This is a genomic window from Aquabacterium sp., assembly GCF_050725395.1.
GTDB lineage: Bacteria > Pseudomonadota > Gammaproteobacteria > Burkholderiales > Burkholderiaceae_C > Aquabacterium.
Map to the genome: position 1 here is coordinate 1 of NZ_JBOHHL010000025.1, position 55,584 is coordinate 55,584.

Here is a 55,584-nt window from a genome sequence, read left to right on the forward strand (position 1 = left end):
TTCCACTTCAAGCAGAAGCAGAAGCTCAACGAAGCGGCCTTGAAGTCGCAGTTGACGCTGGCCGGCTACACGCATGTCAGCCAGGTGGTCTCGCCCGGCGAATACGCCGTGCGCGGCGGTCTGATCGATCTGTACCCCATGGGCTCGCACGTGCCCTACCGGGTCGATCTGTTCGGCGACGAGATCGATTCCATCCGCACCTTCGACCCGGACACCCAACGCAGCCTCTTCCCCGTGCCCGAGGTGCGCCTGCTGCCCGGCCGCGAGTTCCCGATGGACGAGGACGCGCGCTCGGATTTCCGCAAGCGCTGGCGCGAGAAGATCGAAGGCGACCCGACCAAGGCTCGCCTGTACAAAGACATCGGCAATGGCGTGGCCACGGGCGGCATCGAGTACTACCTGCCCCTGTTCTTCGACCAGACCGCCAGCATCTTCGAGCACCTGGGCGAGAAGGCCGTGCTGGTGCTCCATGGCGATCTGGACGAGACGCTGCGCAAGTTCTGGACGGAGACCCGCGAGCGCCACCGCTTCCTGCAGCACGATCCGGAGCGCCCCATCCTGCCGCCCGAGGACCTTTACCTCAAGGTGGAAGACTTCTTCGCCTTGAGCAACGCGCACGCGCAACTCTCGATCCGCGGCAACGAACCCGTCGATTGGGCCCGTCCGCTGCCGGACCTGTCGACCGAGCGCAACGCGCAAGAGCCATTGCGCAGGCTGCAAGCCCACCTGAAAAACGCCACCCAACGTGTGCTCGTGATCGCCGAAAGCAATGGCCGCCGCGAGAGCCTGCTGGAGTTGCTGCGCGACCACCAGATCGACCTGCCCAGCGTGGATTCGCTGGCGGCGTTCGCCAACAGCGATCACCGCATGGCCATGGCCGTGGCGCCCTTCGCGGGCGGTTTCATCTGGCAGGACGTGAGCGGTGAAGGTTCACAGAAAAGCGCCGGCTTGCAGTTCATCACCGAGACCGAGCTCTTCGACGCCGCGCCCACCACGCGCCGCCGCCGCAAGCAGGAGCAGACCACCGACGTCGACTCGCTGATCAAGGACCTGTCCGAGCTGAACGTGGGCGATCCGGTGGTGCACGCCAACCACGGCATCGGCCGCTACCAAGGCTTGATCAACCTGGACCTGGGCACCGGTCCGTCCGAGTTCCTGCACCTGACCTATGCCGATGCCGCCACGCTGTACGTGCCGGTGTCGCAACTGCAGCTGATCAGCCGCTACACCGGCGTGAGCGCCGACGAAGCGCCGCTGCACCGCCTGGGCTCCGGCCAGTGGGAAAAGGCCAAACGCAAGGCCGCCGAGCAGGTGCGCGACACCGCCGCCGAACTGCTGAACCTGTATGCCCGACGCGCCGCCCGAGAAGGCTTCGCCTTCCGCTTCAGCGCGCAAGACTACGAGGCCTTCGCCGCCAGCTTCGGTTTCGAAGAGACCGCCGACCAGCGCGCCGCCATCCACGCCGTCATCCAGGACATGATCAGTCCCCGCCCCATGGACCGCCTGGTCTGTGGCGACGTGGGCTTCGGCAAGACCGAAGTCGCCCTGCGCGCGGCTTTCGTGGCCGTGACGGGCGGCAAGCAGGTGGCGATCCTCGCGCCCACCACGCTGCTGGCCGAACAGCACTACCAGAACATCGCCGACCGTTTTTCGCAATGGCCGGTGCGCGTGGCCGAGATGTCGCGCTTCCGCTCCCCCAAGGAGATCAAGGCCGCGATGCAGGGCCTGGAAGACGGCACCATCGACATCGTCATCGGCACGCACAAGCTGCTGAGCGAATCGGTGAAGTTCAAGCGCCTGGGCCTGCTGGTGATCGACGAGGAACACCGTTTCGGCGTGCGCCACAAAGAGGCCATCAAGGCGATGCGTGCCGACATCGACGTGCTCACCCTCACCGCCACGCCCATCCCGCGCACCTTGGGCATGGCCATGGAAGGCCTGCGCGACCTGAGCGTGATCGCCACCGCGCCGCAACGCCGCCTGGCCATCAAGACCTTCGTGCGCAGCGAATCAAGCGGCGTGATCCGCGAGGCCGTGCTGCGTGAATTGAAGCGCGGCGGCCAGGTCTACTTCCTGCACAACGAGGTCGACACCATCGAGAACCGGCGCGACAAGCTGACCGAGTTGATTCCCGAAGCCCGCATCGCCATCGCCCACGGCCAGATGCCCGAGCGGGAGCTGGAACACGTGATGCGCGACTTCGTGGCCCAGCGCCACAACGTGCTGCTGTGCTCGACCATCATCGAGACCGGCATCGACGTGCCCACGGCCAACACCATCATCATGGCGCGCGCCGACAAGTTCGGCCTGGCGCAGTTGCACCAGTTGCGCGGCCGCGTGGGGCGCTCGCACCACCAGGCCTACGCCTACCTGCTGGTGCCCGATGTGGAAGGCTTGACCAAGCAGGCCCAGCAGCGCCTGGACGCCATCCAGAGCATGGAAGAACTGGGCAGTGGCTTTTACCTGGCGATGCACGACCTGGAGATCCGCGGCGCTGGCGAGGTGCTGGGGGACAACCAGAGCGGCAACATGATGGAAGTGGGCTTCCAGCTCTACAACGAGATGCTGGGCGAGGCGGTGCGTTCATTGAAGGCCGGCAAGGAGCCCGACCTGTTGTCACCGCTGGGCCTCTTCGGTGGCGGCACCGACATCAACCTGCACGCCCCCGCCCTGCTGCCCGACAGCTACTGCGGTGATGTGCACGTGCGCCTGAGCCTGTACAAGCGCGTGGCCACGGCCGATTCCATCGACAAGATCGAGGCCATGATGGAAGAAATCATCGACCGCTTCGGCAAGTTGCCACCCCAGGCGCAAACCCTGTTCGACACGCACCGCCTGCGCGTGCAGGCCAAGCCCTATGGCGTGCAGAAGGTCGACGCCACCCCCGGCCTGATCAACATCACCTTCCGGGCCAACGCCCCCGTGGAGCCGATGCGCATCATTGAACTGGTGCAAAAGAACAAGCAGATCAAGCTGGCGGGCAACGACAAATTACGCGTCGAAAAGTCACTGTCCGACCCCAAGGACCGGGCGCAATACGTGCGCGATTTGTTGAAATCACTGGGGCAGCCGATCAAGCAGTGAGCAACCCACGCCAATGGCCTCACGGATAATCCGACAGCCACGCCCCGCCAGCCCCAAACGCCAAAGACCTTCATGAGCAGCCCCACCGAACACGCCCCCGGCCTCGTCATCCAGCGCTTCACGCCACCTTTGAAGTTCAGCCACTTCAAGGTCATCGCTTTCGACATGGACTCGACGCTCATCAACATCGAGTGCATCGACGAGATCGCCGATGCCGTGGGCAAGAAAGCCGAAGTGGCGGCCATCACCGAAGCCGCCATGCGCGGCGAGATCACCGATTTCAAGGACAGCCTGACCCGCCGCGTGGCCTTGCTCAAGGGCGTTCCGGCCGAAGCCTTGCAAGCCGTCTACGACCAGCGCCTGAAGGTCAACCCCGGCGCGCCCGAACTGATCAACGCCGCCAAGGCCGCCGGCTTGCAAACACTGCTGGTGTCGGGTGGCTTCACCTTCTTCGCCGACCGCGTCAAGGCGCGGCTGGGCATGCACGAAGCCCATTCCAACCTGCTGGAGATCGAAGGCGGCCTCCTGACCGGCCGCGTGCTGGGCGACATCGTCGACGGTGAAGCCAAGAAGCAGCACCTGCTGGCCTTGTGCACCCGCCTGCAATGCGACCCCTCGCTGGCGATTGCCGTGGGCGATGGTGCCAACGACCTGCCCATGATGGGCGCCTCGGGCTTGAGCGTGGCCTACCATGCCAAGCCCAAGGTGCGCGAGCAGGCCATGGTCGCCATCAACACCGGCGGCCTGGACCGCGTGCTGGAAGTGCTGCGCTAAAACCGCAGCCCCGTCAGCCTTCGCTCGACGCCAACGGCAAGGCCGCTGGGGACGGCACCGCCGGCAGGCCGCCATCGTTTTCCGAATGCAGTTTGACCAGCGTGGCATCGGCATCCCGGATGGCCAGCGTCAACACCGTCACGAAAGTGTCGATGTCCTTCTGGCTGTGGTCGGCCATGACCTGCAGCCGTAAACGCGCGGCGTCACGCGGCACGGCGGGGTACTCCACGGCATTGGCGATGGCACCACCCGCCAGCAAAAACCTGGACACCATGCGGCACTGCGATGTGCCGCCCATCAGCACGGGCACCACGGCGCTGGGCACCCCCATCACCGTGCACCCCAAGGCGCTCAGCTTGGCCCGCAAGTCCACGGTGTTGGCATGCAAGCGACGCCGGCGCTGGGCACCTTCTTCTGAACGGATGATCTCCAGCGCCTTCAGCACCACCTGCGCCTGCACGGGCGACAAGGCATTCGAGAACGTGTGCGGCCCGCAGCCAAAACGGATGGCCAGCTTCAGGCCCGGCTCGTTGCTGGCCACGAAGCCGCCATTCGAAGCGAAGGTCTTGGAGAAGGTCCCCATCACGACGTCGATCTTGCCGAGCATGCCTTGCGCTTGGATGGCGCCCAGCCCCTCGGGACCCATGCTGCCCAGATCGTGCGCCACGTCCACCAGCAAGGTGGCCTGGTACCGGTGCGCCAGTTCCTGGTGCGCCTTCAGGTCGGGGATGTCGGAATCCATGGAGAACAGGGACTCGGTGACCACGAGGATGCCGGCCGATGGTTGATTCTCGCGAATGGCCACCAATTGCCGCTCCAGCGAGGCCACCGAGAGGTGGTCGAAGGTGTGCACATGGCGGGTGGCTGCCCGGGCGCCATCCTGCAAACAGGCATGGGCCAGGCGATCGATCACCACGTGGTCACGGTCGCGCACCAGGGCCCTGATCGCGCCATAGCCTGCCGCCCATCCGGTGGGGAACAGTGAGCAATCTTTCAGGTGCAGCCAATCGGCCAGTTCGCATTCCAGCTGCACCGAGGACTCGCTGTTGCCCATCAAGGCCGCGCTGCCGCCCACGTGCACGCCCAACTGCTCGATGGCCTGCACGGCGGCTTGCCGGATCAAGGGATGGCTGGACAGCGAGAGGTAATCCTGGCTGCCAAAGTTGACGCCCTCGGCCAAAGGCCGGCCGCGACGGTCCTTGGCCTGCGCCCAAGGCAAGACCGCACCCACGATCTGTTTGGAATAAGTGTCCAGGCCATACTCATCGAGGATGTCCCAGCCCATGGGCAGGATGCTCAGCCGCCCCAACAGGGACTCGGCCATGGTGGTGCTCGGACGGCTTGCCACCGTCTTGTCCATGAAGCTGACGTAGTCGGCCAGTGTTCCCTGCAATGCCAGATTTAGTTTGTCCATCCCCCGAATCTATTAGCATTCGCGGAAATTTTCCGTAATGCGGCATACCCCATATAAGGGGTATCACATCCGGATAACGAGTCTCGTTAAGCCTTGGCGGCAGGCATCACCACGATGCCATCTTCGTCGGCATAGACCCAATCCCCAGGGCGCACCCAGACTCCTTGGATCTGCACGGGCACATCGGTCTGCCCTTCCTTGCGCTTTTCGGTGGGCCAGGGCATCAATGCCAGGGCGCGGATGCCGACATCGCACTCCGCCAACTCGGCCGAATCGCGCACGCAGCCATCGACGATCACACCAGCCCAGCCATTCTTGGCCGCGGCCTTGCCCAGGTTGCCCCCCACCAGTGCTCGGCGCAGCGAGGCACCGCCATCCACCACCAGCACGCGGCCGTGGCCGGGTGAATCGACCGCCGCTTTGACCAGGGTGTTGTCCTCAAAGCATTTCACCGTGCTGACCGGGCCACTGAACTTCAGGCGCTTGCCGTAGTCCTTGAACACGGGTGGCAAAACGCGGAAGGCGCCATCGGTGTCGTTCTTATGGTCGTCGCAAAGGTCGCAGGTCGCAAAGTCAGTGGTCATGGCTTCTCCTTGTCAAAAAACAAACGTTCAGGTCGATCAAACCCGATTGTCTGCGCAAGAAGACGCGCCTCGGCCCTCAATGGCCAAACAAGCCCTTGATCACGCTGCCCACACCCTCGACCATCCCACCCAAAGTGACCCCCAGCGACTCGGCCAAGCCCGCCGCCGCCCGCACGGCCAGTTGTTCATTGAGCGAGAAGTGCGGATCGTCCAGGCGGCCATCGAGCGAAAACTTCAGCTCGATGCGGCCCTTTTCGGACATGGATGCGATGACCGCTCGGCGCGGCACGCCCGCGAAGGTGCCGAGCAAACCGCCGCCATCGTTCAACTCCAGCCCTGTCAAGGTGATGACGCCCGGCGCGCGCAGGTGGTTCTTCACCACCGAGGCATCGAAAACGAGGTCGAGCGTACCGGCACGGACGCCGCCTTCGTTCAGCTTCACCAGGTAGGGCTGCAATGAAATCAGGTCAACCCCCGCCAGTTGCCCCTTGAGCTGGGCATCGTGCGTGGCTGGCGTGAATTCGCCAGCCACCTTGATCCGCCCGTCGCGGTGCGGACCCTTGACCATGCCTTGCAGATCGATGTGCATGGGCCGGTCCAAGGCGGGAATGGCGACGTCCTCCAACTCGATGGCCAGCTCATCGATGCGAACGAGGTGCGCGGGCTTGCGCACGCTGGCGTCGTAGAAGGCCAGTTGCGAGCCCGTCATCGACACATGACCGATCTGGATGTGGGGGGCAGACTTGTCGGACGTCGGCGATTCCCGACTGGCGGGTGATCCGGGCTCAGCGGTGTGCTCGAACAAGGCCGGCAGCACGCGCAACTTGCCATCCGACGAGCGCAGCACCGACAAGTAGGCGCCCTCGACGTTCACGCTGCGCACTCGCCAAGCGTTGCCGAAGAGACTCGCCATTTCGGGCACCACGGTGACGCGCCTGGCCCGCAGTTCGTCTGGTGCGGGCCACCCCGAACGGCTGGCCCTGACCTGAAGATCGCGCAACTCCACGCTGGCCCAGCCGACGTTCAAGGCCCCCACCGAAGCACCGGGCCCCAGCGCCTTCTCGATGTTGGCATGCAAGCGCCGAACCGTCACCTGGAACGCCAGGGCCCCCAAGATCGCCACCGCTGTCAGCGCCGCGCCGGCCCGCCACCAGAATCGATGCTTCATGCGGTCAGGCGGCACTCACTTGCAGCACGATCTTGCCGATGTGATCGCTGCCCTCCATCAGGCGATGGGCATCGGCCACCTTGGCCAGAGGAAAGACCGCGTGGATCACCGGCGCGCAGCGACCAGCGTCCAGCACAGGCCAGACCTTGGCCCGCAGTTCGGCAGCGATGGCGGCTTTTTCTTCGGTGCTTCGCGGCCTCATGGCCGAACCCGTGACCAGCAAACGCTTGGCCATGATCTGCGCCAGGTTCACATCCTTGACCACCGTGCCGCCCATGAAGGCCAGCAACAGCAAGCGGCCATCCGTGGCGAGCGAGGCCAGGTTGCGGGCGAAATACGCGGCGCCCATGATGTCGAGGATCACATCCACCCCACACCCTTGGGTGTGTTCGGCGATCGCCTGCTGAAAATCCTGCTCACGGTGGTTGATGACCAGTTCCGCGCCCAGTTGCTGGCAGGCCTCGCGTTTGGCCTCGCTGCCAACGGTCACGAAGGGATGCGCACCAAACTCGCGGGCCAGTTGGGTCGCGGTGGTGCCGATGCCGCTGCCACCGCCGTGAAGCAGCACGGACTCGCCCGCCTTCAGGCGCCCCATCTGGAACAGGTTGGCCCAGACCGTGAAGAAGGTTTCAGGCAGGGCCGCGGCGCGGATCGCGTCATAGCCCTTGGGCCACGGCAAGGCCTGCGTGGCAGGCACCACGGCGTGCGTGGCGTAACCACCACCATTGACCAGGGCGCAGACCTTGTCGCCCACCTTGAAGCCGGTGCCCTCGCTGCCAACGGCCAACACCTCACCCGCCACCTCCAGGCCGAGGAAGGAACTGGCTCCCGGCGGCACAGGGTAGTGGCCATTGCGTTGCAGGATGTCGGGCCGGTTGACGCCTGCGGCTTCCACATGGATCAGCAATTCACCCGCAGCAGGCTCGGGCACGAGGGCGGTGGCCAAATGCAGCACCTCCGGCCCACCGGGGGCGGAAAAGGCAATGTGGTTCATCTGGCTGGGCAATGGCATGTTAGGTCACCAACGAAGGTCTGGATTTTTTTTCAGTAAAAATTGCGCGGTCAGCACCAGCCAACCCAGCGAACGTTTGAGGAGCATGACAGGAAGCGTCGGCTTGGCAAAGCGGGTCTCGATCGTATCCATGGCACCACCTTTCAGGCAAACTGGGCTGAGTTGTCCTGCAAGGCAATGCACGTGCCAGCCTTGCCCTCTTAAGACCTTGGCATTCACTCACGGTCGCCGTTGGCCAAGCAGTCTTCAAGGCGGCCCCCAGCGCGAGGTTCGTGGTTTGCCACTCCAGGCTCATCACCACCGCGAGAAAGCCAGGAGCGCGACATGAAGCTTCACAAAATGGGCAACAAGGCAGCCAATGCCCCCACGGGGATGCTGTCCTACCTGGCCCACATCGGCCGGACCATGTTCCACCACCAGGACGACGATGCCGCCCAGCAAGCCGCACGCTACTGGGCAGTCATGTACGTCGATGCCGATGGCGTCCTGCAGAACACCACCGTCAGCGTGGTGGCGGCGCACCCCGGCTTGCGCAGCGTCACCGTGCGCCGTGAAGCCGACGACCAAGAGATCATCTTGCGGATCAGCAAGATCGTCGAAGCCATCGACATCCGCACGGGGCGCCGCATCGATGTGGGCCACTGGCTGGCCCACGTGCCGCGCTGAATGTCCGATGTCCATGGTGTCAGTTCTTTCCGACACTTGAATTGACGGCGCTCCGACAACGCGCGACAAAGCTGGGGTCTACATTGAAATCGTGTTGGACCCATCTTTGACAGCGCCGGACGCCAGTCCCCTCACGCTGTGGAAAGGAAGCCATGAAAGTACCGTGTTCCCCTTCGGCCGCGCCCCTCGCGCATTTGACGGCTGTGCATCTCCTGGGCCGAATCCTGGAGCGCCTCGACCACCACGGTGGAACCGCAGGCCGCACCCGCTACCAGTTGGCCATGCAGCACCTCACCCAGGCCATGGACCGGGTCGAGCAAACCTTCGTGGTGCGCCAGGTGCTCGAAGCCAACCCCGCGCCTGTCAGCCGTGCATTGATGCCGGAATAGAAATACATCTCAAATTTCTGCATTGACAGAAATAATAGAAGCATTCCACAATGCTTCCATGAACCTGTCACCCACCCTCTCACGGTTTGTATTGCACTGGGGCGAAATGGGCACCCGCTGGGGCGTGAACCGCACCGTCTCGCAAATCCACGCCCTGCTCTACATCCACGGTCGGCCCATGCACGCCGAAGAGATCGTCGACACCCTGGGCGTGGCCCGCTCGAATGTCAGCAACAGCCTGCGCGAACTGCAAAGCTGGAAGCTCGCCCGTCTGGTCCACCTGCCCGGTGACCGGCGCGACCACTTTGAAACCTCGACCGACATCTGGGAAATGTTCCGCACCATCGTGCGAGAACGCGAACAGCGGGAACTGGCCCCCACCATGACCGTGCTGCGCGAACTGCTGGCCGACCCAGCCTTGAGCAAGGAGCCCGCTGAGGTGCGCTTGCGCCTCAAGGCCACCCTCGAATTCCTCGAAATCCTCACAGCCTGGAGCGACGAGATGCTGCGCCTGGACGTGGCCACCCTGACCAAAGTCCTCAAACTGGGGGCCCGCATCAAGAAATTGCTGGGCCGCGAAGCCGACCCCAAAACTTGACCATTTTTTTGATCGCAAATTTCTCTCATAACAGAAATTAGAGAATTTTTCAGAAGGAAAATCATGACCACCGCGCACCCCACCTACCCGCTCACCCTGCTTTACGACGCCTCCTGCCCCGTGTGCCGGCTTGAAATGGACGAACTTCGCCACCGCAACGCCCAAGGTCGACTGCTCTTTGTGAACATCAGCGCGCCTGACTTCGACCTGGCGCAGCATTGGCCCCCGGCAGCCCACGGCAACGTCAGCGGCCTCCCCACCTTGCAGGACATGAACGCCGCACTCCACGGCATCGGCCCCGACGGGCAGGTTTACACCGGGGTCGAGACCATTCGGCTGGCCTACGCCGCCGTGGGGCTGGGCTGGTTGTGGGCCCCCACCCGCTGGTCCCTGCTGCGCCCACTGGCCGACGCGGCCTACCGTTGGTTCGCCAGCCACCGTTACGAAATCTCGGCCCACCTGTTACCGCTGGTCGGCCGGATCGAGCAAAAGCGCGCACAAGCCCGCATGGCGCGCATGCAACGGTGCCACGAAGGGCATTGCGAGATGTAGTCGGTCCATTTGAACGTTGGAAGGGAGAACACCATCATGAGAAGAAGAAACATCCTGATCCTCGGCGCTTCCGGCTGCATCGGCAGCGCCATCGCCTCGACCTTGCGGGCCCGTGGCCACCTGGTCACCGAGGGCCGCAGAACCACCGTCTCCGGCACGACGCCACAGCTGCACCTTGACTTCGCCGACGACGTGGCGCCCCAAGACTGGGCGCATCGGCTGAACGCCGCTGGTGGCTTCGATGTGGTGATCAACGCGGTCGGCATCCTGATGCCAGATGAGCACAACCGCTTTGAACGCATCCACGCCCAGGGGCCTGCCGCGCTGTTCCAAGGCGCGGCCTTGGCCGGCGTGCAGCGCGTGATTCAAATTTCGGCCCTGGGCGTGGGGCCGGAAGCCCATCACCTGCAAACACCTTATGCGCTGACCAAGCTGCAGGCCGACGAGGCCTTGCTTGATCTGGCGCACCAGGGTCTGTTGGATGGCATCGTGGTGCGCCCCTCGCTGGTGTATGGCCCCGGCAGCCAAAGCGCTGCCCTGTTCCAACAGCTGGCCCGATTGCCCGTGGTTGGATTGCCGGGCCTGGGCCGCCAACGCGTACAGCCCATCCATGTGCTGGAGCTGGCCGAGGCCGTGGCCCGCATGGCCGAACACCATTCACCCATCGGGTCTTCACGCGGCTCGGTGCAGGAACTGGCCGGCCCCGCGGTTTTGAGCTACCGCGAAATGTTGCAGCAGTACCGGCGCGCGCAAGGGCTGGGTGAGCCGGTGTGGCTGCCCGTGCCCATGCCCTTCATGCGTTTGGGCGCGCAGCTGGCTCGGCACCTCGACCAGCAGGCCTTCAGCCCCGACACCCTGACCATGCTGGAGCATGGCAACACCAGTGCGGACAACGCCGCGCCTTTCTGGCTGGGCCGTGACCCCACCAGCATGGCGCAGGCGTTGGTCTTGCCGCCATGGGTGGCGCTGCCCGGCTGGATGCGCCTGGGTCTGCAGGCCACTTTGGCCTTCATGTGGGTCTACACCGCCATGATCACCGCGCTCTGGCCTCGTGAATCCCACGTGCTCGACCTGCTCGCGCGTTGCGGTTTCAGCGGCGAATGGGGATGGCGCATGATGGTGCTGTCCTGCACGCTGAACACCGCCATGGGCCTGGCCCTGCTGCGCCGCCATCCCGGTGCCTGGACTTACGCTTTGCAAGCCGCGGCCATCGTGGGCTACACCGCCACTGCCGCGTGGAACATGCCGGAGTTGACCATCGACCATTGCGGTCCCCTGGTCAAGAACGTGCCCGTGCTGGCCACGGTCATGCTGCTGTGGCTCAGCGTGCCGCGGTCAGACCGTGCCGTCCAGGATCAGACGGATCACGCCCTGCGGATCGACCCACATGGGCACATGGCCCCACTTGGCCGGCTGAACCCATCTCGCGCCTGATGGCAGTTGATCGCGGCGCCGGGCACTGGGGGTCAGCAACCAGTCCCGCGTGCCGAAAGCCACCGTCAGTGGGCAGGCAATGGACTGGCCGCCTGTGAAAGCCCCCGCGTTGGCCAGCGTGTCATCAAAGCCGGGCGCCAAGGCAAAATCGATCGCCGAGCGCAACGCATCGCTGGGCGGCATGCGCCGACTGCCGAACGAGAGCGGTATCGACAGCAGCAACTCCCGCAGCACGCCCGACTTCATCGCCAGCTTCACACCACCCGGCGACAGCCTGGTGGCCACGCGCATGACACCAAAGAAGTGCTTGACCCAGGACGCCGGATGGTCCTTCCACAGTCCCGCCGGAGAAATGGCGACCACCGAGCGGGCCCGGCCCTGGCGGGCCACTTCCAAGGCCATCCAGCCGCCCAGCGAGTTGCCGACCACATCGACCGGTTCATGAAGGCCCATGGCATCGAAGGTGCTCAGCAAGGCCCGCACCAGGTTCGGCACGGTGGGTGGCACGCCCTCTGGCAACACGGGCGTCTTGCCAAAACCGGCTGTGTCGAAGGCCAAGACCCGGCGGTGCTTCGCCAATTCGTCGAGCACTGGCGACCAGGCAAAGCTGGACATGCCGATGCCATGCAGCAGGACCAATGGCCGTCCTTGCCCTTTTTCTTCACAGTGCCACATGGGGCGTCCTTCAAGTCACTCGGGAAAAACTCAGTTCGACGCGAAATAGTTCTTGATCATAACAATCAACCAGGTGGTGACCCACCACGCGTCCATCGTTCAACCCTCGGCTTCTCAGGGGCTGGCGAGCTTGTCGAGCAAGGTCAGCAACTGCTGGCGCTCTGCCATCGTCAGGCGGTGGGCGGCGTGCTGGTCTTGCTTGAGCACCGCCTGCTCGATCTGACGCAGGTCTTTCTTGCCCAGCGACGTCAGGGCCAGGCCGTAGGCACGCCGGTCACCAGGCACGTCCAGGCGGTCCACATAGCCCATCTGGGACAAGGTGTCGATCAGCGCCACCACGCCGGAACGCGCGATGCCCAGCACCTCGGCCAACTCCGTCAGCTTCAAGCCCTTGTTGCGGCTGATGATCACCAGGGCCGAGAAGCGTGGCGGGGTGATGTTCCAAGCTTCGAGCGCGGGCAGGAAGCCGTTGTAGACCGCGATCTGCGCGCGGCGCACGCCATAGCCCACCAATGAATCGAGCACGCCGTAGTCGATGCCCGGCACATGCGGATTGAAGCCGCTTTCGGGCGATGCGGGAGCCGGAAGTGTCATGGGGCCTTCCGAGTTTGAGGTCTGGTCAGTAGCGACCGCCGCCATAGCCACCCGTGCCATAGCCGATGTCCGAACGTTTGGCGGAGCTGTAACCCACCGCGCTGTAGCCGCCCGAGCCGCTGGCAGCTTCACGAGGACGGGCCAGGGTGACGACAATCGCGCGTCCATCAACGGACATGCCGTGCAGAGCGGTGATGGCGGCCTGGGCCACTTCAGCAGAAGCCATTTCCACAAACCCGAAGCCCTTGGAGTTGCCGGTTTCCCGGTCCATCATGACCTTGGCAGAGGAAACGCTTCCAAACTCGGAAAAGTTGTCTTTCAGGCTGGAATCGGTCACGGAGTAGGGCAAGTTGCCCACGTAAATTTTGCTGCTCATGGAAGAGCCTTTCTGAATCATGGTGCATCGTCAGGATGCGGGGTGTGCGAATCGAGGTAGCTGATCGTCAGCCTGCGGGAGAATGGGGCATGCACGTCTCCAGCCAGCCCTGGGTGACTGCAAAGAGCCGGGCAGCTTCGCGCGAGGCAAAGGTTTTGTCAAAACGGAACACACGGGAGTAGCTACCGTTGCCCTGAGAGCGATGGACCGAGAAGGAGGCGCGGAAGCGGCCGCAGTCGGTCTGGTGTGTCGAGGGCGAAACGACGTACTTGCCCATGGAAATGGCGATGTTTGAAATCTTGTTCAATCAGGAGGCGCAGGCTTGAATGAAGCTGCGTGAGCATCGAGTGGCTCGGTTGGCTGCAGCTCGGCAGACCAAAAGGGCGACAAAGGTCGCAAAACGCGGTCAGCATGGCGGGCGACTCGTCCAAAAAGGCAAGGCACCGCAACTGCGCGAAGGCGATTTATATCACCAAAATAATACAAAGGTCAATCAGTTCATGGCTGACCAGGCCGATCTGTTCTCTGTCGACAGACCCGTGGCAACCTGACTTCAAAGCAGGTGGCCGATGCATCAGAGGTCACCGCCACACTGCCGCCGTGGGCGGTCGCGATTTGTTTTACGACGTACAAGCCAAGCCCTAGGTTGGCCCCGGCCGGATGCGGAGGCCCGCTGCCATCATCGACATCGGCGCGCACAAGTGGCTCAAAAATATTGGCGATTAAATCGCGAGAAATGGGCCTGCCTTCGTTGCTCACTTTGAGCACCAGCTGGTCAGGGCTTGAGCCGTCCAGGGAGACGAGGACAGGTCTTCCGGGCAAGCCATATTTCAGCGCATTGAAAACAAGGTTGGACAAGGCCTGGTGCAAGCGCCGCGAGTCCCATTCGCCGTGCATCTCGCCGTCCACCTGCAGTTCAAGCACGGCAGCATTGCCCAGTGAAGTGATTTCGTCCAAGGTGTCCCGAACAAACTTATCCAGATGGAGCGGGGCGGGGTCAATGATGAGTTCTGCACCCAGGCGATGCCTGGTGTACTCCACCAGATCATCCAACAGGGCTTTCATCTGAGCGACGCTGCGCACAATCATCGCCACGGGCCGCTCACCGCTTGGCTGTGTGCGCAATAACGTCGCCGCACAATTGCCAATGGTGCTGAGTGGCCCACGCAGATCGTGCCCCAGGATGCCGAGAAAGAGATCCCGCGTTTTAGTCACTTCGGACACAAATGCCGTCAAGGACTCAGACACGGCCTGATCGACTGCCTCGTTGAACCGAATCATGTCTTCCAAGTCTTGTCCTTGTCCGCGGTTGGACGATGCATTCCACAATCGAAGGACCGTCGCGCGCAAAGCTCGGTACTCAGCAACCATTTGTTCGACGTCAAAGCCTTGGCGCTCTCTTTGCCGTGCATGGCTGCGCGACGGCAAATTCGGCGCTTTGGATGCATGGCTGCTGTTGCCTTCAGATTTTGCTTGGCGCTCTCGCTCCCCTTGAGGCCGGAGCATGTTCTCGGCGATCTCTTGAAGGATCAACCGCCCATGGTCCAACAAATCAACCTCATCCATGCCCTCGGCAGCAGGAAGTTGATGTCGCGCAAAAGCGACCCAGTCCACCAGAATAAGGTCCAAATTTTCAGTGATGAATGCTGACAGTCGCATCTGTAGTCCGATGGCAAACGAGTGCCTGTTGCGGTAGAGGGCTCCTCATGAATCCTTCGTTGATCCACCAGGCCTTGCAGGTTAGCTCCCTGGCAACCGCCCAGCAAGCCCTCAGAGAGCCAACTTGCGAAGAAATTCCTGGAGCTCCACGGGCTTCGTGAAATGGTGATTGAAGCCTGCCAACGAGAGGCAATGCGCCGCGCGACCTCGTAGCCGTCCATGGCTGGCATACCGATGTCGAGAACGAGCACCTGGGGAAGGCGTTGATCGCAGGCCTTGAGGGCGGCCGGTCCGTCGTAAGCCGTGCGAACGGCGTGGCCGCGGGCGCGGAGGGCTTCGGAGAGGGAATCAGCTGCATCGACGTTGTCGTCAACCACCAGCACCTCTCGCTTTTGGATGGAATGTGCAACCGTCGGGGCCATTTCAGCGACGAAGATGGCCCCCAGGCAGTGAACTCGACTTCTATGATTGGGGCCAACTCATTTGGCCTGACCAGTATCTGGCCTGCCCGACATGATTGAAGCTTTGGCGGAGGAGCCGTAGCCTTCAGACACATTGCTTTGCGCGGTATCGACATCCTCTTCGTTGGCGCCGCGCTTTGCCTTCTGATCGCCCGAAGCCTCGCCTTTCAATGGCGCCTGTTTCGTGACATGCTCGTCTTCCTTCGAATCGGTCAGGTTGCCCGATTGAATGCCATCTTCATGATTGGGAAAACCGTAGTTGCTGCCCGGTAGCTTCTGTGGGCTTGAGTCGGTGGGTTGGTTCATTCATCGCTCCTTCGAGGTTGTTGGGCAGTCGGCTCCCAGCCGACCGCGTCTATGTTCACGCCACCAGCTCAGGTTCCCGCGCCAGCTCAGTGCCCGGTGTCCAACGGTAGGTGGCTGACACGGTTTCGGACGGTGAACCATCAGCGTTCATCTGGGCCCTGTAAGCCAGCGAGCTTTCACCTTCCCCTTGCTCGTCAACGAACTGCGTGCCGTCCTTGCGCAGCGAGGTTTCCTGGGCGATGACCTCGCGCAGGTATTCGCGGTGGCTTTCGAAGGCGATGCCTGGCGGCAGCTTGCCGTCACTCAACACCTCTGCGGGATCGCGCCGTTCATGGGCCTTGAAAAGCTCGATGACGGTGCTCAGGTGGCCCAGTTCGTAGTCGAGGAAGCGTTCCCAGATGGCCCGGATGCGGGGATGATCTTCCTGCTCAAGGCAGGCAGCGTAGTTCCACACTTCACAGGCTTCTTGCAGCAGCAGCTTTTCCAGCAGGCTTTCATTAGGGTTGATCATGCTGCCGTAGTGGGTGATGTGCTGCGACTCGACCGAGGCGATCTCGGCGTAGAGCTGGCGCGCCATCGGGTCTGAGAACAGCGGCCCGATGTTCATGTAGTAGTCGTGGGTCTGGTATTCGCCGCCGGTCAAGGTGATGGCGTGCAGCTTGGTGGCCAGCGAGGCATCGAGTGGATAGGGTTCCAACAGGTCATGCTCTGGCGCCCGATGGTGGACCATGGTGGGGCGCGCGGGCACGATGTCGGTGTAGCCCTGCGTGATGTTGTTGGCGTCCTTGCCTTCGAGCCGGTCCAGCAAGGCGCTGTAACGGTACAGGTGGTCGAAGTCTTCCAGCAAGGCGTATCGGTAGCCTTGTGCCAGGTAGGGATCGGTTTCCAGCTTGGCGACCGAGGCGGTCACCTCGATGGCGGTCTGCTCATAGCCGATCGTGGTCTCGATGGGCGAATGGTCGGCGCCGATGAGCCAGTTGACCAGGGTGGCTTGGTGCTGCTCGGCGCGCATCAATTGGGCGATGGGCCGGCGCAGCGGTCCGTTCATGCGCAGGATCACCTGCTTGATGCGAAGGGAATCAAGTTCGACGCCGTTCATGAGGATGGTGCGCACACGGGTGAACGCATCGTCGTCCAGCTTGCTGATGGGCTTTTGCACCAGGTCCTTCCAGGTGAAGCTCTGGCGTTCGAGCGGCGTGCCGCGGTCGGTGAGGAGGTTGATGGCCATGGTGTGGTTTTCCTTTGCTTGATCTGTGTCCGTTCATTCAGATGGCTTCCGGCTCGACCGGTGAGCTCAGCAGTTCGGTGAGCCAGCCCTTGATGACCTGCAGGTGCCGTTGCTCTTCGGCCAACGCGGCCTCGAACTGGCTGACCAACTGGTCTTCACCGGCGTCGTTGACCAGGTTGATCAGCAACTCCCAACCGGCGTTGTCGGTCAGCTCGGCCGTCAACATCGCGTTCAGGCACTGGGCCAGCGTGGTGCGCGGGTCATTGAGGACCTGCATGATGCCCATCGAGGCCACGGCGGTCACATCGGCCGACGGGGTCTGTGAGGTGGGATCCCCGCCCAGGTTGGCGACGGCCAGTGTCAGCATCTTGAAGTGGGCCAGTTCCTCGGCCCGGATGCCTTTGAGGGTGTCGAGGGGCGTTTCGGCCGGCGCGCCGGCGGCTTGCACCGCAGGAGGCGCGGGCGGCAATGGGTCGGAGTCTGACTCGAGGATGGCCTCGTACTTGGCGATCAAGGCGTCGTACAGGCGCGTGCCAGAACGTTCGAAAGCGATGCGCTCGCCGAGCTTGTCGAGCAGCACAGTGGGCTCGCCGCCCTTGAGCGCGGCCAGGCCGGTCTTGACATAGCCTTTGGCGGTGTTGGGCGCCGGGACCGATCCCACTGCCTCCGCCTCGCCGATGAAGGCGATCTTCTGCAAGCGCAGATCAGAGGTATCGATGAAGGGTGCGGGGCTCAGCTCATCGGCGGCTTGGTTCATGGCTTGAAGAGCGGCGGGCGACATGGCCGCGCCTGTTCGGTTGTGTCCCAAAGTGGTGGCTTGCATGGGTGGATCTCCAGGGTGAAAGTGGGTATGAAATTTCGGCAATCAGCGTGCCTTGGGCATCAGGCCGCCGCGCTACCGACCGAGGCGCTCAGCCCTGGCTTGATGACCACCTTGATGCAGCCCTCATGCTTGTCGCGGAAGGTCTTGTACATCCCCGGGCCTTCTTCCAGGCCAACGGTGTGCGTGATCACGAAGGAGGGATCGATCTGCCCTTCCTGGATCCGCGTCAGCAAGTCGTCCGTCCACCGGTTCACGTGCGTCTGGCCCGTGCGGATGGTCAAGCCTTTGTTCATCAAGGCACCGAAGGGAACCTTGTCGATCAAACCACCATAGACCCCAGGAATGGACAGGATGCCCGCAGGCCGGCACACATACATCATTTCGCGGAGGACATGAGGCCGGTCGGTTTCCAGCATCACGGCTTGCTTGGCGCGGTCGTACAGCGAGTCGATGGAGCGGGTGGCATGGCTTTCAAGGCCAACCGCGTCGATGCATTTGTCGGGCCCCTTGCCGTGGGTCAATTCGTTCAGGCGTTCGACCACGCTTTCGTCATCGAAGTTGATGGTGACCGCGCCGCCTTCGGCCGCCATGAGCAAGCGCTCGGGCACGTTGTCGATCACGATCACCTGCTTCGCGCCCAGGATGACCGCGCTCCTGATGGCGAACTGCCCGACCGGACCAGCGCCCCAGATGGCCACCACGTCCGTGGGCTGGATGTCGCACTGCATGGCGGCTTGCCAGCCCGTGGGGAAGATGTCGCCCAGGAAGAGTACCTGCTCGTCAGTCAGACCATTGGGGATCTTGACGGGTGCCACATCGGCGTAGGGCACGCGAACATATTCGGCTTGACCTCCCGGGTAGCCTCCGGTGAGGTGCGTGTACCCGAACAGGCCGGCCGTCGTGTGGCCAAATGCTTTGTCGGCCAGGTCCTTGCGGCGATTGGTCCGCTCACACACCGAGAAGTTGCCGCGCTGGCATTGTTCGCATTCGCCGCAGATGATCGTGAACGGCACGACGACGCGGTCTCCAACCTTCAACTTCTTGTTGTCGGCACCGACCTCGACGACCTCCCCCATGAACTCGTGGCCCATGATGTCGCCATGTTCCATGCCGGGCATGAAGCCATCGAACAGGTGGAGGTCCGATCCGCAGATGGCGCAACTGCTCACTTTGATGATCGCATCGCGGGGATGCTCGATGGAAGGGTCAGGAACGGTGTCGCAGCGGATGTCGTGCTTGCCGTGCCAGCAGAGTGCTTTCATGGTGAGTCCTTGGTAATTTTTTCGGCAATTGCCTGGCCATGCCGGCAAAGTTGCAGCCCGGGGAAAAGGGAATTCCCCCAGGGAATTCCCGCCCTACTTCTTTTTCAGCGATTGCCACTTGAGCCGGTACCCGTACCGGTTCCAGAGCCGCTGCCGGATCCCGTGCCTGTGCCTGTGCCCAAGCCAGTGCCACCTGTCGTGCCGGTACCGCTACCAGTGCCACTGGAGTCCGAGTTGCTGCCACTGCTGCCCGAGTGACCGTGGTCCGCCCGCTTGCCAGTGCGCTTCTGATGTGCCTTGCCGGGTGAGCTGCTGGTGGTGCTGGAAGGGGTTGCGCCGTCGTTGTCGCTGTTGCCGGTGCCCCGTCCCGTGCCGGCGGTGGCAGAGCCACCCGAGGTGGTGCTGCCACCGTTGCCAGAGCCGGTGGCGGTGCTTTGTGCCTGGGCAGTCATGGCCACGACTGCCGTCAACAGCGATGCAAGGGTGAGTCGGAGGTAGGAAGACTTTTGCATGGATGCTCCTGTGATGATGTGCTTGGTCAAGTGGCCACCAGGAATGCTTGCCGTGGCCCGTGTCGAGGATCGACAGTGAGCAGTGGCAACCGCCATGCCTCAGGTCAAGCGTGCCAGGCTTGCAAAGCCTGTTGTGCACCTTGTGCGATGAGCTCGTCCACCCGCTCGGTCGAGTAGTCAAACTGCCCTGAAACCGCGTCGTGAGGCAGTGGGCTTCGCCGTATGTCGATCACGCGAGAGAAGCGATGGCCCGCCCGCGCTGGAGCGTCCAGCTTGCCGTGCAGCAACAGGTCCAGGGCGCGGTAAGCGATCTCCAGCCCCGTGCTGGGCAGCCGAGTGAGCTCTTCACTCATGTGGTCCACGGTGATCAGCCAGGTCTCCTGCCCATCGGCAGGATCCTTTGGCAAGCGCCCCAAGGCGGACAGCCGATCCAGCAACAAAGGCAAGGCCGATTGCCGGGTCATGTCGCCATCCCAATGCAAACGCCCGTTGATGGTGACCGGGTCGAACAACAAGGGGATGGCCGAACTGGCCGCCAGATGTTCTGCGCCAATGGGCGCGCTTCCGCTGTCGAAGAGGCTTAACTGCCCGCTCATGACGTCCACGGCGGCAACACCGAGGATTGGTTCGCCTGGCTTGGATTCGGGCAAGGTGCCCAGTTCTTCCTCCAGCAGGCGCCACATGGCGCTGCGGTCCATGAGGGGCCGGTGCAGTCGGTTCAGACCAGCGATTGGATTCCAATGGTTGTATTGAGGCTGGTAGAAATTCTTGCTGCCCAGCAGCAAGCCGGTGAGCAAGCCATTCCAGCTTTGCAGATCGCGACCATGACCAAGCCAACCAGCGAAGGGCACCGAGCAGGTGGCCAAGCGCTGTCGCCACAGGTTCTCCAATGCCTTTGCGCTGGCCTCGAAGTCACGACCCTGTCTCGCCAGAACAGCCGCATTGATGGCGCCTATCGATGCGCCCCCCACGCCCACCAAAGTGGCATCAGACGATTGCAGCAAGGGCGCCAGTGCTTTCCAGACACCGCAGCTGAAGGCGCCCAAGGCGCCCCCGCCTCCAAGCATGACAACGACTTTGGGAGACATGTGCGGACCTTTCTTTCGAGGAGATGGCAAACCGCCACTGCGGCAACACCCATGCCCGTCTCCTCGCTTGCCATGGGCACATTTTTTGCCGCCGCTCGGCATCGTTTGAAGCCATCCACGGGAGAGCAACGAGCTCATGACTGCTGCAGCGCTGAGTGCCCACGCACACCGATCTTGGTACCTCGTCCTGAGCATTTGGCTGAGCTGGCCCAACATGGCCTTCACTCAGGCAGCCGATGCCGGATGGCCCATGGCCGCCAAGGACTACGCCAGCACCCGCTTCAGCCCGCTGGCCGAGATCACGCCGGCCAATGCCGGCAAGCTCCGACCGGCTTTCACGTTCTCGACGGGTGTGGACCGCGGGCATGAAGGCGCGCCACTCGTGATCGGAAAGACGATGTACCTGCAGGCGCCTTACCCCAACCACCTCTACGCACTCGACCTGAGCAAGCCAGGGGCGCCGCTGAAGTGGCGATTCGATCCCAAGCCCGATGCCGGCTCCCAAGGCATGGCCTGCTGCGATGTGGTGAACCGTGGCGTGGCTTACGCCGACGGCAAGATTTTCATGAACACGCTGGACACGCAAACCATCGCCGTCGACGCCAACACAGGCAAGGAAGTCTGGCGCACACGGCTGGGTGACATCGGCAAAGGCGAGACGGTGACCATGGCCCCGCTCGTGGTCAAAGGCAAGGTGCTGGTGGGCAACAGCGGTTCGGAGATGGGCGTGCGTGGCTGGTTGACAGCCCTGGACGCCGCCACCGGCAAGATCGCATGGCGCGCCTACAGCACCGGCCCGGACAAAGATGTGCTCATCGGCCCGCGCTTCAAGCCGTTCTACGAGCAGGACCGTGGCAAGGACCTGGGCGTGTCGACCTGGCCCCCGGACGCCTGGAAGATCGGCGGCGGCACGGCCTGGGGCTGGATCTCCTATGACCCCGAGCTGGACCTCATCTATTACGGCACCGCCAATCCGGGCCCCTGGAACGCCGAACAGCGGCCGGGCGACAACAAGTGGACCGCGGGTATCTTCGCCCGCAAGCCGGACTCGGGCGAGGCCGTGTGGTTCTACCAATACGCGCCCCACGACCTGCACGACTACAACGGCACCAACGAGAACGTGCTGCTGGACCTGGTCATCAAGTCGGTGAAGCGCAAGGTGCTGGTCCATCCCGACCGCAATGGCTACGTCTACGTGCTGGACCGGGCGAGCGGTGAAGTGGTGTCCGCCACGCCTTTCGTGAAGGTCACCACGTCCACCGGCATCGACCTGAAGTCGGGCAAGCCCAAGCTCAACCCAGCCACGGAACCACGCCTGGGCGAAGTGGTGCGCGACATCTGTCCGGCCTCACCCGGCGGCAAGGACTGGCAACCGTCCGCCTGGTCGCCCCGCACGGGCCTGCTGTACATGCCACACCAGAACCTTTGCCAGGACATGATGGCCTTCCAGGCCAGCTACATCGCCGGCACGCCTTACCTGGGCGCCGAAGTGCGCATGTACCCAGGGCCAGGTGGGCACCGCGGCGTCTTCGGTGCCTGGGATCCGGTCAAGGCCCGCATGGTGTGGTCCATCAAGGAGCGCTTTCCGGTGTGGAGCGGTGCGCTGGCCACGGCGGGCGATGTCGTCTTCTACGGCACGATGGAAGGTTGGCTCAAGGCGGTCGACGCGCGCGATGGTCGACTGCTGTGGCAATACAAAACCGGTTCGGGCATCGTGGGCCAGCCCATCACTTACCGTGGGCCGGATGGCAAGCAATACGTGGCGGTGATGTCAGGCGTGGGCGGCTGGGCCGGCGCCGTGGTGTCCAAGGACCTGGACGTTCGCGATGGCACGGCGGCCAAGGGCTTCGCCAGCGCCATGAAAGACCTCCCGCAACACACGACCAAGGGAGGTGCGCTGTATGTGTTCTCGCTTCCTTGACGGGCCTTTTTCCCTGCAACGCTGGCGGGGCGTGATCGCATCGGCGTGGTTCGCATTCGGCTGGATGACGGCCCAGGCGCAGGCCACACCAACGCCGCTGCGGGTCTGCGCCGACCCCGACAACCCCCCGTTCTCGCAACGTGACGAATCGGGCTTCGAGAACGAGCTGGCCCGCTTGATGGCCGAGGACTTGAAGCGGCCCCTGCAGTACACCTGGTTGCGTGACCGCCGTGGTTTCCTCCGCAAGACCCTGCACGCTGGCCGCTGCGACCTGGTCATCGGGGTACCCGTCGATTTGAAATCGGTGTGGACCACCATGCCCTACTACCGCTCGGGCTTCTACTTCGTGGGACGCGCCACCGACGCGGCGCTGGACTCGTTCACAGACCCGCGGCTTGCGACCATGAAGGTCGGGGTGCAACTCATCGGCATCGACCCAGGCACCTCGCCGGTGGGCTACGCCCTCGCGCGCCATGGCGCCACACAGGGCATCGTCGGCTACACCTTGGCGGAGGATGACCGCCCGCCCGCCCAACGCATGGTGGAGGCCGTGGCGGCTGGCCGGCTGGACCGGGCCTTGGTCTGGGGGCCACAAGCTGGCCACTTCGCCCGACAGTCGCCGGTCCCCCTGCGGCTGAGCCTGGCCCGGGCGCCAGCGGACATGGCTGGGATTCCCTTCGCGTTCTTGGTGGGCATGGGGACGCGCCGAGACGACCACGCGCTCCACGCCACCGCGGAATCCTTCCTGACCCGGCGCCGGGCCGACATCGACCGCATCCTGGCCGCCCATGGCGTGCTGCGCACCGACGCGGCTGAGGCCCGGCCATGAGGGTGCAACGTGCATCCATCGTGGTGGCCTGCTGCCTGGCGATGATGGCGGCGTGCGAACGCGAGAAACGCGATTTCAGCCCGCCGCAAGGTCCGGCCAGCGCACCCAAGGTCAGGCAGGTGTCGGTGCAGGCGGGCCAGGCGCTGGGCACCGCCCCGCCCCATGCGCCTGCCTTGCCATCGACCCCTTACACCGTCGAAGGCAATGCCTATGCTGTGTCGCAAGGCAAGCGCCTGTTCCGATGGTTCAACTGCAGCGGTTGCCACGCGCCAGGCGGTGGCGGCGACTGGGGCCCGGCGCTGTCCGACGACGTTTGGCTCTATGGTGCAGCGCCCGCCAACATCTTCGCGTCCATCGTCGAAGGCCGGCCCAATGGCATGCCGTCCTTCGGTGGACACATTCCCGAAGACCAGGTCTGGCAACTGGTGGCTTACGTCCGCTCCCTGTCTGGCCAATTGCGCAAGGACGTGGCACCAGGGCGCGCCGATGCCCTGCAGGACTCCCCGCCAGAGTCGGCCAGAGACCGTGAAGCGCCCAAACCCGGACACCCCAATGACGGCACCCAAGGCCCTTGAGCCATGCACAGCATGAAGGCACCCATTTCCATCCACCTTTTGATGTTCGGCCTGCTGCTGGCGCTGCCCGGTTGGGCGGGGGTCGATCCGCCGCAGGACATCCTTCGGCCTGCCGGGCCACAAGCGCATCACCTGTTGAACCTTTGGCACACGATGCTGGTGGTCTGCACCCTGGTGTTCGCCGCCGTGTTGGCGGTGCTGGTGGTGGTCCTCTGGCGCCGTCCGCGGGCCGACAGCCAAGCGTCGCCCGACCTGGCATTGGCCGCGTCGCCGGAACGTGGCAGCGTGCAGAAGGTGGGGGCCGCGGTGGTGGCGTCGACGCTGCTGTTGATCTTCCTCATCGTGGCAAGCCTGCTGACGGACCGTGCCCTGGCCCGCCTCTCGCTGAAAGATGCGGTGCACATCGAGGTCACGGCCAACCAGTGGTGGTGGGACGTGCGCTACGACCACGCCCAGGCCGACCAGGTCTTCTACACCGCCAACGAACTGCACATCCCCGTGGGCCGCCCCGTGATCTTCACCCTGAAGTCGGGTGACGTCATCCACAGCTTGTGGGTGCCCAACCTGCATGGCAAGAAAGACCTCATCCCCGGCCGCACCTCCACGCTGCAATTGCAGGCCGACCGACCTGGCATCTACCGAGGCCAGTGCGCCGAGTTCTGCGGCTACCAGCACGCCTTCATGGCCCTGCGCATCATCGCCGACCCACCGGACCAGTATGAAGCCTGGGCCGCACAGCAGCGGCAGTCTGCAGGCGAGCCCAGCGATGAACGCCTTCGGCGTGGCCGCGACATCTTCCTCAGCACCACCTGCGTGATGTGCCACACCGTGCAAGGCACCACGGCCAGCGCCCGACGGGGCCCCGACCTCACGCACCTGGCCGGGCGCAAGACGCTGGCGGCGGGCACCTTGGCCAACACGCCCGATGACCTGGCCCGCTGGATCCAGGACCCGCAGCAGTTCAAGCCCGGCGTCAACATGCCGGCCTCTAAACTGAGCGACGACGATCTGAAGGCCCTGGTGGCCTACCTGGGGAGCCTCACATGACGGCCTGCTTCGATGATCTGAGGCCGCAGCCACCCTTGCCGCGGCCACCGGGCAACCAAGTGCCGCCCAGCGCCGAGGATCGCGCGCAGCTCGAGGCAACCTGGCGTGATCCGCCGGGCCTGGTCGGCTGGCTCTCCGCCATCAACCACAAGACCATCGGCAAACGCTTCATGCTGACCACCTTGGGCTTCTTTTTGGCGGGGGGCTTGCTGGCGCTGGCGATGCGCTTGCAGTTGATGCGACCCCAGAACCATTTGATCGGCCCTGACCTGTACAACCAGGTCTTCTCGATGCATGGCACCACCATGATGTTTCTCTTCGCCGTGCCGGTCATGCAGGCGGTGGCGGGCTACCTGGTGCCCTTGATGATTGGCGCGCGCAGCGTGGCCTTTCCGCGCATGAACGCCTATGCCTACTGGGTGTTCCTGTTCGGCGGGCTGATGCTCTACACGGCCTTTGCGCTGGACATCGGCCCTGATGCGGGGTGGTTCTCGTACGTGCCCCTGGCCGGTCCGGACTACTCGCCAGGCAAGCGGATTGACTTCTGGGCGCAGCTGATCACGTTCACCGAACTGTCGGCCTTGCTGGAGGCGGTCATCATCATCACGACCGTGTTCAAGTTGCGCGCGCCGGGCATGGCCTTGAACCGCATCCCGCTGTTCGTCTGGGCCATGCTGGTCACCGCCTTCATGGTGCTGTTCGCGATGCCGTCGGTGATGCTGGCCAGCACCGCCCTGATCACCGACCGCCTGGTGGGCACCCATTTCTACAACCCCGCGCAGAACGGCGACGTGGTCCTGTGGCAGCACCTGTTTTGGTTCTTCGGCCACCCCGAGGTCTACCTCATCTTCATCCCCGGCCTGGGCTTCATCTCGGCCATCATTCCCACCTTTGCGCGGCGGCCCATGTTCGGCTACAACGCCATGGTGCTGGCGCTGATCGCCACGGCCTTCCTGGCGTTCGGGCTGTGGGTGCACCACATGTTCGCCACCAACATCCCCGAGCTCGGCAAAAGCTTCTTCACCGCCGCGAGCATGCTGATCGCCATCCCGTCCGCCGTGCAGATCTTCTGCTGGCTGGCGACACTTGCGACGGGCCGGCTGAACTTCAAGACACCCTTGCTCTTTGTCCTGGCCTTCTTTTTCATCCTGGTGCTGGGGGGCCTGACCGGCATCATGCTGGCCTCGGTGCCGCTGGATCTTCAGGTGCACGACACCTACTTCGTGGTCGCCCACCTGCACTATGTTCTGCTGGGCGGAGCGGTGTTCCCGCTGGCGGGGGCCGTCCACTATTGGTATCCCAAGTTCACCGGCCGGCTGATGGACGAGAAGCTGGGACGCTGGTCCTTCTGGCTCTTCTTCATCGGGTTCAACGTGGCGTTCTTCCCGATGCATTTGCTGGGCCTGTGGGGCATGCCGCGCCGGGTCTACACCTACCCGGCCGACCGGGGCTGGGGCGACATGAACATGGTGTCCACCTTCGGCGCCTTGATGATCGGGCTTGGCGTGCTGCTGTTCCTCATCAACCTGGTGCGCAGCCGCTGGCAAGGCGAGTTGGCCGGGCCCGATCCTTGGGGCGGTGGCACGCTGGAATGGGGCACCGCCTCCCCGCCCTCATCGGTCAACTTCGAAGCCATTCCCGTGGTCTGTGGCAGAGACCCCGTCTGGCAAGCCGCGGAACGCCCACCCGACCAAGCGGTGGCCGTGGGCGGCCTGGCCACCACCAGCCGCGAGCAGCTGGTCACCAGCGTGCTGGACGCGCAGCCCGACCACCGCTCGCAGTTCCCACAGCCCTCCATCTGGCCTTTCCTGTCGGCGGTGGCGACCACGGGCCTGTTTGTCGGCTCGATCTTCACGCCTTGGGCCGTGGTCTGGGGCGCCGTGCCGGTGGCCATTGGCCTGACGTGCTGGTTCTGGCCACGCCGCCAGGAATCCCGCCTGCACGTCGCGCTGGAGCAGCAGCCATGAGGGAAACGCCGCCAGCATCCGAGCAAGGCCACATGCTCGACGCCTCGGCCTTGCCGAGCTTCGCCTTTGGGCACCGCAGCCTGATGTGGTGGTCGACCCTGTGCCTGATCGCCATTGAAAGCACGGTGTTCGCACTGGCCGTCGCCAGCTATTTCTACCTGCGCAGCCATGCGCCGCGCTGGCCACTGAGCACACCGGCGCCCGACCTGTTGTGGGGCAGCCTGAACACCGGCATCCTGCTGGCCAGCACCTTGCCCAACCATTGGTTGAAGCAGGCGGGCGAAGCCGGCAACCTGCCTCGCATGCGCCTGTGGTTCGTCGTTTGCCTGGTGTTCTCCCTGGCTTTCCTGGGTGTGCGGGCCCTGGAGTTCACCACGCTCAATGTGCGGTGGGACACCGACGCCTACGGGTCCATCGTCTGGATGCTGCTGGCACTGCACACGGTGCACCTGATCACCGACACCTGGGACACCGGCGTATTGGCCGTGCTGATGTTCACGGGGCCACTGGAAGGGCAGCGCCGGGTCGACACCAGCGAGAACGCCCAGTATTGGTATTTCGTGGTGCTCAGCTGGCTGCCCATCTACACCGTGCTGTATTGGGCGCCCCGGGTGTCTTGAGGACAGGAACGGAGGATGACACACCATGTGGACCTGGCTCGCCTTGCTCTTCACGCCCCTGCTCAGCCTCGGTGTCCTTGGCATCGCCTATGCGCTCGTGCCGACTTCCTGCAACCACCAAACCGTGGCCGCGCTGCATGCTGTGTACGCGCTGGGATGCGGCGTCAGCGCGCTGATCACCGCCCTGGCCTGGCCCCTCCTGCCCTGGCCAAAGCGGGACCTGGGCCTGCCCGACACAGGTCTCCAGGCCCATTCGCGCCAGCGCTTCGTGAGTCTGATCGCCGGGCCGACGGGGCTACTGTTCACACTGGTCACGGCGGCCCAGTGGCTGGCCGTGTGGCTGTTGTCGCCTTGCCTGGCTTGAAGCAAGTCATCCTGGCGGCAGGATGCCTTGGCGCCAGTCTGGCCCTGGCTCATGCACCGAGTGGCCCAAGCCAGGCTCCGCCCACCATTGGCTGGAATTTCGAGCCGTGGGTGGTGATCTGCCTGTTCCTCAGTGCCGCGGCGTATGGCCTCGGCTTGTCGCGCCTGTGGTCCAAGGCGGGCGCCGGGCATGGCATCCCGGGCTGGCGGGTCGCCTGTTTCGGATCGGGGTGGTTGTCACTCGGGGTCGCCCTGGTCTCTCCCCTTGACACCCTGGGTGGCTTGCTGTTTTCGGCGCACATGGTGCAACACGAGATGCTGATGGTGGTGGCCGCGCCATTGCTTGTGCTGAGCCGCCCACTGGCCGTGTGGGTTTGGGCGCTGCCGCCGGCCATGCGCCGGGGCATTGGCGGAGTGGTGAACTGGGCCCCACTGGCCATGACCTGGCATCTGCTGACCAAGCCCCTGAACGCCTGGGCTTTGCATGGCTTGGTGCTGTGGGGCTGGCACGTGCCGGCGATGTTCGAAGCGGCCTTGGCCAGCCAGGCCGTCCACACGCTTCAGCACGTCAGCTTTTTGGGCAGTGCGCTGTTTTTCTGGTGGTCGCCCTTGGGCACCGGTCCTGCCCGGCACGGAAGCGCCATGCTCTACGTCTTCACCACCATGGTTCACACCGCCTTGCTGGGCGCCTTGCTGACCTTTGCCCCGACGCCTTGGTATCCCTCCTATGGCGCCACCGCCAGTGCCCTCGGCTTCGATCCATTGGACGACCAGCAAGTGGGTGGCCTGGTCATGTGGGTGCCCGGTGGCCTGGCTTACCTGATCGTGGGCCTGAGCGTGGCGGCCAGAGTGCTGAACGGTGGCCGCGGCATGGCATTTGCCGCCCACGGAGGACAGCCCCGAAACACATCGCCACGAAAGGAGAACCTCATGGCATCCATCCACCCTCCCACCTCATCGCGCCCTTTGGCCCTGGTCACGGGCGCTTCGTCGGGCATCGGCTTTCAACTGGCCCGGCAGTGCGCCCAATCCGGTTTTGACCTCCTCATTGCCGCCGACGATCCCCAGCTCGACCAGGCCGCTCAGGGCCTGGCCGCACTGGGTGTTCACGTGCGGTCCGTGCAGGTTGATCTGGCCACGCGCAAAGGCGTCGATGACTTGCATGCCGCCGCTGAAGGCCGGCCCATCGACGCCTTGCTGGCCAATGCCGGCCAGGGCCTGGGTCAGGGCTTCCTGGAGCAGGACTTCGACGACGTCTGCAAGGTCATCGACACCAACATCGTCGGCACCCTTTATTTGCTGCAAAAAGTGGCCAAGGAGATGCGGGCGCGCGGCAGTGGCCGCATCTTGATCACCGGCTCCATCGCCGGCTTCATGCCCGGCACCTTCCAGGCCGTTTACAACGGCAGCAAGGCCTTCATCGATTCTTTCTCATGGGCACTGCGCGAAGAACTCAAGGACAGTGGCGTCACGGTGACCTGCCTGATGCCAGGGCCCACCGACACGAACTTCTTCGAACGCGCTGGCCTCATGGACACGGAGATCGGCCAGGGCAAGAAGGACGATCCGGCAGAAGTGGCCCGCGTCGGCTTCGAGGCCATGATGGCCGGCGAAGGCGACGTGGTCTCCGGGCTCAAGAACAAAGTCCAGGTGGCCATGGCAGGCGTCACGCCCTCCGCCGTGCTGGCCGAGCAGCACCGGAAAATGGCCGAGCCGGGTGGCGCGAACCGCCATTGAATCGACGTCATTCGGCGGTCTTGTCGGCACCTGAGGCCGTGTCTCGCGTGGCCCAGGCTGCCAAGGCCAGGCCCGCGGCGAACGCGCCGTACGTCAGCACCAGGCTTTTCCTCGACAGGTGATGCTGGAAGCCTGGCGTCAGGCGCTCGGGCACCAGCTTGAAATCGACCAGTGCCGCCACGGCGGTCATGGCGGCAGCGCTCGCCGCGAGTTTCGCGGGTTGGGCGGCCACGCCTTGCCTGCCAATGATGCGGTTGAAAATGCCGCCCCACATCGCGGCACTGGCATGGTGGATCAATGCGCCTGTGGCTGTGTACCGCCAGCTTGGGCGGGTCTGCTGGAGAGCACGCTCCCCATGCAGCCAATGGCTGGGTGCATTCACGGGGGCGATGGCGCTGCCCTTTTCCGCGCGGCCGCGCAGGGCCAGCACCAGCATGGACAGGCCGCCAGCAAGGCTGGCGGACACGACGTCTTTCAGGTAAGGATGCATGTCATGGTCCTTTCTTTTCAAAGGTACGGGGATTGCCAGCTTCGGCAAGTGGCGTACCTTGAAGGAGCAACGCTTTGAAAATCTTGGTGTGTGGTGCCAGCGGCTTCATCGGCGCGCAAGTGAGCAGCGCCTTGGAAGCCCGTGGCCACACCGTCGTTCACGGCGTTCGTGACGCCACGGCCCGCCAGACCGATCAGCCGCGCCGATCGTTTGCCGAAGTCGATTTCACACACGAGCAGCCGCCGGCTGCGTGGATTTCTCAGCTCCACGGCATCGATGTGGTCGTCAATGCGGTCGGCATCCTGGCTGAGCATGGGGACCAGACCTTCGAAGCCCTGCATGTCCGCGGGCCGACCGCCTTGTTCAGGGCCTGTGCGATCGAAGGTGTTCAGCGGGTGGTGCAGGTTTCCGCCCTGGGTGCCGACGAACAGGCCGAGTCCGGCTACCACCGCAGCAAGAAGGCCGCGGATGACTGCCTGCTGACCCTGCCGCTCAACAGCGTCGTGGTGCAGCCTTCGCTGGTGTTCGGGGAGCAAGGTGCCAGCACCCGCCTTTTCATGTCGCTGGCCGCCCTGCCCTTGATTCCTTTACCGGGCAACGGCGAGCAGATGATCCAGCCCGTGCACATCGGCGATCTGGTCACCTTGGTGGTGAATCTGGTGGAGCAGCACCAGCTTGCGACTGGCGAACGCGTTGCCGCGGTGGGTGGCCACGCCCTGAGCTTGCGCGCCTACCTCGCCACCTTGCGCCGGTCTCTTGGATTGGGGCCTCCGCGCTTTCTTCCAGTGCCTGCTGTGCTGATGGACCGCATGGCCGCCTGGAGCAGCCGCTGGCATGTCGGCCTCTTCAACGAAGACAGCTGGCGCATGCTCCAGCGCGGCAACACGGCCGAAGCTGCCTTGATGAGCACATGCCTGGGGCGTCGGCCCCGCTGCCCCGGCGACTTCCTGGAGGCCACACCAACAGCGCTTCTTCGCGACGCCGCCAGGCTTGCCTGGCTGTTGCCACTGCTGCGCCTCAGCCTGGCGGTGGTGTGGCTGGTCAGCGGCATCGTCTCACTGGGTTTGTACCCCGTTCAAGACAGCCTCGCGATGCTGGCGCGCGTCGGCATCCCCGCTGTCCTGGCGCCCTGGATGCTGTACGCCGCCTCGGCGGCGGACATCGTGCTGGGCTTGGCCACGCTGGCCTGGCCAAGGCGGCGTCTCTGGCTCGCTCAAATCGCCCTGGTGCTGGGCTACACCGCGGTGATCACCCTGCGGCTGCCCGAACTGTGGCTCCACCCCTTCGGCCCCATCGTCAAGAACCTGCCCTTCCTGGCCGTGCTCTTGATGCTTTGCACTTTCGAGGAAAAACGATGAGCTACCTTCTGGTGAAATGGGTCCACATCCTGTCGTCGACCCTGCTCTTCGGCACCGGCCTGGGCTCTGCCTATTACATGTTCTTCGCCAGTCGCACAAAGGACCCGCGCGTGGCGGCCGCCGTGGTGGGCTTGGTGGTCTGGGCGGACTGGCTGTTCACCACCACCACGATCATCATCCAACCCGTGAGCGGCGCCTACCTGGCCCACCTGGCCGGCATCCCTTTGTCCACGCCCTGGATCGCCTGGTCCCTGGCCTTGTACGTGCTGGCCGGCGCCTGCTGGTTGCCAGTGGTCTGGATCCAGATGAGGATGCGTGACCTGGCGCGGGCTGCAGCGGCTGGCAACATGGCCTTGCCCCAAGCCTACTGGCGATACCTCACCATCTGGACCTTACTCGGCATTCCTGCCTTCCTGGCCCTGGTCGTGGTGTTCTATCTGATGGTGGCCAAGCCCGCCCTGTGAAGCGCCTTGAACCAGCAGCACAAATTTCTGCAGTCTTTGCACCCCATGGAATTTTTCCGCGCCTAGCTGCGCAAAACCAGGCGCCAACCCGCGAGGATCAAGACCACGCCGAACCCCAGGAAAGCCAGGTCTGCAGGCAAGGTGTTGGCCGCGTACTCCATCACATGGTGGATGCCCAACCACTGGTGATCGACCAGTCCCTCGATCACATTGAAGCAACCCCAACCCAGCAGCAGCGCACCGACGAGAACGCGGCCCGACCAGAGCACATCAGGCCGATGCCCGGCTTTGAACAGCACCGCCAAGCCAGCGACCGTCATCAACCAAACGGCCGCGTGGAAGATGCCATCCCAGAGCATGTTGACCTTGGCGTCAACCAGGTTGTCTGGCGGCAACCAGCCAGACAACATGTTGTGCCATTGCAGTATCTGGTGGAAGACGATGCCATCGACGAAGCCCCCCAGGCCAGCGCCCATGAGCAGGCCCGCCGACAGCAGTGGACCGATGCGCTGCCCGGCGCTCACGAGCGGTCTCCCCATCGGTACAGCACGGTCGCGACCAGCCCGATCAATGCGAGAGGCGCCACGATCAAAAGCAGGTTCGCCAGAAAACTCGCGTTGAAGACACTGTCCCGCACCAGCGGCGCGCAGCGAGGGCAGGCCCACGCCCCGATGGACATCATGCAGATCATTGACAGGACAAGGATGTTTCTCATGGTCGAGGCTCCCGTTGGAGTGGCTCGTCCGGCACTTGCCATGCCTGTTAAGGACTGTTGACCAAGCTTGGAGGAGAGGCAGGAGCGCTTGATGAAACAAAAGGAAACCGACACCCACATGCCGCGGTCAACAATACTTTACAAGCGAGCTTTTGCCCTGTGCAATGACGGATTGGCTGAAAGGAACGCTCTACATGCACTTACACCAAGGCGGTCCAGCTCTAAACGTTGCACGTCCCAAGCGCATCTTGGTGGTCGATGACTGCCGCGACACGTCGGAAGCCTTGGCGCAGGTCCTTGAAATACGTGGCCACGAAGTGAGCGTTGCCCACAGTGGTGCCGAGGCCTTGAGCGCGGCTCGCAGCTTCAAACCCAATGTCTGCTTGCTGGACATTTCCCTGCCCGTCATGAATGGCTACGAAATCGGCAAGCACTTGCGCGCTGAACACGAAGCCGCCACGCATCACCTTCAACTGGTCGCTCTGAGCGGCCACGACCGCAGCCCCGAACGCGAGCGCGCCGAGCAAGTCAGCTTTGACGCGCACCTGACCAAACCCGTCAATGTCGACGCACTGATCAAACTCATCGCCGACTGAAACCAAGGACATCTATGACCATCATGGCCCTGTGCCAAGGCTCTTCGAGCGCCCGTGCCAGGCTCAAGGCACGCAAGGTCCTGATCGTGGATGACAACGCCGAAGCCGCAGACACCCTGGGGGCCGTGCTGCGCTTCCTCGGCTATGAGGTGCTCATCGGCTACGACGGTCACGAAGCACTGGCCATCGCCGAAGACTTCCAACCGGACGTGGCCATCCTGGACATCAACATGCCGGGACTGACGGGCTATGAAGCCGCCAAGCGGCTGCGAACCCTGCCCGTCGGACGCAAGCTGAGCCTCGTCGCACTGACGGCGGTGCGCGACTGCCAGGAGTCCCTGTCCTGCGGGTTTGACGCCCATCTCGGCAAGCCTGTCGATGTCAATGCCTTGCTGAACACGCTGGGCTGCGCCTGAGGCCTCCGCAAGGTCGACACTTGGGCGTGCGGCAAGGGCCGGTGCTCGTCACTTGAGACTTGCCATGACACCAGACAGCGCTCATGACGTCCAACATGACGAACCGCTCCTCACCAGCCGCCTCGACTTTCCCGTGGTGGGGCTGGGCGCTTCGGCTGGCGGGCTGAGCACGCTTCAGACTTTCTTTCGGCACATGCCTGCGGCCAGTGGCATGGCCTTCGTCATCGTGCTGCACCTGCCGCCCAAGCAGGCCAGCCGCGCCAACGCCTTGTTGCAGAGCGCGACCACCATGCCCTGCATCGAGGTCACCGATCCGGTAGCGATCGAGCCCGACCACGTCTACGTCATTCCGCCTGGCAAGCACCTGTCCATGAACGGCAGCCACCTGCGCCTGACCGACCTGGCGCGCCCGCGCGGCCGACACATCGCCATCGACCTGTTCTTCAGAGCCTTGGCCACCGTGCACAAGGAGCGCGCGGTCGGCATCGTCTTGACGGGTTCCGGCTCGGATGGCGCGGTGGGCATTTCCGCCATCAAGGAGCATGGTGGCGTGGCCATGGCGCAGTCGCCCGAAGACGCGGAGTTCGACAGCATGCCCACAGCGGCCATCGCCACCGGCATGATCGACTGGGTGATGCCCGTGGCCGAGATGCCTCAAAAGCTCCTGGACATGTGGGACAACATTCGCCGAATCCAGTTGCCGCGGGTGGCTGGTGAAGCCCTGCCCGTGAAGGAGCCGCCTTCCGAGGCGGCCACCAAAGAGGCCGAAGAGGCGCTGCGCGACATCATGGCCCATTTGCACCTGCGCACGGGCCACGACTTCGCCCGCTACAAGCGCGGCACAGTGCTGAGGCGGCTGGAACGGCGCCTGCAGGTCACAGGTCTTTCCGACCTTCCAAGCTACCGGGACCACCTGGCCGACAACCCTCAGGAGCCCGCCGCCTTGCTCAAGGACTTGCTGATCGGCGTCACCAACTTCTTCCGCGACCGCGAGGCCTTCGAAGCCCTGGAACGCGAGGTCATGCCCACCTTGTTCCGAGAGGAAGCCAATGTTGGCGAAGCCATTCGGGTCTGGACTGCCGCTTGCGCCACGGGTGAAGAGGCCTATTCAATGGCCATGCTGCTCTGCGAACAGCAAGCGGCCAATCCATCGGGTTCGCGGAAGATCCAAGTTTTCGCCACAGACATCGACGAGGCAGCGATCGCCGCTGGGCGGATCGGCAGCTACCCCGCCTCCATCATCACGGATGTTCCGCCAAAGCGCCTGACCTGGTTCTTCGAGAAGGAGACCAGCCACTACCGCGTCCGCCAGGAAGTGCGCGAGAAGATCACATTCGCGGCCCACAACCTTCTGCGAGATCCCCCTTTCTCCAGGCTTGACCTCATCTCTTGCCGCAACTTGTTGATCTACCTGGACCGGGACGTGCGCGCCAAGGTCTTGGAGATGTTCCATTTCGCGCTCAAGCCAGACGGCTTCCTGTTCCTCGGAGCGGTCGAATCCATCGATGCCGCGTCGGATCTCTTTGCCGTTGTCGACAAAAAGAACCGCATCTACAGGGCCAATGCCAATGTGGCTTCTCGCCCTGTCCGCCAAGTATCGGGCAAAGCAGCCACTGCCTCAAAAAAGGGGGGCTACGCGCAGATTCACCAACGCCTGGCCGAACAATATGCCCCCCCCAGCGCCCTGACCGATGCGGAGGCCAACATCGTTCACCTGTCTGAGCAGGCTGGGCGCTACCTGCGTCAGCCAGGCGGCATGCCCACGCACCATTTGCTCAGCCTGGTTCAGCCGGCGTTGCGGCTGGAGTTGCGCACCGCGTTCTTCCAGGCCTTGCGGACCGGCAAGAGCGTGGAAGCACGCAGCGTGCACCTTCAAGAAGATGGCAGGAACCGCTTCGTCAACATGATCGTGCGGCCCGCTCAGGAAACCGACAGTGGCGAACCATTGATGTTGGTGCTCTTCAATGAAGTCCAGGACAGCATGGTCGCCGATGCTCAGTCCGGCAAAGTGGGACGCGATCCCGTCGTGCTCCAGCTCGAGGCCGAGTTGCAACGCCTGCGTGATCGCTTGCAAATCATCATCCTGCAGGCTGACTCATCGGCAGAAGAACACAAGGCGGCCAATGAAGAACTGCAGGCCATCAATGAGGAACTTCGTTCAGCCACGGAGGAGTTGGAAACCAGCAAGGAAGAGTTGCAGTCCGTCAACGAAGAGCTGATCACCGTCAACCTCGAGCTCAAGATGAAGGTCGAGGAAACCACCAAGATCAACGACGACTTGCAAAATCTGATCGCCTCCACCGACATCGCCACGGTCTTCATCGACAGGTCGCTGGCCATCAAGCGCTACACGCCGCGCGCCACGCAGGTCTTCAGCATCATTCCAAGCGACATGGGCCGGCCCCTGCTCGACATCAATCACCGCTTGAACTACCAGGACTTGGTCGATGACGCGGCAGAGGTGGTGCGTTCACTGCTGGCCAAAGAACGCGAGGTCAGCAGCAACGACGGGCGCTGGTACATGGTGCGCTTGCTGCCTTACCGCACCAACGAGGACCGCATTGATGGCGCGGTTTTGACCTTCATCGACATCACCAGCCGACGCGAGGCGGAAGAACGCCTCCGCCTGGGCGAGCAACGCATGCAACTGGTGGCTGAAAGCACGCGCGACCATGCCATCATCACCACCGATGTCGCTGGGCGGATCAAGACCTGGAACACCGGTGCAGAACGGCTTTTCGGTTACCAGGAGGAGCAGGCCATCGGGCAGTCGATCACCATGCTGTACTGCCCTGAGGACCGCGAGAATGGTGTTCCTCAATCCGAGATGGAACAGGCGCGCGACGACGGCCGCTCGGAAGACGACCGCTGGCACCTGCGCAAGGACGGCTCACGGTTCTTCTGCAGTGGCGTGACCACCCCGTTGTACGGTGATGGCGTGCTTCAGGGGTTCGCCAAGATCGCGCGCGACCTGACTGGCAGCAAACGCGCCGAGCACGCGCGCGAAGTTCAGTTGGCCCGCGAATCCCGCGAGCGCCAAGAGGCCCAAGCCGCGGCCGAGGCCAAGGACGAGTTCCTGGCCATCATGTCGCACGAACTCAAGAATCCCTTGAACCTCATCCAGTTGAATGTCGAGCTGATCTGGCATCTGGCCGAAGCGCGGGCGGTGCCCGAGATCGCGAAGGCCGCCAACACCATCCGCAAGACCGTGGTCACCCAGGCCAAGATCATCGACGACCTGCTGGACCTGTCACGCGTCAACACCGGCAAGCTCACGCTGGAGCTGGCGCCGGTCCACTGGTGCGAAAGCGTCCGGCGCATCGTCGATGCAGTGCAAGAGGCGGCGACCAGCAAAGGCGTCTCCGTGGTCATGGGATCCTGTGACGACGTGGTCGTTCAGGCCGATCCAGTGCGCGCTGATCAAATCGTCTGGAACCTGTTGAACAATGCCATCAAGTTCACGCCCTCTGGCGGCACCGTGACAGTCAGCCTGTCCACCGAGGATGGCATGGGCAAGCTCGAAGTACAGGACACCGGAAAAGGGATCGCACCCGATTTTTTGCCGCACATTTTTCAGATGTTCCGACAGGCCGACAGCCGCACCACCCGCCAGGAAGGCGGGCTGGGCATTGGACTCGCCTTGGTGCAGCAACTGGTCCACATGACGGGCGGCCATGTTCGCGCCGAATCCAAGGGTTTGGGCAAGGGAAGCACCTTCAAGGTTTGGCTACCAGTGGACAGTTCAGCACTGGTGCTCACCGCCGATGGCAAGCCAACTTTGTCCGAACCGCTGCGGGATCTGCGCATGTTGATGGTGGATGACGACCTGCACAGCCTCGAAGCCTGGCTCCACCTCTTGACACTTCGCGGCGCCAAGGTGACAACAGCTTCCAGCGCTGCCCAGGCGCTTCAAACGCTGGCGGTTGAAAAATTCGATGTGCTCGTGTCGGACATCGCCATGCCCGACATGGATGGGCATGAACTGATCAGGACGGTTCGGGCGATCACCGACAGGGAACGAATTCCGGCGATCGCCGTGACGGGCTTCGGCCGCAGGATTGACGAGCACCAGGCGCTCGCGTCCGGCTTCGATGCGCACGTGGGCAAGCCTTTATCTTTGGAGCGCTTCTGTGAGGTTCTGCTTCAGGTGTTGCCAGGCCAAAGGCCCAATGACTGAATTCCGGGAAGTCATCGTGAAGCACCGGTCAGCAGAAGACCCAAGTTTGTCAAGCGCTTGCGGCCCGTTCACTGAGGCGTTCAAACTCCAAGGTGTCATGGGCGCCAAAGACCGTCAGCGTCCTTGAATGGTTGCGCTTGAGTTCGCGCAGCCTTTCCTGGTTCTGCAGGCGCGCTCCTCGGTCTTTTTCCATCAAGGTCTGGTAGAGGCGAAGGCCTGGTGTGCACCATGGCGAGTCCAGGTCCATCTCGCGGTGATAGAAGTAAGCATCGCCGGCATGGAGCAGCCAATGGTCACCCGTGTTGATGGCCACTCCGGCATGGCCCAGGGTGTGGCCGACGAGGGGCACCAGCAAGACCTCTGGAGGCAGGCCCTTCAGGTCCTTGACGCAGCCGAAGCCATGCCAGGTGTCACCTACCCGCGGTTCATAGGCATGCCATCGGTGCCGAGAGGCTGCCCATTGCTGCGGCCGGAAGCGTTGCCGGTCAAGCCAGGTCCCTTGCATGAAGGCATGCTCGCGTTCGGTCCTCGTCAAATGCACGGCGGCCTGCGGGAAGTCATCCAGCCCGCCAGCATGGTCAAAGTCCAGGTGGGTGAGCACGATGTGGCGAACATCGCTGGGCTTGTACCCCAAGCGGTGGATTTGCCTGACCGCAGTCATCTCCTCGAGAAGCGCGGGTTTGAGCAAGCCGAGGAAAAGTGGACTCAACCGCCCTCTGGGGTTGCGCACGTCGTTGAGCCCATAGCCGGTATCAATCAGCACCAGACCTCGGCTTGTCTCCAGCAGCAGGCAATGGCAACACAACTCACCCCGTTGCACCACTGATGGCGTCCGCCCGTCCATGAGACGGCCACCGAGCGGGCAGGATGAAATGCAGTTGAGGTGGTGAATTCGCACGGTGGCCGGCTCCTGCAAGGTAAGTTTTGCTCAACGGGTGCCACTGCTGCCAGAGCTGCTGCCATTCGTGTTGCCACCTCCGACGCCACCAGAGCCAGAATTGCCAGAGCCGGAACTGCTGCTACCGGAGCCATTGCTGCTGCTACCTGGGCCTTCACCCGAGGTACCTGTCTGGCTCGAGCCGCTGCCATTGCCGGATCGCTTCTTGTCCTTGCGCTGAGCCTCAGGGGAGTTGCTGCTGGTGCCAGTGGAAGTGCCAGTGGCACCATCACCTGCGCCTGTGGAAGATGAGTTGCCACCAACACTGCCACTGCCACTGTTGGCAGTCGAGCTTTGTGCTTGAGCGCTCAAGGCCATGGCCGCGGTCAGCAGCGAAGCGAGTGTGATTCGAAAGAAGGGAAAACTGTTCATGGAAAGCTCCTGATGATGTTGGGACTTGAGGGCCAATCAATCCGATGCCAATTCATTGGCGTCTTGATCGGCCCGCTCAGTTGGCAAGCGCCATGCCTTCGCAAGGATGCAAATCCTGGGTCGCCCGGGGAAATCCTTGTCAGCACAGATGCCCACGATCTGGACTTGCGCAAAGCGCCTGTGGCCCTGGAAGAGGCACAGAGATTGCCGCTCGGCTGACCAACAAACTCTTTCAGGAGCCCCTCATGAACACCCCTTCGCAGCAGCCCCCAGGCTCTGAAGCAGCCTTGCAACCCCAAGCCGATCACGGCGAAGAAAGCTATGTCGGCAGCGGCCGCCTCCAAGGCCGAGCTGCGGTGATCACCGGCGCGGACAGCGGCATCGGTCGGGCCGTGGCCATCGCCTTCGCGAGAGAAGGCGCCGATGTGTTGATCGCCTATCTGAGCGAACACGACGATGCCGCGGAGACCGCTCGCCTGGTCGAGGCCGCAGGCCGGCGCGCGGTCACGCTGCCGGGCGATCTGGCCGACCCCGCGCATTGCCGCGCGGTCATCGCGCGTGCCGTCGAAGCCTTTGGCCGGATCGACATCCTCGTCAACAACGCCGCCTTCCAGATGACACGTGAATCGCTGGAAGAAATACCCGACGATGAGTGGGACCGGACCTTCCAAGTCAACATCCACGCGATGTTCCACTTGTGCAAGGCCGCGGTGCCTCACATGAAACCTGGTGCATCGATCATCAACACCAGCTCGGTGAACTCCGACATGCCCAAGCCCACGCTGCTGGCCTATGCGGCCACGAAGGGGGCCATTGCCAACTTCACCGCAGGCCTGGCGCAGTTGCTGGCCGAGCGTGGCATCCGCGCCAACTCGGTGGCGCCAGGCCCCATTTGGACGCCACTGATTCCGTCGACCATGCCGGCCGATGAGGTGGAGAAGTTTGGCAGCAGCGTACCTCTCAAGCGCCCCGGTCAGCCAGCCGAGGTGGCGCCCGTCTATGTGCTGCTGGCCTCGGATCAAGGCAGCTACATCTCCGGCGCACGCATCGCGGTCACGGGTGGCAAGCCCATCCTTTGAGTGGAAAAAATTCAGCATGAATTGCCGCCACCACCAGCAAGCAAACGAGGCTGGCGTCATGGTCACTCACACCAGCCGACCGCGCTTGTGGCTGTTCAGCCTGCTGCTGGTGCTGCTTCAACTCGGTGCTTGCGCCACAGGCACAGGCCTCAGCAGCGATGAACAGGCCGCCGTGGCAGGCAGGACCTTTGTCGTGACAGGCGCCTCCAGTGGCTTTGGACGAGGTGTTGCGTTGAAGCTGGCGGCCATGCGGGCCAACGTGGTGCTGGCCGCCCGGCGAGGCGATGTGCTCGAAGACGTGGCGAGGCAAGCGTTCGCACTGGGCGGAACGCCGGTGGTGGTGGCCACCGATGTCAGCAAGCCCGAGGATGTGCAGAACCTGGCCGAGCGGGCCTTGGCACGCTTTGGCCGCATCGACGTGTGGATCAACAATGCGGCGGTGGGCGCCATCGGCCTCTTCGACAACATCCCTGTCCAAGACCATGACCGCGTGATCGATGTCAACGTCAAGGGCGTTCTTCACGGCAGCCATGTCGCCCTCCGGCAGTTCAAGGCGCAAGGCGGCGGCGCGCTCGTCAACATCGGTTCGGTCGAAAGCGAAGTGCCGCTGGCCTACCACGCGTCCTACTCCGCCTCCAAGGCCGCCGTGCTGGCTTTGGGCCACGCCTTGAACCAGGAGCTGCGCCTGGCTGGACTGTCCGACAGCATCACCGTCAGCACCGTGATGCCGTGGGCAGCCGACACCCCCTTCTTCACCCATGCAGCGAACCACAGTGGCGGCACACTCCGCATGGCGGCCATGGATGATGCGCAGAAGGTGGTGGACGGCATTGTGTGGGTCTGCCTTCATCCCCGGGCCGCTTACCCGGTCGGCTGGAAGGCCAGAGCCGCTGTCTGGTCCCACCATGCGATGCCACGCACCACCGAGCGCATCTCGGCCAATGTGTCTCACAGGATGCAGATCGAGACAGCCCCGCCTGCACCCCCAACCTCGGGCAGCTTGTACCGGCCGATGGACGAAGGCACGGGTGTCGACGGTGGCGTGCGTGAGCGCATGGCGCGCGAGAACCGCGAGAGAGAGACCTTGAGAAAATCGCCACGGCCTTTGGTTGGCCAGGATCCTTGAGTTCGGCATGGCGGTTGCCCCCATGAACTTCTTCTAACTTGGAGCCACCCATGGCCCTCATCGTTGGCATCGGCGCATCCACCGGCGGCGTGTCTGCACTGCTGACACTGCTGGCCCAACTGCCGGCAGACTTCGAAGCACCCTTGCTTGTGGTCCTTCACATCGGAGCGCACCGCAGCATTTTTCCTGAGTTGGTCACCACGAAGACCTCTCTGTCGGCCTCACACCCTGCCGATGGAGAACTGCTGCGCCCGGGCCACGTCTACGTGGCGCCGCCAGACCGCCACATGCGGGTGGCCAAGGACCGCATCAGTTTGAGCAGAGGCCCCAAGGAGCACCACAGCCGGCCGGCCATTGATCCATTGTTCCGCTCACTGGCGCTGGAGCATGGCCCCGCCGCGGTGGGTGTCGTGTTGACCGGCATGCTCGATGACGGCACTTCCGGGCTGCAGGCCATCAAACATTGCGGTGGCGTTGCCGTCGTACAGGACCCTGACGACGCCGAAGCCCGTGAGATGCCAGAGAGCGCCATGCGCCATGCCAGCGTCGACCATTGCGCCCCGCTCATCGACATACCTCAGATACTTTCAACGCTGGCGCGCAGGCCGGCATGGGCACCTCCCAGGCCTCCTGCGAGCTTGGTTCACGAAGATCAGCTCTTTCTTGGTCAGGGGAGCGCCATGTCACATCTCCATGCAATCGCCTCTCCAACGCCCTTTGTGTGTCCAGACTGCCATGGCGGGCTCTGGGAACTGAAGGACAGCCGCCCTGTTCGCTATCGGTGCCATACCGGCCACATGTTCAGTGGCGCCACCTTGAGCCAAGCCTTGCTTGAGGCCAGTGACGAGGCCTGCTGGAATGCCGTGCGGGCGTTGCAGGAGCGGCAGCTTTTTGCAGAACGGCTGCAAGCATTGGATGGCGACATGAACGATTCTGCGGGTGCCTCGCGAGCATTGGCCCTGGCTCAAATGGAACGGCGGATGAAAGCGTTGCGGGAGGTCGTTGAAGACAGTGATGTCTTGGACGTTGAGATTCAGCATGATCCGCCGCATGCTGACTCAAAAGATGGCGCACATCGAGCAGGAGGTCGAAGTTAGCTGCTGGGAATAACGATTGCCAGTTGGGCACGTCTTCCCAAAACCATTGAGGTCCGTCATGGAATCGAAAGCTAAATTTCTAGGACATCCCATCCATCAGATGCTGATCGTCTTCCCCCTTGGACTTTTGGGTGCATCCGTGTTCTTCGACCTGGCCTACCGCATGCTGCACATTCAAGCGCTGGCGGAAGTCGCTTACTGGACGCAGGTCGGCGGCTTGATCGGTGGGGTGGTGGCGGCGCCCTTCGGTCTGATCGACTGGATGGCCATTCCGAAAGGAACGAGGGCAAAAGCCATTGGCGCCCTCCATGGCGGTACAAACGTTCTTGTACTCCTGCTGTTCCTCGCCAGCTGCTTGCTCCGCCATGAGGCCGAGGGGCATGTCAGCACGGTCGCGACGGCTCTGGCCATTGGGGGCTTGGCCTTCTCGATGGTCTCGGCTTGGTTGGGTGGAGAACTGGTCAGTCGGCTTGGCGTCGGCGTCTCAGCCAAGGCCCACCTCAACGCACCCAGCTCACTGCGCGAGCCATGGTTGTAGGCGCAGCACCGCTGCATTGCAAACAAGCAGCCAGACCCACGCCCAAAGCACCACCGAAAACGCAGACCTGAACGCCTGGGTCTCTGTCAAGCAACCTTGGAGAACTGCTTGCTTGAACCGCTGAGCAGGTGCCGATCGAAGACCATGGCCACGGTTCGCACCAAGTGCCAACCGGCAGGCGTGACAGTCAAAAAGCGGGGGTGCAACTCGACAAGCCCAGCAGCTGCCATGTCGCGCAAGGCCAGCAGTTCGGCGTGAAAGTAATCCGGCGCCATGATGCCGAACGTCCGCTCGATATCGTCAAAATCAAGTCGACCCTGACACATCACGGCCATGATCGCAGCCCGGCGCACCTCATCATCGAAGGAGAGCCACAAGCCCCGCTCGGTGGCAAAGGCCCCACCTTCCACTGCCTCGATGTAGGCTGTCAGCGTCTTGGCGTTCTGTGTGTAGCAGCGGCCAATGCGACCAATGGCCGACAGGCCCAGACCAAGGATGTCGCAGTCGGGCTGGGTGCTGTAACCCTGGAAATTGCGGTGCAGGCGCCCTGCCCGCTTGGCGATCACCAGCGCATCGTTGGACAATGCAAAGTGGTCCATACCGATGTGCTCGTAGCCAGCGGCCGTGAAGCGCACGATGGCCTGCTCCAGCAGGGTGATGCGTTGGCCGGCCGTGGGCAGCTCGGCCTGCTTAATGCGACGCTGCGGCTTGAACCGCTCAGGCATGTGTGCATAACCATACAAAGCGATGCGGTCGGGCCGCAGTGACACCACTTGCGCCAGGGTGCGCTCGAACGACGCAGAGGTTTGCCTGGGCAGGCCATGGATCAGGTCAACGTTGACAGAGTCGAATGGCAAAGTACGGGCGCAAGCCGTCAAAGCTTCAACGGTTTCGAAAGGTTGAACACGGTGCACCGCGATTTGCACGTCCTCGTCGAAATCCTGCACCCCGAAGCTGAGGCGGTTGAAGCCCATCTCGGCCAGGGCCTGCAGGCGCGTTGGGGTCACGGTGCGGGGGTCCACCTCGATGGACAACTCGGCGTCGCCTGTGAAGGCGAAGGCTTCACGCAAGACGCCCAGCAGGTCGCGCAGATCGGCGTCGTCGAGGAAGGTGGGCGTGCCACCGCCGAAGTGCAGTTGCGACACGGCCTGGCGAGGTTCCAGGGCGCGGGCATGCAAGGTCACCTCTTGGGCCAGGGCCTTCAGGTAGCGGTCGGACTGGTCATGGTGGCGGGTGACAACCTTGTTGCAGGCGCAGTAGTAGCAGATGGATTCGCAGAAGGGGATGTGGACGTAGAGGGACAGGGGCGCTGCGTCGACGCTGGCGGTGCGCTCGGCCAGGGCCCGGGCGTGGTCGACCGCGGTGAAGTCGGGCTTGAAGCGGTCCGCCGTGGGGTAGGAGGTGTAGCGCGGGCCACTCTTGTTCAGCAAGGGTCGGAGCTCGGGTGTCAGGAGGATGACGGTGCTGCTCATGGTGTCCTCAGCGGGGGATCATGAAAGTGGAGGCTTCGGACACGCTGGCCTGGACGGTCTGGCCATCGGCGCTCAGGGCATCGACCCTGAAGTGGACTGGATGGACACCCGGCGTCAGGCCTTGCGCGGATTCGCGTGGCAGCTGGACGACCACGGGCACCCAGCGTGCTTCGGTGGGCGCAACCTCGACAAGGGGGCGGCTTTTGACAACAGCGTCCTTCAGGCCATCGACCTGGATGCGCAGGCGCTGCGCGCTCTCGGTGGCGTTCATCAGCTGCAGTCGGTAGACGTTCTCGACATCGCCCTCGCCCACCAGGCGCGCCAGGCTGCCTCGGTCTCTCACGACGTCGACCTTGAAGGGCGAGCGAGTGGCCAAGCCTACTGCCAAGGCCGTGGTGATGGCCAGCAGGACGGCGCTGTAGACCAGCACGCGCGGCCGCAGCACGTGCCGCAGCATGCCGCGCGCGTCCAGGTGCAAGGCCATGCCGCGCTGGGTGGCGTAACGGATCAGGCCAGGCTGGTAATGCATCTTGGCCATCACGCCGTTGCAGACGTCGATGCAGGCCGCGCAGCCGATGCATTCGTATTGCAGCCCTTCCCGGATGTCGATGCCGGTGGGGCAGACCTGCACGCACAGCCCGCAGTCGATGCAGTCGCCCAGGCCCAGATCGGCCGGCTTGGCGCTGCGGGCGCGGGTGCCGCGCGGGTCACCGCGCGCCTGGTCGTAGCTGATGACCAGGGTGTCGTGGTCGAACATGGCGCTTTGGAAGCGCGCATAGGGGCACATGTACTTGCAGACCTGCTCCCGCAAGTAGCCGGCGTTACCGTAAGTGGCCAGGCCGTAGAAGAGCACCCAGAACCATTCCCATGAGCCCAGGCTCAGGTGGCTGGCCTCGACCGCCAATGAGCGGATGGGCGTGAAGTAGCCGACGAAGGTGAAGCCCGTCCACAAGGAGATGGCCAGCCACCCCAACTGCTTGCCGGACTTGCGCCAGAGCTTGTTCAAGCCCCAGGGCGCGGCCTCGAGCTTCAGACGCTGATGGCGGTCGCCTTCGAACACGCGCTCCACCCAAAGGAAGATCTCGGTGTAAACAGTTTGCGGGCAGGCGTAGCCACACCAAAGGCGCCCGGCCACCGCCGTGAACAGGAACAAGGTAAAGGCGCAGACCACCAGCAGGCCCGTCAGGTAGATGAAATCCTGCGGGTAAAGCACCAGGTCGAAGATGAAGAAACGCCGGGCATCGAGGTCGAACAGCAGCGCCTGCCGGCCGTGCCAGGGCAACCAGGCCAGGCCGTAGAACAAGGCCTGGGTGAACCACACCAGGGTCCAGCGCCAGGCGGCGAACCAGCCGTGCACGGCGCGTGGGTGGATCTTGGGCTGCTTCTCGTACAGCGAAATGACCCGCGCGGTGTCGGTAGGACCTGCACCTGCCGGCACGGCACGGATGGGGATCACCTTGCGTTTCATGGGGCCCCGGATTTCGAAAGCTGCCACACATAGGCCGCCAGCACGTGGATCTGCTCGGCGCTGAGGCGCGTGTCATGGGCCGGCATCACGTTGGTCTTGCCTTTCTTGATCATGTTCATGACGGCCTCTTCGCCCCAGCCATGCAGCCAGACCTTGTCGGTCAGGTTGGGGGCACCGATGAGCTGGTTGCCCTGGCCAGCGGCCCCGTGGCAGGCCGCGCACACCTTGAAGGACGAGCGGCCCAGTTGCGCGGCAATGTTGTTGTGCGCGCTGCCCGAGAGGCTCAGCACGTAGTTGGCCAGGTTGCGCGCGTCCTGCTCGCTTCCCACGGCTTCGGCCATCGACGGCATGGTACCCACGCGGCCGTGTGTGATCGTCTCTTCAATCTTGTCGGGCGTGCCGCCGTGCAGCCAGTCGTTATCGGTGAGGTCCGGGAAGCCCTTGCCACCACGCGCGTCGGAACCATGGCAAGTGGCGCAGTTGTTGACGAAGAGGCGCTCGCCCATGGCCATGGCCTTGGATTGGTGGGCCAATTGCTCGGCCGGCATGCTGGCGAACTGGGCATACAGCGGCGCGCTCAAGGTCCGTGCGGCCACCTTGTCCGTGGCCAGTTCGGCGCTGCTGCTCCAGTCGAGCACGCCCTTAGAGCTGCCCAGCCCGCCAAAGAAAGCCAGGTAGGCAAAGGCGAAGATCACGGTGATGACGAACAAGCCCATCCACCAGCGTGGCAGCGGGTTGTTGAGCTCACGCAGGTCTTCGTCCCACACGTGGCCGGTGGTGTCGTCGCCGGGGATGACCTTGCGGCGCGCGGCGATGATGAGCAAGGCCAGGCAGGCCAACAAGCCGATGATGGTGGTGGCCGCGATGTAGACCGACCAACCCTGGTTGAAAAAATCACTCACTTGGCCGACTCCTCGTCAAGGAAGGGAAGGCGGGCGGCATCGTTGAAGTCATCGTGGTTGGCTGGCCAGCAGGCCCACACCGCGATGACCGCAAACATCAGGAAGCTGCCCAGCGTGACAAGGATGCGAACGTCATTCAGTTCCATGGTGCTTGGCTCCATTCATTTGAGGTTGGTGCCCAGCACCTGCAGGTAGGCCACGAGCGCATCCAGGTCGCTCTTGCCTTTGACGGCTTCAGCCGCGCCATCGATGTCGGCCTGCGTGTAGGGCACACCCAAGGTTTTCATCGCCTTCAGCTTGGTGGGCATGACGGCGGGGTCGACCAGGTTGTTGGCCAGCCAGGGATAGGCGGCCATGTTGGATTCGGGCACGAGGTCGCGCGGGCTGCTCAGGTGGATGCGGTGCCATTCGTCGCTGTACTTGCCGCCCACGCGAGCGAGGTCAGGGCCGGTGCGCTTGCTGCCCCATTGGAAGGGGTGGTCGTAGACCGATTCGCCGCCCACGGAATAGTGGCCATAACGCAAGGTCTCGGACTGCAGCGAACGGATCATCTGCGAATGGCAGTTGTAGCAACCCTCGCGCAGGTAGACGTCGCGCCCCGCCAGTTGCAGCGCCGTGTAGGGCTGGAGGCCGGCCACCGGCTGCGTGGTCGAACGCTGGAAGAACAGGGGCACGATCTCGACCATGCCACCGACGGCCACCACCACCAGGATCAGCGCGATCATCAGGCCATTGCTGGTCTCGATGCGTTCGTGTCCCTTGGCTTGGGTGACATGCGTTTCGGCATGTGCGGCAGGCACCTGGGCCAGCGTCGGCTTGCCTTGGCGTGCGGTCATGACGACGTTCCAGGCCATCAGCAGCATGCCGCCCAGGTACAGCAGGCCACCCACCATGCGCACCACATAGAAGGGGAAGGTCGCCTTGACGCTTTCGATGAAGCTGTAGACCAAGGTGCCATCGGGGTTGACGGCGCGCCACATCAGGCCCTGCATCACACCCGCGATCCACATGGCCGCGATGTAGAACACCACGCCCAGGGTCGCGATCCAGAAGTGGATCTCGATGGCCTTGACGCTGAACATCTGCTTCTGGCCGAACATGCGCGGGATCAGGTAGTACAGCGAGCCCATGGTGATGAAGCCCACCCAGCCCAGGGCGCCCGAGTGCACGTGGCCGATCGTCCAGTCCGTGTAGTGCGACAAGGCATTCACGGTCTTGATGGACATCATCGGGCCCTCGAAGGTGGACATGCCGTAGAAGGACAGGGCCACGATCAGGAACTTGAGGATGGGATCGTCGCGCAGCTTGTGCCAGGCGCCTGACAAGGTCATGACGCCGTTGATCATGCCGCCCCAGCTGGGCGCCAGCAGCACCAGCGAAAACACCATGCCCACGGATTGCGTCCAGTCGGGCAAGGCGGTGTAGTGCAGGTGGTGCGGGCCGGCCCACATGTAGGTGAAGATCAGCGCCCAGAAGTGCACGATCGACAGGCGGTAGGAATACACCGGCCGCTCGGCCTGCTTGGGGATGTAGTAATACATCATGCCCAGGAAGCCCGCGGTCAGGAAGAAGCCGACGGCATTGTGGCCGTACCACCATTGCACCATGGCATCTTGCACACCTGCATAGGCCGAGTAGCTCTTCCACAGGCTGACGGGCATGGCCGCGCTGTTGACGATGTGCAGCAAGGCCACCGCAATGATGAAGGCGCCGAAGAACCAGTTGGCCACGTAGATGTGGCGCACCTTGCGCAAGGCAATGGTGCCGAAGAAGACGACGGCGTAAGCCACCCAGACCAAAGCAATCAGGATGTCGATGGGCCATTCCAGCTCGGCGTATTCCTTGCCTTGCGTGTAGCCCAGTGGCAGCGTGATGGCGGCCGCCACGATGACGGCCTGCCAGCCCCAGAACACGAAACGCGCCAGCCAAGGTGCGAACAGGCGGACCTGCGAAGTGCGCTGAACCACGTGGAAGGACGTGGCCATCAGCGCGCAGCCACCGAAGGCGAAGATCACGGCATTGGTGTGCAAGGGACGCAAGCGGCCATAGCTGAGCCAAGGCACGCCGGCGGCCAGGTCGGGCCAGGCCAGTTGCGTGGCGATGAACACCCCGACCGCCATGCCCACGACGCCCCAGAGCACCGCGGCCAATGCAAGTTGTCGAACGGGCCCATCGTCGTAGAAGACCGGGGCGGATGTCGAAGCGGCCATGTCGGGCGCGTCCTTTCTTGATGCTTGTGGGGTGAGGCTTGCGCCTCTCGTTCGATTGTTCGGCGGCGCGCGTTTCGGGGCCCTGATCTGGATCAAGGCCCGTGCAGGTCGGTCACGGTGTGGTGCGGACCTGGCAAGGTGGTTCGCAGGAGGCGAACGCGCTTTCATTCAAGCCCGCGGCCACCAGAAGACCGGTGGCTCCCAAGGTGGCCACGACGAACAGAAGGGCCTGGACCACAGGCCGAGCATGCAAGCGCATAAGGATTCCCAAAGTGATCAGAACGAGCTGCCCACTGTAGGTTTAAGCCCATGAACAGGTTTTGATGCACGTCAAGGCGCGGTCACGCGCCACCGCACCACAGCCACAGGCTGTGCCAAATGCCACGGGTCAAGGCCCAACCCGAGCTCATGACCAGGCCAGCGCCACCCAACCGAAAGGCCAAGGTGGCCAGTCGACTTGGGTCGGCCGAAGCGCCCGGCCCGGCCCGCCATCGCTTCATTGCCCAGGGCGCCACCAGCAAGCCTGGCATGGACGCCAGCGCGAAGGCCGCCATCACCAGTGCTCCCACGACAGGACCATTGCCCAGCGCGGCCAGCAGGATCGCGCCTTGCAAGGCAGCGCAGGGCCAAGCGACCCAAGCCAGGCCGCCCATGCCCGAACGCAGCAGGCGCCGGGGATGGCCCGGCACTTGAACCGGCATGGCCGCATCACGCCGCAGCCACACCGGGTGCCGGCCGGTGATCAACCACCACAGGCCCAGGCTCAGGAAGGCCAGGTGCAGCAAGGTCCACAGCGGGCGCAAGGCGGGCACCGATTGGCTCCAGACACCCAGGGTCGCCACGCTGTAGGCCGACAAGGCCCCGACGAGGCTGTAACCTAGCAGGCGGCCCAGGCTGAACAGCGCCACCTCAGCCCCCCTGCCCTGCGTCAAGGCCGAGCAGGGTGCCGCACACATGAAGGCGCAATGCGGCATGGCGGCCAGCCCCATGGCCAGGCCCGACAGCAAGAGCGGCCACTGCATCGTGATCGACCTGTGAGCGCTGGCTCAGCGGGCTGGCGGGCTGGGCTGCGCCAGCTTGGGCGTGCTCAGGTGGCGCATGACGAACTCGGCCGAATCCGGCGCCGGCAAAGGCCGATCATGGTCGTGCACCGCCAGGACCATGGTGGCGATACCGGCCACCACCACGGCCGCCGGCCCGCCAATCACCAGCCACACCATGCGGAAGCGCCACCACGGCTGGTGCGGCCCCGAGAACGCGCGGTTCATGCCCAGACCTTTGGCCAAGCGGATGAAGAGGGGGATCGCGTGCGCTCAATCATGGATGGCCTTTCGGGTAGACGCCGTGGGACATGACCGCATGTTGACGCCCCGCGCGTTCAAGCACCTTGACACGGATCAAAGGACTCGACGGCGGCATCGAGGATCTGCTCGCCGTGCTGCTCGAGGTCGTCAAACTGGCCAGTCTGCAAGGCCCAGGCGAACACGCCCAGGATGGCGAGCACCAGCACCACCGACAGCGGGATGAGCATGTAGAGGATCTCCATGGCGCTTCAGCGCGACAGGCGCCAGGCGTTGAGCACCACCACCAGCGAACTGCAGGCCATGCCCAGCCCCGCGGCCCAGGGCGGCAACATGCCGGCCAGGGCCAGCGGCACGCACACCAAGTTGTAGAGGGCCGCCCAAGCCAGGTTCTGTCGAACGACGCCCAGCGCCCTGCGGGCCAACGCGCGGGCCTGCACCAGGTCTTGCAGCGAGTTGGACACCAGCACGCCATCGGCCTGTGCCCGGGCGATGCGAGCACCGGCCCCCATCGCGATCGAGGTATCGGCCTGGGCCAGCACGGGTGCGTCGTTGATGCCGTCGCCCAGCATGGCCACGTGCAGGCCTCGGCCCTGGGCCTCTTTCACAGAGGCCAGCTTGTCGGCGGGCGAGAGGCCGCCAAGGCAGGCGCTCAGGCCCAACTGCCGGCCCGTGCGCATGACCCTGACCGGGTGGTCACCAGACAGCATCGCCACCGTGACGCCATCGCGCGCCAGGGCTTGCACCGCGGCCAAGGCGTCCGGGCGCAAGGTGTCTTGAAAGTAGAAGCAGGCCACGGGGCGCCCGTCGCGGCTCAACCAGGTTTCGGTCTCGAAGCCGCAGGCTTCGGCGTCTGGTGCGCCGGGCGCCTTGCCCAGGCGCCACACCGCACCATCGCGCGCGCAGCCTTCCAGGCCCTGGCCCCTGATCTCCTTGAGATCGACCCAGACCTCGGCCTCGCCATGCAGGCTGTCCTTCGCCAGCATTCTGGACAGGGGATGCGTCGACCAGTTGGCCAGCGACCAGGCCTTGCCCCGCAGCTCGTCATCGCCCCACCGCGTGCCGGCATCCAGCCGCACCATGCGGACCTGGCCATCACCGCCTTCCGTCAGGGTGCCGGTCTTGTCGATGAAGAGCACGTCCATGCTGGCCAGACCCTCGATCGCCTCGATGCGCCGCAGCAAGAGCCCCCTCCGCGCCATCCCCGTGGCCGCGGACAGCAAGGCGGATGGCGCGGCCAGCGACAAGGCGCAGGGGCAGGTGACGATCAGCACCGACACCGCGACCCACACCGAGCGGGCCGGGTCGATCTGCGACCAGACCGCCGCCGCGCCCACGGCCAATGCCAGCACGCCCCACAGGAACGGCCCCGCCCAACGATCGGCCTGCGACAGCGAAGCTGGCCGTTGGGTCCGTGCGCCGCGCATCATGGCCACAATGGCTTCGTAACGCGTGTCGGCACCCAGGCGGTCCACGCGCATCGCCACGGGCGCGCTCAGATTCAGGCTACCGGCCACCACCGCATCGCCCGAGGCTTTGGACACCGCGGCCGATTCGCCCGTCAGCAGTGATTCATCGACACGCGTGGCGCCCTGCGTCAGCACGCCATCGGCGCAGAAGGCTTCGCCCACCGGCACGCAGACCACATCGCCCGCCTGAAGGCGCAGCACGCTGATGGGCGTGGTGCCGCCATCGGCGTTCATCTTCAAGGCGACCTCCGGCATGCGGCCGAAGGATGCTTCCAGAGAACGCTCGGCTTGATGGCGGGCGCACATCTCGAGGTAGCGCCCTGCCAACAGAAAACTCACGAACATGGTCAGGGAATCGAAGTACACCTCGCGGCCAAAGAGGCCGCCGGGATCGAAGGCTGCGCCCGTGCTGGCGACGAAGGCCACCAGCATGCCCAGGGCCGCCGGCACATCCATGCCAATGCGCCGACCGCGCAACGAACGCCACGCGCCGGTCAGGAAAGGCCCGGCCGAGAACACCATCACCGGCAAGGACAGCAACCAGCTGCCCCAGTCCAGCACGCGCTTGTGTTCGGCCAGCAAGTGCCCGGCCTCGCCCAGGTAGGCGGGCGTGGCCAGCATCATCACCTGCATGGCGCAGAAGGCGGCCACGAACAGGCGCCAGGCGGCATCGCGCGATTCTTTCTGGCGCAGGCTGCGCACACCCGCCGCCGTGTCGGGCACAGCCTGGTAGCCGGCCCGCGCCACCGCCTCGACCAGCACCGAGGGGCGGGTTTCGCCAAAGGCCCATTGCACGGTCGCGCAGGCCGAGGCCGCGCTCACGCGGGCGTCCAGCACGCCATCCACCGCACGCAGCGCCCGCTCCACCGTGGTCGCGCAGGCGGTGCAGTGCATGCCGCCGATGCGCAGCGAGGACTCGGCCAGGCGCTGGCCCGAGTCGGTGGTGCGCCAGCGGCTGAAGCAGCCGATTTCGCGCTCGTCGTCCAGCACCTGCAGGTCGGGTGAAAGCGTGGTGGCGGCCATGCAGGTCAACGCAAGGTGCTCAGCAAAATGGACTGGATGACCGCTTCTCGGCAAGCCTGGTCATCTTCGGGCAGGCCCCCTCTCATCATGGGCTGAAGCCCACGGAACACCGGGTGGCTGGCCAGGCCGATGCCGTGGTAGACCACGATGCCCGCCTGCGCTTCCAGCTGCTGGATGACATGTTCATCGACGCCCTGGCACTCCACTGCGTCGTACAGGCGGCCGAACAAGCGGGCCATGGCGCCCAGGTCGGCCGGGCCCGCCTGGCCCACGTCGGCCGAGCGGATGCGGGCCACGCGGGCCCCCAGCTGCGTGGCGGCGCGTTCGAACACCCGGGCGTCTTCGCTGGCGGCGTCCTGCTCCTGGCACACCAGCGCGATGTTGGCGCCTTTGAGCAGACCCGGCATGGCACTGGTGTCCCGCATGGACTGCAGGCTTTCCGCCATCGACCACAACGCGCCGATCTGTTGATCGTCGAGGCCCTGGGCGGTGTGGAGCAATCGGTGGTCGAGTGGCGGCGGGCTCACGGTGTTTGGCGAAATGGGTGGCCGCCACGGACTGACAGACCTTGCGCCAAGCCTATCGGCGCCCTGCCCCGCGCTGTTTGACCTGCGTCAAGCCGCCGCCCCTTGATACAAACCGTTTACACAGCGTTACCCAGCGCGACACGGGGTTCTCAGGGCATTGACCCGGCCTCCCTAATCTCAGCCCATCGCCTTCACGGGCTTCACAATCCAACGCCTGGTTGCCCCCATGAACTCCGCCGCACCACACCTCCCGACTTCAACGCTGCCATCCCCCCACCACCTGTCCTTGCCTGCCAGCCTGGGCCTGCCCGCCGCCAAGGTGAGTGCCGCCCAGCGCATCCTGGACAGCCTGCACCTGGTGAAGGCCTCGGTGCCCGTGCAGCACCGTCTGGTGCACACCGGCGACCGCATCTACGAAGCGGGCCAACCCTTCAAATACCTGTATGTGCTGAACTCCGGCATCTTCAAGACGCTGAACACCTCGCAAGATGGCCGCGAGCAGGTCGTCGGCCTGCACTTCAAGGGCGACTGGCTGGGCTTCGACGGCATCGCCTCAGGCCACTACGGCAACGACGCGGTGGCCATGGACACGGCCGATGTCTGGTGCATCCACTATGAAGCACTGTGCCAGGCTGCCATGCGCAATGTGCCGTTGATGAACCTGCTGCACCAGGCCATGAGCCGCGAGATCTCGCGCGACCGCAACTCGCTGCTGTCGCTGTGCACCTTGTCCGCCGATGCCCGCGTGGCCGACTTCCTACGCTACTGGGTCGACTCCCTGGCCAGCCGCGGCTTGCGCACCGACCAGATCACCCTGCGCATGACCCGCGCCGAGATCGGCAACTACCTGGGCATGACGCTGGAAACCGTCAGCCGCGCCTTGACCCGCCTGGCTGCTCGCCAACTGATCGGTTTCACCGCCAAGGGCCGCCGCGACATCTTGATCCCCGACGTGGCGCAACTGGTCGCCTTCATCGAAAGCAGCCAGCCGGCACCGCGCTCGGCCACGCTTCAGTGAGCTTGGTTTGACAGCACCCGCGCGATGGCCTGGGCCAGTTCGTCGCGGCCATAAGGCTTTTGCAGCAGCTCCCAATGCTCGGGGGCATCACGGTTGGCGTCCAGCAGTTCGGATGAAAATCCCGACATCAAGATGATGGCCAGCGTGGGCAGGCGGGCCTGCGCCTGGCGGGCCACCGCCATGCCGCGCATGCCGGCGCCCAGCGCGATGTCGCTGAGCAGCAGGCGCCAATCGGCCTGCGTGTTCAAGGCTCCAACGGCTTCTTCACCACTGGCGAACGCCGTGACATCGCAGCCCAGCGATTCCAGGAATTTCTGCACGACGGCCCGCACCTCGGCGTCGTCCTCGACCAGCATCACCCGCAAGCCTGGCGGGATCTCGTGGGCCGACGACGAGACATCGTCCAGATCGGCATCGCCTGCCGGTGCGGCGGGGATGTAGAGCGTCAAGGTCGTGCCTTCGCCCAGCGCGCCTTCCAGCGACACCGCGCCTTGCGACTGGCGTGCGAAGCCGTACACCGTGCTCAGGCCCAGGCCCGTGCCGCGTCCCGGCTCCTTGGTCGTGAAGAAGGGCTCGAAGGCGCGCTTCTTGACCTCATCGGACATGCCCGAGCCCGTGTCCGCCAGCGAAATCGCCACATGGCCTTGCTCGGCTGGCGCCAGCAAGGAGGCATCGTCCAACGCTACCAGACCCAGGGGCAAGGTCGCGCAGGGCCGGCAGGCGATGGTCAGGGTGCCACCCTCGGGCATGGCATCGCGCGCGTTGATGGCCAGGTTCAGCAAGGCGGCTTCCAGCTGGCCCGGGTCGGCCAGGCAAGGCGGTGTGCCGGGCGCCACCTGCAGCACGATGTGGATGCGCTGGTCCAAGGTGCGGCGCAGCATGTCGGCCAGGGATTGCAATTGCGCACCCACGTCGACCCGCCCGGGTTGCAGCACCTGCCGGCGCGAGAAGGCCAGCAGCTTGCCGGTCAGCTCCGCGCTGCGCTTGCCGGCGCGCAGGGCGGAGGCCAGCAACTGCTGCGAATGCGGATCGGCACCGATGCTGGGCAACTCTTGCAGCACTTGCAGATTGCCCAGGATCACGGTCAGCAGATTGTTGAAATCGTGGGCGA

At 64.1% G+C, this 55,584-nt stretch carries 57 protein-coding genes and 2 pseudogenes (1 of these 59 only partly in view); 25 read left to right on the forward strand and 34 right to left on the reverse strand.

Annotated elements, in window-relative coordinates; genetic code table 11:
- Positions 1–3,084 (forward strand): transcription-repair coupling factor (gene mfd / locus ACREB4_RS14850; RefSeq protein WP_431589007.1); only part of this gene is annotated, 3,084 nt, incomplete at its 5' end.
- A gap of 72 nt (positions 3,085–3,156) precedes the next feature.
- On the forward strand, positions 3,157–3,858 hold the full coding sequence (serB, locus tag ACREB4_RS14855) for a phosphoserine phosphatase SerB (RefSeq protein WP_431589008.1): 702 nt from the start codon (positions 3,157–3,159) through the stop codon (positions 3,856–3,858).
- A gap of 13 nt (positions 3,859–3,871) precedes the next feature.
- Here the strand turns inward: serB and ACREB4_RS14860 are convergent, their stop codons facing one another.
- The 5 genes from ACREB4_RS14860 to ACREB4_RS14880 all read right to left on the reverse strand — a co-directional run bounded on the left by ACREB4_RS14860 (position 3,872) and on the right by ACREB4_RS14880 (position 8,168).
- Positions 3,872–5,272, reverse strand: a complete 1,401-nt coding sequence (locus tag ACREB4_RS14860; RefSeq protein ID WP_431589009.1) for an aminotransferase class I/II-fold pyridoxal phosphate-dependent enzyme — start codon at positions 5,270–5,272, stop codon at positions 3,872–3,874.
- Between the two features lie 86 nt (positions 5,273–5,358).
- Positions 5,359–5,856 carry a ribonuclease E activity regulator RraA gene (gene rraA, locus ACREB4_RS14865; RefSeq protein ID WP_431589010.1) on the reverse strand — a complete coding sequence of 166 codons (498 nt, stop codon included), beginning with the start codon at positions 5,854–5,856 and terminating at the stop codon, positions 5,359–5,361.
- 76 nt (positions 5,857–5,932) lie between these two features.
- Positions 5,933–7,024 carry a DUF748 domain-containing protein gene (locus ACREB4_RS14870; RefSeq protein WP_431589011.1) on the reverse strand — a complete coding sequence of 364 codons (1,092 nt, stop codon included), beginning with the start codon at positions 7,022–7,024 and terminating at the stop codon, positions 5,933–5,935.
- A gap of 4 nt (positions 7,025–7,028) precedes the next feature.
- Positions 7,029–8,018 carry an NAD(P)H-quinone oxidoreductase gene (locus tag ACREB4_RS14875; protein WP_431589070.1) on the reverse strand — a complete coding sequence of 330 codons (990 nt, stop codon included), beginning with the start codon at positions 8,016–8,018 and terminating at the stop codon, positions 7,029–7,031.
- Between the two features lie 24 nt (positions 8,019–8,042).
- Positions 8,043–8,168 (reverse strand): hypothetical protein, encoded by a 126-nt coding sequence (locus tag ACREB4_RS14880; RefSeq protein ID WP_431589012.1) that lies wholly within the window; start codon positions 8,166–8,168, stop codon positions 8,043–8,045.
- Positions 8,169–8,360: 192 nt separating this feature from the next.
- Between ACREB4_RS14880 and ACREB4_RS14885 the strand changes: the two genes are divergently transcribed.
- The 5 genes from ACREB4_RS14885 to ACREB4_RS14905 all read left to right on the forward strand — a co-directional run bounded on the left by ACREB4_RS14885 (position 8,361) and on the right by ACREB4_RS14905 (position 11,675).
- On the forward strand, positions 8,361–8,702 hold the full coding sequence (locus tag ACREB4_RS14885; RefSeq protein WP_431589013.1) for a hypothetical protein: 342 nt from the start codon (positions 8,361–8,363) through the stop codon (positions 8,700–8,702).
- 152 nt (positions 8,703–8,854) lie between these two features.
- Positions 8,855–9,091: a hypothetical protein gene (locus ACREB4_RS14890; protein ID WP_431589014.1), complete on the forward strand. Its 237-nt coding sequence runs from the start codon at positions 8,855–8,857 to the stop codon at positions 9,089–9,091.
- A gap of 58 nt (positions 9,092–9,149) precedes the next feature.
- Positions 9,150–9,689: a GbsR/MarR family transcriptional regulator gene (locus ACREB4_RS14895; protein ID WP_431589015.1), complete on the forward strand. Its 540-nt coding sequence runs from the start codon at positions 9,150–9,152 to the stop codon at positions 9,687–9,689.
- Between the two features lie 63 nt (positions 9,690–9,752).
- Positions 9,753–10,241: a thiol-disulfide oxidoreductase DCC family protein gene (locus ACREB4_RS14900; RefSeq protein WP_431589016.1), complete on the forward strand. Its 489-nt coding sequence runs from the start codon at positions 9,753–9,755 to the stop codon at positions 10,239–10,241.
- A 36-nt stretch (positions 10,242–10,277) separates the two neighbouring features.
- A complete protein-coding gene (locus ACREB4_RS14905) occupies positions 10,278–11,675 on the forward strand; it encodes an SDR family oxidoreductase (protein ID WP_431589017.1) in 1,398 nt (465 codons plus the stop codon).
- Here ACREB4_RS14905 and ACREB4_RS14910 read toward each other — a convergent pair.
- From ACREB4_RS14910 to ACREB4_RS14965, 12 genes and pseudogenes are all read right to left on the reverse strand, one after another.
- A complete protein-coding gene (locus ACREB4_RS14910; protein ID WP_431589018.1) occupies positions 11,577–12,350 on the reverse strand; it encodes an alpha/beta fold hydrolase in 774 nt (257 codons plus the stop codon). The two genes, ACREB4_RS14905 and ACREB4_RS14910, sit on opposite strands and share 99 nt — an antisense overlap.
- Before the next feature lie 114 nt (positions 12,351–12,464).
- Positions 12,465–12,944, reverse strand: coding sequence for a MarR family winged helix-turn-helix transcriptional regulator (locus ACREB4_RS14915; protein WP_431589019.1), 480 nt, complete (start codon positions 12,942–12,944; stop codon positions 12,465–12,467).
- A 25-nt stretch (positions 12,945–12,969) separates the two neighbouring features.
- Positions 12,970–13,320, reverse strand: coding sequence for an RNA recognition motif domain-containing protein (locus tag ACREB4_RS14920; RefSeq protein WP_431589020.1), 351 nt, complete (start codon positions 13,318–13,320; stop codon positions 12,970–12,972).
- A gap of 67 nt (positions 13,321–13,387) precedes the next feature.
- Positions 13,388–13,597: a hypothetical protein gene (locus tag ACREB4_RS14925; RefSeq protein ID WP_431589071.1), complete on the reverse strand. Its 210-nt coding sequence runs from the start codon at positions 13,595–13,597 to the stop codon at positions 13,388–13,390.
- A 221-nt stretch (positions 13,598–13,818) separates the two neighbouring features.
- A complete protein-coding gene (locus ACREB4_RS14930; protein WP_431589021.1) occupies positions 13,819–14,979 on the reverse strand; it encodes an ATP-binding protein in 1,161 nt (386 codons plus the stop codon).
- Between the two features lie 179 nt (positions 14,980–15,158).
- A pseudogene (locus tag ACREB4_RS14935) lies at positions 15,159–15,401 on the reverse strand (response regulator); the annotation flags it as partial.
- A gap of 57 nt (positions 15,402–15,458) precedes the next feature.
- A complete protein-coding gene (locus tag ACREB4_RS14940; protein ID WP_431589022.1) occupies positions 15,459–15,746 on the reverse strand; it encodes a hypothetical protein in 288 nt (95 codons plus the stop codon).
- Between the two features lie 55 nt (positions 15,747–15,801).
- Positions 15,802–16,974, reverse strand: a complete 1,173-nt coding sequence (locus ACREB4_RS14945; RefSeq protein WP_431589023.1) for a hypothetical protein — start codon at positions 16,972–16,974, stop codon at positions 15,802–15,804.
- Positions 16,975–17,011: 37 nt separating this feature from the next.
- A complete protein-coding gene (locus tag ACREB4_RS14950) occupies positions 17,012–17,797 on the reverse strand; it encodes a ferritin-like domain-containing protein (RefSeq protein WP_431589024.1) in 786 nt (261 codons plus the stop codon).
- Between the two features lie 59 nt (positions 17,798–17,856).
- Complete coding sequence (locus tag ACREB4_RS14955; RefSeq protein ID WP_431589025.1) at positions 17,857–19,059, reverse strand: zinc-dependent alcohol dehydrogenase; 1,203 nt, start codon at positions 19,057–19,059, stop codon at positions 17,857–17,859.
- Positions 19,060–19,163: 104 nt separating this feature from the next.
- Positions 19,164–19,571 carry a hypothetical protein gene (locus ACREB4_RS14960; protein WP_431589026.1) on the reverse strand — a complete coding sequence of 136 codons (408 nt, stop codon included), beginning with the start codon at positions 19,569–19,571 and terminating at the stop codon, positions 19,164–19,166.
- A 104-nt stretch (positions 19,572–19,675) separates the two neighbouring features.
- The gene (locus ACREB4_RS14965; RefSeq protein WP_431589027.1) at positions 19,676–20,659 is read right to left on the reverse strand and encodes a patatin-like phospholipase family protein; all 984 of its coding nucleotides are present in this window, start codon (positions 20,657–20,659) and stop codon (positions 19,676–19,678) included.
- 214 nt (positions 20,660–20,873) lie between these two features.
- Between ACREB4_RS14965 and ACREB4_RS14970 the strand changes: the two genes are divergently transcribed.
- From ACREB4_RS14970 to ACREB4_RS15005, 8 genes are read left to right on the forward strand one after another with little or no spacing between them, the layout of a single operon-like run.
- The gene (locus ACREB4_RS14970) at positions 20,874–22,580 is read left to right on the forward strand and encodes a methanol/ethanol family PQQ-dependent dehydrogenase (protein WP_431589028.1); all 1,707 of its coding nucleotides are present in this window, start codon (positions 20,874–20,876) and stop codon (positions 22,578–22,580) included.
- Positions 22,561–23,409: a quinoprotein dehydrogenase-associated putative ABC transporter substrate-binding protein gene (locus ACREB4_RS14975; RefSeq protein ID WP_431589029.1), complete on the forward strand. Its 849-nt coding sequence runs from the start codon at positions 22,561–22,563 to the stop codon at positions 23,407–23,409. Before ACREB4_RS14970 ends, ACREB4_RS14975 begins: the two co-directional genes overlap by 20 nt.
- Positions 23,406–23,984: a c-type cytochrome gene (locus ACREB4_RS14980; protein WP_431589030.1), complete on the forward strand. Its 579-nt coding sequence runs from the start codon at positions 23,406–23,408 to the stop codon at positions 23,982–23,984. The genes ACREB4_RS14975 and ACREB4_RS14980 overlap by 4 nt, the downstream gene beginning before the upstream one ends.
- 12 nt (positions 23,985–23,996) lie before the next feature.
- Positions 23,997–25,031 (forward strand): cytochrome c oxidase subunit II, encoded by a 1,035-nt coding sequence (coxB, locus tag ACREB4_RS14985; RefSeq protein WP_431589031.1) that lies wholly within the window; start codon positions 23,997–23,999, stop codon positions 25,029–25,031.
- The gene (ctaD, locus tag ACREB4_RS14990; RefSeq protein WP_431589032.1) at positions 25,028–26,998 is read left to right on the forward strand and encodes a cytochrome c oxidase subunit I; all 1,971 of its coding nucleotides are present in this window, start codon (positions 25,028–25,030) and stop codon (positions 26,996–26,998) included. Before coxB ends, ctaD begins: the two co-directional genes overlap by 4 nt.
- Positions 26,995–27,618 carry a cytochrome c oxidase subunit 3 gene (locus tag ACREB4_RS14995; protein WP_431589033.1) on the forward strand — a complete coding sequence of 208 codons (624 nt, stop codon included), beginning with the start codon at positions 26,995–26,997 and terminating at the stop codon, positions 27,616–27,618. Before ctaD ends, ACREB4_RS14995 begins: the two co-directional genes overlap by 4 nt.
- 25 nt (positions 27,619–27,643) lie before the next feature.
- Positions 27,644–27,982: a hypothetical protein gene (locus ACREB4_RS15000; protein ID WP_431589034.1), complete on the forward strand. Its 339-nt coding sequence runs from the start codon at positions 27,644–27,646 to the stop codon at positions 27,980–27,982.
- A complete protein-coding gene (locus tag ACREB4_RS15005) occupies positions 27,955–29,718 on the forward strand; it encodes an SDR family NAD(P)-dependent oxidoreductase (RefSeq protein WP_431589035.1) in 1,764 nt (587 codons plus the stop codon). The genes ACREB4_RS15000 and ACREB4_RS15005 overlap by 28 nt, the downstream gene beginning before the upstream one ends.
- 7 nt (positions 29,719–29,725) lie before the next feature.
- On the opposite strand, the gene ACREB4_RS15010 is transcribed toward ACREB4_RS15005, so the two are convergent.
- Positions 29,726–30,208, reverse strand: coding sequence for a hypothetical protein (locus ACREB4_RS15010; protein ID WP_431589036.1), 483 nt, complete (start codon positions 30,206–30,208; stop codon positions 29,726–29,728).
- 74 nt (positions 30,209–30,282) lie between these two features.
- Here ACREB4_RS15010 and ACREB4_RS15015 point away from each other — a divergent pair, with 74 nt between their 5' ends.
- Together ACREB4_RS15015 and ACREB4_RS15020 are read left to right on the forward strand one after the other, a co-directional pair.
- Entirely contained in the window at positions 30,283–31,566 is a 1,284-nt protein-coding gene (locus tag ACREB4_RS15015; RefSeq protein ID WP_431589037.1) for an SDR family oxidoreductase, read from the forward strand.
- On the forward strand, positions 31,563–32,030 hold the full coding sequence (locus ACREB4_RS15020; RefSeq protein ID WP_431589038.1) for a DUF2269 family protein: 468 nt from the start codon (positions 31,563–31,565) through the stop codon (positions 32,028–32,030). Before ACREB4_RS15015 ends, ACREB4_RS15020 begins: the two co-directional genes overlap by 4 nt.
- Before the next feature lie 62 nt (positions 32,031–32,092).
- Here ACREB4_RS15020 and ACREB4_RS15025 read toward each other — a convergent pair whose 3' ends face one another.
- Both ACREB4_RS15025 and ACREB4_RS15030 read right to left on the reverse strand, forming a co-directional pair.
- Positions 32,093–32,554 (reverse strand): DUF2243 domain-containing protein, encoded by a 462-nt coding sequence (locus ACREB4_RS15025; protein ID WP_431589039.1) that lies wholly within the window; start codon positions 32,552–32,554, stop codon positions 32,093–32,095.
- Positions 32,551–32,745, reverse strand: a complete 195-nt coding sequence (locus ACREB4_RS15030; protein WP_431589040.1) for a hypothetical protein — start codon at positions 32,743–32,745, stop codon at positions 32,551–32,553. The genes ACREB4_RS15025 and ACREB4_RS15030 overlap by 4 nt, the downstream gene beginning before the upstream one ends.
- A 194-nt stretch (positions 32,746–32,939) precedes the next feature.
- On the opposite strand from ACREB4_RS15030, the gene ACREB4_RS15035 reads away from it, so the two are divergent.
- From ACREB4_RS15035 to ACREB4_RS15045, 3 genes are all read left to right on the forward strand, one after another.
- Positions 32,940–33,341, forward strand: a complete 402-nt coding sequence (locus ACREB4_RS15035; protein ID WP_431589041.1) for a response regulator — start codon at positions 32,940–32,942, stop codon at positions 33,339–33,341.
- 14 nt (positions 33,342–33,355) lie between these two features.
- Positions 33,356–33,757, forward strand: a complete 402-nt coding sequence (locus ACREB4_RS15040; protein WP_431589042.1) for a response regulator — start codon at positions 33,356–33,358, stop codon at positions 33,755–33,757.
- 64 nt (positions 33,758–33,821) lie between these two features.
- Positions 33,822–37,934 (forward strand): CheR family methyltransferase, encoded by a 4,113-nt coding sequence (locus ACREB4_RS15045; protein ID WP_431589043.1) that lies wholly within the window; start codon positions 33,822–33,824, stop codon positions 37,932–37,934.
- Positions 37,935–37,983: 49 nt separating this feature from the next.
- Here the strand turns inward: ACREB4_RS15045 and ACREB4_RS15050 are convergent, their stop codons facing one another.
- Together ACREB4_RS15050 and ACREB4_RS15055 are read right to left on the reverse strand one after the other, a co-directional pair.
- Complete coding sequence (locus ACREB4_RS15050) at positions 37,984–38,832, reverse strand: MBL fold metallo-hydrolase (protein WP_431589044.1); 849 nt, start codon at positions 38,830–38,832, stop codon at positions 37,984–37,986.
- Between the two features lie 30 nt (positions 38,833–38,862).
- Positions 38,863–39,243, reverse strand: a complete 381-nt coding sequence (locus ACREB4_RS15055) for a hypothetical protein (RefSeq protein WP_431589045.1) — start codon at positions 39,241–39,243, stop codon at positions 38,863–38,865.
- A gap of 245 nt (positions 39,244–39,488) precedes the next feature.
- Between ACREB4_RS15055 and ACREB4_RS15060 the strand changes: the two genes are divergently transcribed.
- The 4 genes from ACREB4_RS15060 to ACREB4_RS15075 are packed head-to-tail and all read left to right on the forward strand — an operon-like array spanning position 39,489 to position 43,083.
- Entirely contained in the window at positions 39,489–40,322 is an 834-nt protein-coding gene (locus tag ACREB4_RS15060; protein WP_431589046.1) for a glucose 1-dehydrogenase, read from the forward strand.
- A gap of 58 nt (positions 40,323–40,380) precedes the next feature.
- Positions 40,381–41,448: an SDR family NAD(P)-dependent oxidoreductase gene (locus ACREB4_RS15065; RefSeq protein WP_431589047.1), complete on the forward strand. Its 1,068-nt coding sequence runs from the start codon at positions 40,381–40,383 to the stop codon at positions 41,446–41,448.
- Between the two features lie 50 nt (positions 41,449–41,498).
- On the forward strand, positions 41,499–42,545 hold the full coding sequence (locus tag ACREB4_RS15070; RefSeq protein WP_431589048.1) for a chemotaxis protein CheB: 1,047 nt from the start codon (positions 41,499–41,501) through the stop codon (positions 42,543–42,545).
- A 58-nt stretch (positions 42,546–42,603) separates the two neighbouring features.
- Positions 42,604–43,083, forward strand: a complete 480-nt coding sequence (locus ACREB4_RS15075) for a DUF2231 domain-containing protein (protein ID WP_431589049.1) — start codon at positions 42,604–42,606, stop codon at positions 43,081–43,083.
- An 86-nt stretch (positions 43,084–43,169) separates the two neighbouring features.
- On the opposite strand, the gene hemN is transcribed toward ACREB4_RS15075, so the two are convergent.
- The 11 genes and pseudogenes from hemN to ACREB4_RS15130 all read right to left on the reverse strand — a co-directional run bounded on the left by hemN (position 43,170) and on the right by ACREB4_RS15130 (position 53,428).
- The gene (gene hemN / locus ACREB4_RS15080) at positions 43,170–44,555 is read right to left on the reverse strand and encodes an oxygen-independent coproporphyrinogen III oxidase (RefSeq protein WP_431589050.1); all 1,386 of its coding nucleotides are present in this window, start codon (positions 44,553–44,555) and stop codon (positions 43,170–43,172) included.
- A 7-nt stretch (positions 44,556–44,562) separates the two neighbouring features.
- Positions 44,563–46,023 (reverse strand): cytochrome c oxidase accessory protein CcoG, encoded by a 1,461-nt coding sequence (gene ccoG, locus ACREB4_RS15085; protein ID WP_431589051.1) that lies wholly within the window; start codon positions 46,021–46,023, stop codon positions 44,563–44,565.
- Positions 46,020–46,925 (reverse strand): cytochrome-c oxidase, cbb3-type subunit III, encoded by a 906-nt coding sequence (ccoP, locus tag ACREB4_RS15090; RefSeq protein WP_431589052.1) that lies wholly within the window; start codon positions 46,923–46,925, stop codon positions 46,020–46,022. The genes ccoG and ccoP overlap by 4 nt, the downstream gene beginning before the upstream one ends.
- Positions 46,922–47,071: a cbb3-type cytochrome oxidase subunit 3 gene (locus ACREB4_RS15095; protein WP_431589053.1), complete on the reverse strand. Its 150-nt coding sequence runs from the start codon at positions 47,069–47,071 to the stop codon at positions 46,922–46,924. Before ACREB4_RS15095 ends, ccoP begins: the two co-directional genes overlap by 4 nt.
- Before the next feature lie 15 nt (positions 47,072–47,086).
- Complete coding sequence (gene ccoO, locus ACREB4_RS15100) at positions 47,087–47,725, reverse strand: cytochrome-c oxidase, cbb3-type subunit II (RefSeq protein ID WP_431589072.1); 639 nt, start codon at positions 47,723–47,725, stop codon at positions 47,087–47,089.
- Positions 47,708–49,135, reverse strand: a pseudogene (gene ccoN, locus ACREB4_RS15105) (cytochrome-c oxidase, cbb3-type subunit I); the annotation flags it as partial. The pseudogene ccoN and the gene ccoO, both read right to left, overlap by 18 nt.
- A 341-nt stretch (positions 49,136–49,476) precedes the next feature.
- Positions 49,477–50,157, reverse strand: coding sequence for a sulfite exporter TauE/SafE family protein (locus ACREB4_RS15110; RefSeq protein WP_431589054.1), 681 nt, complete (start codon positions 50,155–50,157; stop codon positions 49,477–49,479).
- Positions 50,158–50,181: 24 nt separating this feature from the next.
- Entirely contained in the window at positions 50,182–50,403 is a 222-nt protein-coding gene (locus ACREB4_RS15115; RefSeq protein WP_431589055.1) for a hypothetical protein, read from the reverse strand.
- Positions 50,404–50,513: 110 nt separating this feature from the next.
- Complete coding sequence (gene ccoS, locus ACREB4_RS15120) at positions 50,514–50,681, reverse strand: cbb3-type cytochrome oxidase assembly protein CcoS (RefSeq protein WP_431589056.1); 168 nt, start codon at positions 50,679–50,681, stop codon at positions 50,514–50,516.
- Between the two features lie 6 nt (positions 50,682–50,687).
- A complete protein-coding gene (locus tag ACREB4_RS15125) occupies positions 50,688–52,928 on the reverse strand; it encodes a heavy metal translocating P-type ATPase (protein ID WP_431589057.1) in 2,241 nt (746 codons plus the stop codon).
- 5 nt (positions 52,929–52,933) lie between these two features.
- Entirely contained in the window at positions 52,934–53,428 is a 495-nt protein-coding gene (locus tag ACREB4_RS15130; protein WP_431589058.1) for a hypothetical protein, read from the reverse strand.
- A gap of 253 nt (positions 53,429–53,681) precedes the next feature.
- On the opposite strand from ACREB4_RS15130, the gene ACREB4_RS15135 reads away from it, so the two are divergent.
- Positions 53,682–54,473 carry a Crp/Fnr family transcriptional regulator gene (locus tag ACREB4_RS15135; protein ID WP_431589059.1) on the forward strand — a complete coding sequence of 264 codons (792 nt, stop codon included), beginning with the start codon at positions 53,682–53,684 and terminating at the stop codon, positions 54,471–54,473.
- Here the strand turns inward: ACREB4_RS15135 and ACREB4_RS15140 are convergent.
- Positions 54,467–55,584, reverse strand: the 3' portion of a protein-coding gene (locus ACREB4_RS15140) for a PAS domain S-box protein (protein ID WP_431589060.1). Its footprint extends 964 nt past the window's final position; only the last 1,118 of its 2,082 coding nucleotides appear in the window; its start codon lies beyond the right edge, outside the window — the gene reads right to left on this strand; the stop codon is at positions 54,467–54,469. The two genes, ACREB4_RS15135 and ACREB4_RS15140, sit on opposite strands and share 7 nt — an antisense overlap.

Coding starts and splice junctions, on each gene's coding strand:
- serB (WP_431589008.1), top strand. CDS start 3,157: ATGAGCAGCCCCACCGAACACGCCCCCGGCCTCGTCATCCAGCGCTTC.
- ACREB4_RS14860 (WP_431589009.1), bottom strand. CDS start 5,272: ATGGACAAACTAAATCTGGCATTGCAGGGAACACTGGCCGACTACGTC.
- rraA (WP_431589010.1), bottom strand. CDS start 5,856: ATGACCACTGACTTTGCGACCTGCGACCTTTGCGACGACCATAAGAAC.
- ACREB4_RS14870 (WP_431589011.1), bottom strand. CDS start 7,024: ATGAAGCATCGATTCTGGTGGCGGGCCGGCGCGGCGCTGACAGCGGTG.
- ACREB4_RS14875 (WP_431589070.1), bottom strand. CDS start 8,018: ATGAACCACATTGCCTTTTCCGCCCCCGGTGGGCCGGAGGTGCTGCAT.
- ACREB4_RS14880 (WP_431589012.1), bottom strand. CDS start 8,168: ATGGATACGATCGAGACCCGCTTTGCCAAGCCGACGCTTCCTGTCATG.
- ACREB4_RS14885 (WP_431589013.1), top strand. CDS start 8,361: ATGAAGCTTCACAAAATGGGCAACAAGGCAGCCAATGCCCCCACGGGG.
- ACREB4_RS14890 (WP_431589014.1), top strand. CDS start 8,855: ATGAAAGTACCGTGTTCCCCTTCGGCCGCGCCCCTCGCGCATTTGACG.
- ACREB4_RS14895 (WP_431589015.1), top strand. CDS start 9,150: ATGAACCTGTCACCCACCCTCTCACGGTTTGTATTGCACTGGGGCGAA.
- ACREB4_RS14900 (WP_431589016.1), top strand. CDS start 9,753: ATGACCACCGCGCACCCCACCTACCCGCTCACCCTGCTTTACGACGCC.
- ACREB4_RS14905 (WP_431589017.1), top strand. CDS start 10,278: ATGAGAAGAAGAAACATCCTGATCCTCGGCGCTTCCGGCTGCATCGGC.
- ACREB4_RS14910 (WP_431589018.1), bottom strand. CDS start 12,350: ATGTGGCACTGTGAAGAAAAAGGGCAAGGACGGCCATTGGTCCTGCTG.
- ACREB4_RS14915 (WP_431589019.1), bottom strand. CDS start 12,944: ATGACACTTCCGGCTCCCGCATCGCCCGAAAGCGGCTTCAATCCGCAT.
- ACREB4_RS14920 (WP_431589020.1), bottom strand. CDS start 13,320: ATGAGCAGCAAAATTTACGTGGGCAACTTGCCCTACTCCGTGACCGAT.
- ACREB4_RS14925 (WP_431589071.1), bottom strand. CDS start 13,597: ATGGGCAAGTACGTCGTTTCGCCCTCGACACACCAGACCGACTGCGGC.
- ACREB4_RS14930 (WP_431589021.1), bottom strand. CDS start 14,979: ATGCGACTGTCAGCATTCATCACTGAAAATTTGGACCTTATTCTGGTG.
- ACREB4_RS14940 (WP_431589022.1), bottom strand. CDS start 15,746: ATGAACCAACCCACCGACTCAAGCCCACAGAAGCTACCGGGCAGCAAC.
- ACREB4_RS14945 (WP_431589023.1), bottom strand. CDS start 16,974: ATGGCCATCAACCTCCTCACCGACCGCGGCACGCCGCTCGAACGCCAG.
- ACREB4_RS14950 (WP_431589024.1), bottom strand. CDS start 17,797: ATGCAAGCCACCACTTTGGGACACAACCGAACAGGCGCGGCCATGTCG.
- ACREB4_RS14955 (WP_431589025.1), bottom strand. CDS start 19,059: ATGAAAGCACTCTGCTGGCACGGCAAGCACGACATCCGCTGCGACACC.
- ACREB4_RS14960 (WP_431589026.1), bottom strand. CDS start 19,571: ATGCAAAAGTCTTCCTACCTCCGACTCACCCTTGCATCGCTGTTGACG.
- ACREB4_RS14965 (WP_431589027.1), bottom strand. CDS start 20,659: ATGTCTCCCAAAGTCGTTGTCATGCTTGGAGGCGGGGGCGCCTTGGGC.
- ACREB4_RS14970 (WP_431589028.1), top strand. CDS start 20,874: ATGGCCTTCACTCAGGCAGCCGATGCCGGATGGCCCATGGCCGCCAAG.
- ACREB4_RS14975 (WP_431589029.1), top strand. CDS start 22,561: ATGTGTTCTCGCTTCCTTGACGGGCCTTTTTCCCTGCAACGCTGGCGG.
- ACREB4_RS14980 (WP_431589030.1), top strand. CDS start 23,406: ATGAGGGTGCAACGTGCATCCATCGTGGTGGCCTGCTGCCTGGCGATG.
- coxB (WP_431589031.1), top strand. CDS start 23,997: ATGAAGGCACCCATTTCCATCCACCTTTTGATGTTCGGCCTGCTGCTG.
- ctaD (WP_431589032.1), top strand. CDS start 25,028: ATGACGGCCTGCTTCGATGATCTGAGGCCGCAGCCACCCTTGCCGCGG.
- ACREB4_RS14995 (WP_431589033.1), top strand. CDS start 26,995: ATGAGGGAAACGCCGCCAGCATCCGAGCAAGGCCACATGCTCGACGCC.
- ACREB4_RS15000 (WP_431589034.1), top strand. CDS start 27,644: ATGTGGACCTGGCTCGCCTTGCTCTTCACGCCCCTGCTCAGCCTCGGT.
- ACREB4_RS15010 (WP_431589036.1), bottom strand. CDS start 30,208: ATGCATCCTTACCTGAAAGACGTCGTGTCCGCCAGCCTTGCTGGCGGC.
- ACREB4_RS15020 (WP_431589038.1), top strand. CDS start 31,563: ATGAGCTACCTTCTGGTGAAATGGGTCCACATCCTGTCGTCGACCCTG.
- ACREB4_RS15030 (WP_431589040.1), bottom strand. CDS start 32,745: ATGAGAAACATCCTTGTCCTGTCAATGATCTGCATGATGTCCATCGGG.
- ACREB4_RS15035 (WP_431589041.1), top strand. CDS start 32,940: ATGCACTTACACCAAGGCGGTCCAGCTCTAAACGTTGCACGTCCCAAG.
- ACREB4_RS15040 (WP_431589042.1), top strand. CDS start 33,356: ATGACCATCATGGCCCTGTGCCAAGGCTCTTCGAGCGCCCGTGCCAGG.
- ACREB4_RS15045 (WP_431589043.1), top strand. CDS start 33,822: ATGACACCAGACAGCGCTCATGACGTCCAACATGACGAACCGCTCCTC.
- ACREB4_RS15055 (WP_431589045.1), bottom strand. CDS start 39,243: ATGAACAGTTTTCCCTTCTTTCGAATCACACTCGCTTCGCTGCTGACC.
- ACREB4_RS15060 (WP_431589046.1), top strand. CDS start 39,489: ATGAACACCCCTTCGCAGCAGCCCCCAGGCTCTGAAGCAGCCTTGCAA.
- ACREB4_RS15065 (WP_431589047.1), top strand. CDS start 40,381: ATGGTCACTCACACCAGCCGACCGCGCTTGTGGCTGTTCAGCCTGCTG.
- ACREB4_RS15070 (WP_431589048.1), top strand. CDS start 41,499: ATGGCCCTCATCGTTGGCATCGGCGCATCCACCGGCGGCGTGTCTGCA.
- ACREB4_RS15075 (WP_431589049.1), top strand. CDS start 42,604: ATGGAATCGAAAGCTAAATTTCTAGGACATCCCATCCATCAGATGCTG.
- hemN (WP_431589050.1), bottom strand. CDS start 44,555: ATGAGCAGCACCGTCATCCTCCTGACACCCGAGCTCCGACCCTTGCTG.
- ccoG (WP_431589051.1), bottom strand. CDS start 46,023: ATGAAACGCAAGGTGATCCCCATCCGTGCCGTGCCGGCAGGTGCAGGT.
- ACREB4_RS15095 (WP_431589053.1), bottom strand. CDS start 47,071: ATGGAACTGAATGACGTTCGCATCCTTGTCACGCTGGGCAGCTTCCTG.
- ACREB4_RS15110 (WP_431589054.1), bottom strand. CDS start 50,157: ATGCAGTGGCCGCTCTTGCTGTCGGGCCTGGCCATGGGGCTGGCCGCC.
- ACREB4_RS15115 (WP_431589055.1), bottom strand. CDS start 50,403: ATGAACCGCGCGTTCTCGGGGCCGCACCAGCCGTGGTGGCGCTTCCGC.
- ccoS (WP_431589056.1), bottom strand. CDS start 50,681: ATGGAGATCCTCTACATGCTCATCCCGCTGTCGGTGGTGCTGGTGCTC.
- ACREB4_RS15125 (WP_431589057.1), bottom strand. CDS start 52,928: ATGGCCGCCACCACGCTTTCACCCGACCTGCAGGTGCTGGACGACGAG.
- ACREB4_RS15135 (WP_431589059.1), top strand. CDS start 53,682: ATGAACTCCGCCGCACCACACCTCCCGACTTCAACGCTGCCATCCCCC.